The organism is Pseudoxanthomonas sp. (assembly GCF_051953815.1).
Taxonomy (GTDB): domain Bacteria; phylum Pseudomonadota; class Gammaproteobacteria; order Xanthomonadales; family Xanthomonadaceae; genus Pseudoxanthomonas_A.
Window position 1 is genome coordinate 55386 of sequence record NZ_JBQCIJ010000016.1, and the last position, 45169, is coordinate 100554.

The 45169-nt window shown below is 67.8% G+C and carries 50 protein-coding genes and 1 tRNA gene (1 of these 51 running past the window's edge); 29 read left to right on the top strand and 22 right to left on the bottom strand.

Annotation, left to right across the window (positions count from 1 at the left end):
• Both ACTHN1_RS04355 and ACTHN1_RS04360 read left to right on the top strand, forming a co-directional pair.
• Positions 1-83: the end of a hypothetical protein gene (locus ACTHN1_RS04355; protein WP_440469733.1), read on the top strand. It extends 217 nt beyond the left edge of the window; only the last 83 of its 300 coding nucleotides appear in the window; its start codon lies beyond the left edge, outside the window; the stop codon is at positions 81-83.
• A gap of 238 nt (positions 84-321) precedes the next feature.
• Positions 322-1251, top strand: coding sequence for an MBL fold metallo-hydrolase (locus ACTHN1_RS04360; protein ID WP_440469734.1), 930 nt, complete (start codon positions 322-324; stop codon positions 1249-1251).
• Here the strand turns inward: ACTHN1_RS04360 and ACTHN1_RS04365 are convergent, their stop codons facing one another.
• The 7 genes from ACTHN1_RS04365 to ACTHN1_RS04395 form a co-directional block, all read right to left on the bottom strand.
• Complete coding sequence (locus tag ACTHN1_RS04365; protein WP_440469735.1) at positions 1252-1635, bottom strand: VOC family protein; 384 nt, start codon at positions 1633-1635, stop codon at positions 1252-1254.
• A 39-nt stretch (positions 1636-1674) separates the two neighbouring features.
• Positions 1675-2058 (bottom strand): VOC family protein, encoded by a 384-nt coding sequence (locus ACTHN1_RS04370; RefSeq protein WP_440469736.1) that lies wholly within the window; start codon positions 2056-2058, stop codon positions 1675-1677.
• A 68-nt stretch (positions 2059-2126) separates the two neighbouring features.
• Complete coding sequence (locus tag ACTHN1_RS04375) at positions 2127-3491, bottom strand: dihydrolipoamide acetyltransferase family protein (RefSeq protein ID WP_440469737.1); 1365 nt, start codon at positions 3489-3491, stop codon at positions 2127-2129.
• Complete coding sequence (locus ACTHN1_RS04380) at positions 3488-3856, bottom strand: SH3 domain-containing protein (protein WP_440469738.1); 369 nt, start codon at positions 3854-3856, stop codon at positions 3488-3490. Before ACTHN1_RS04380 ends, ACTHN1_RS04375 begins: the two co-directional genes overlap by 4 nt.
• Positions 3856-4887 carry an alpha-ketoacid dehydrogenase subunit beta gene (locus ACTHN1_RS04385; protein WP_440469780.1) on the bottom strand — a complete coding sequence of 344 codons (1032 nt, stop codon included), beginning with the start codon at positions 4885-4887 and terminating at the stop codon, positions 3856-3858. Before ACTHN1_RS04385 ends, ACTHN1_RS04380 begins: the two co-directional genes overlap by 1 nt.
• Positions 4888-4895: 8 nt before the next feature.
• Positions 4896-5972 (bottom strand): pyruvate dehydrogenase (acetyl-transferring) E1 component subunit alpha, encoded by a 1077-nt coding sequence (pdhA, locus tag ACTHN1_RS04390; protein ID WP_440469739.1) that lies wholly within the window; start codon positions 5970-5972, stop codon positions 4896-4898.
• A 345-nt stretch (positions 5973-6317) separates the two neighbouring features.
• Positions 6318-9542: a lamin tail domain-containing protein gene (locus ACTHN1_RS04395; RefSeq protein WP_440469740.1), complete on the bottom strand. Its 3225-nt coding sequence runs from the start codon at positions 9540-9542 to the stop codon at positions 6318-6320.
• A gap of 223 nt (positions 9543-9765) precedes the next feature.
• On the opposite strand from ACTHN1_RS04395, the gene ACTHN1_RS04400 reads away from it, so the two are divergent.
• On the top strand, positions 9766-10638 hold the full coding sequence (locus ACTHN1_RS04400) for a tryptophan 2,3-dioxygenase (protein WP_440469741.1): 873 nt from the start codon (positions 9766-9768) through the stop codon (positions 10636-10638).
• Between the two features lie 182 nt (positions 10639-10820).
• A complete protein-coding gene (locus ACTHN1_RS04405; protein WP_440469742.1) occupies positions 10821-12326 on the top strand; it encodes a peptide MFS transporter in 1506 nt (501 codons plus the stop codon).
• A 98-nt stretch (positions 12327-12424) separates the two neighbouring features.
• On the opposite strand, the gene ACTHN1_RS04410 is transcribed toward ACTHN1_RS04405, so the two are convergent.
• Positions 12425-12952 (bottom strand): MarR family winged helix-turn-helix transcriptional regulator, encoded by a 528-nt coding sequence (locus ACTHN1_RS04410; protein ID WP_440469743.1) that lies wholly within the window; start codon positions 12950-12952, stop codon positions 12425-12427.
• Between the two features lie 98 nt (positions 12953-13050).
• Between ACTHN1_RS04410 and hppD the strand changes: the two genes are divergently transcribed.
• From hppD to ACTHN1_RS04430, 4 genes are all read left to right on the top strand, one after another.
• Complete coding sequence (gene hppD, locus ACTHN1_RS04415; RefSeq protein ID WP_440469744.1) at positions 13051-14145, top strand: 4-hydroxyphenylpyruvate dioxygenase; 1095 nt, start codon at positions 13051-13053, stop codon at positions 14143-14145.
• Between the two features lie 109 nt (positions 14146-14254).
• Positions 14255-15550: a homogentisate 1,2-dioxygenase gene (gene hmgA / locus ACTHN1_RS04420; protein WP_440469745.1), complete on the top strand. Its 1296-nt coding sequence runs from the start codon at positions 14255-14257 to the stop codon at positions 15548-15550.
• Positions 15551-15611: 61 nt separating this feature from the next.
• Positions 15612-16244, top strand: a complete 633-nt coding sequence (locus ACTHN1_RS04425) for a lectin (protein WP_440469746.1) — start codon at positions 15612-15614, stop codon at positions 16242-16244.
• Between the two features lie 72 nt (positions 16245-16316).
• Entirely contained in the window at positions 16317-17264 is a 948-nt protein-coding gene (locus ACTHN1_RS04430) for a calcium/sodium antiporter (RefSeq protein ID WP_440469747.1), read from the top strand.
• Here ACTHN1_RS04430 and ACTHN1_RS04435 read toward each other — a convergent pair whose 3' ends face one another.
• The 6 genes from ACTHN1_RS04435 to ACTHN1_RS04460 are packed head-to-tail and all read right to left on the bottom strand — an operon-like array spanning position 17265 to position 23154.
• A complete protein-coding gene (locus ACTHN1_RS04435; protein ID WP_440469748.1) occupies positions 17265-17627 on the bottom strand; it encodes a Na+/H+ antiporter subunit G in 363 nt (120 codons plus the stop codon).
• Complete coding sequence (locus ACTHN1_RS04440) at positions 17624-17908, bottom strand: K+/H+ antiporter subunit F (protein WP_440469749.1); 285 nt, start codon at positions 17906-17908, stop codon at positions 17624-17626. Before ACTHN1_RS04440 ends, ACTHN1_RS04435 begins: the two co-directional genes overlap by 4 nt.
• A complete protein-coding gene (locus tag ACTHN1_RS04445; RefSeq protein ID WP_440469750.1) occupies positions 17905-18393 on the bottom strand; it encodes a Na+/H+ antiporter subunit E in 489 nt (162 codons plus the stop codon). Before ACTHN1_RS04445 ends, ACTHN1_RS04440 begins: the two co-directional genes overlap by 4 nt.
• Positions 18393-19928: a monovalent cation/H+ antiporter subunit D gene (locus ACTHN1_RS04450; protein ID WP_440469751.1), complete on the bottom strand. Its 1536-nt coding sequence runs from the start codon at positions 19926-19928 to the stop codon at positions 18393-18395. Before ACTHN1_RS04450 ends, ACTHN1_RS04445 begins: the two co-directional genes overlap by 1 nt.
• Positions 19925-20320 carry a Na+/H+ antiporter subunit C gene (locus ACTHN1_RS04455; protein ID WP_440469752.1) on the bottom strand — a complete coding sequence of 132 codons (396 nt, stop codon included), beginning with the start codon at positions 20318-20320 and terminating at the stop codon, positions 19925-19927. Before ACTHN1_RS04455 ends, ACTHN1_RS04450 begins: the two co-directional genes overlap by 4 nt.
• A complete protein-coding gene (locus ACTHN1_RS04460; protein WP_440469753.1) occupies positions 20320-23154 on the bottom strand; it encodes a monovalent cation/H+ antiporter subunit A in 2835 nt (944 codons plus the stop codon). The genes ACTHN1_RS04455 and ACTHN1_RS04460 overlap by 1 nt, the downstream gene beginning before the upstream one ends.
• A gap of 125 nt (positions 23155-23279) precedes the next feature.
• Between ACTHN1_RS04460 and ACTHN1_RS04465 the strand changes: the two genes are divergently transcribed.
• Positions 23280-24152 carry an SDR family oxidoreductase gene (locus tag ACTHN1_RS04465; protein ID WP_440469754.1) on the top strand — a complete coding sequence of 291 codons (873 nt, stop codon included), beginning with the start codon at positions 23280-23282 and terminating at the stop codon, positions 24150-24152.
• A gap of 16 nt (positions 24153-24168) precedes the next feature.
• Here ACTHN1_RS04465 and ACTHN1_RS04470 read toward each other — a convergent pair whose 3' ends face one another.
• From ACTHN1_RS04470 to ACTHN1_RS04480, 3 genes are all read right to left on the bottom strand, one after another.
• Positions 24169-24648 carry an Mpo1 family 2-hydroxy fatty acid dioxygenase gene (locus ACTHN1_RS04470; RefSeq protein WP_440469755.1) on the bottom strand — a complete coding sequence of 160 codons (480 nt, stop codon included), beginning with the start codon at positions 24646-24648 and terminating at the stop codon, positions 24169-24171.
• Positions 24649-24728: 80 nt separating this feature from the next.
• On the bottom strand, positions 24729-25064 hold the full coding sequence (locus ACTHN1_RS04475; RefSeq protein ID WP_440469756.1) for a DMT family transporter: 336 nt from the start codon (positions 25062-25064) through the stop codon (positions 24729-24731).
• Positions 25065-25164: 100 nt separating this feature from the next.
• A complete protein-coding gene (locus tag ACTHN1_RS04480) occupies positions 25165-26091 on the bottom strand; it encodes a phosphoribosylaminoimidazolesuccinocarboxamide synthase (protein WP_440469757.1) in 927 nt (308 codons plus the stop codon).
• A gap of 187 nt (positions 26092-26278) precedes the next feature.
• Between ACTHN1_RS04480 and ACTHN1_RS04485 the strand changes: the two genes are divergently transcribed.
• The 9 genes from ACTHN1_RS04485 (at position 26279) to ACTHN1_RS04525 (ending at position 33943) form a co-directional block, all read left to right on the top strand.
• Positions 26279-26605 (top strand): J domain-containing protein, encoded by a 327-nt coding sequence (locus ACTHN1_RS04485; RefSeq protein ID WP_440469758.1) that lies wholly within the window; start codon positions 26279-26281, stop codon positions 26603-26605.
• 43 nt (positions 26606-26648) lie between these two features.
• Entirely contained in the window at positions 26649-27323 is a 675-nt protein-coding gene (gene rpe, locus ACTHN1_RS04490; RefSeq protein WP_440469759.1) for a ribulose-phosphate 3-epimerase, read from the top strand.
• 229 nt (positions 27324-27552) lie between these two features.
• Positions 27553-28482: a lipid kinase YegS gene (yegS, locus tag ACTHN1_RS04495; RefSeq protein WP_440469760.1), complete on the top strand. Its 930-nt coding sequence runs from the start codon at positions 27553-27555 to the stop codon at positions 28480-28482.
• Between the two features lie 400 nt (positions 28483-28882).
• A complete protein-coding gene (gene trpE, locus ACTHN1_RS04500; protein ID WP_440469761.1) occupies positions 28883-30358 on the top strand; it encodes an anthranilate synthase component I in 1476 nt (491 codons plus the stop codon).
• A 10-nt stretch (positions 30359-30368) separates the two neighbouring features.
• Entirely contained in the window at positions 30369-30947 is a 579-nt protein-coding gene (locus ACTHN1_RS04505; RefSeq protein ID WP_440469762.1) for an anthranilate synthase component II, read from the top strand.
• 49 nt (positions 30948-30996) lie between these two features.
• Positions 30997-32037 (top strand): anthranilate phosphoribosyltransferase, encoded by a 1041-nt coding sequence (trpD, locus tag ACTHN1_RS04510; RefSeq protein WP_440469763.1) that lies wholly within the window; start codon positions 30997-30999, stop codon positions 32035-32037.
• A gap of 2 nt (positions 32038-32039) precedes the next feature.
• Positions 32040-32381 (top strand): antibiotic biosynthesis monooxygenase family protein, encoded by a 342-nt coding sequence (locus tag ACTHN1_RS04515; protein WP_440469764.1) that lies wholly within the window; start codon positions 32040-32042, stop codon positions 32379-32381.
• Between the two features lie 48 nt (positions 32382-32429).
• The gene (gene trpC / locus ACTHN1_RS04520; RefSeq protein WP_440469765.1) at positions 32430-33224 is read left to right on the top strand and encodes an indole-3-glycerol phosphate synthase TrpC; all 795 of its coding nucleotides are present in this window, start codon (positions 32430-32432) and stop codon (positions 33222-33224) included.
• Positions 33221-33943 (top strand): haloacid dehalogenase-like hydrolase, encoded by a 723-nt coding sequence (locus ACTHN1_RS04525; RefSeq protein ID WP_440469766.1) that lies wholly within the window; start codon positions 33221-33223, stop codon positions 33941-33943. Before trpC ends, ACTHN1_RS04525 begins: the two co-directional genes overlap by 4 nt.
• 25 nt (positions 33944-33968) lie before the next feature.
• Here the strand turns inward: ACTHN1_RS04525 and ACTHN1_RS04530 are convergent, their stop codons facing one another.
• From ACTHN1_RS04530 to crp, 3 genes are all read right to left on the bottom strand, one after another.
• The gene (locus tag ACTHN1_RS04530) at positions 33969-34343 is read right to left on the bottom strand and encodes a zf-TFIIB domain-containing protein (RefSeq protein ID WP_440469767.1); all 375 of its coding nucleotides are present in this window, start codon (positions 34341-34343) and stop codon (positions 33969-33971) included.
• 65 nt (positions 34344-34408) lie between these two features.
• Entirely contained in the window at positions 34409-35158 is a 750-nt protein-coding gene (locus ACTHN1_RS04535) for a sulfite exporter TauE/SafE family protein (RefSeq protein WP_440469768.1), read from the bottom strand.
• A 96-nt stretch (positions 35159-35254) separates the two neighbouring features.
• Positions 35255-35941, bottom strand: a complete 687-nt coding sequence (crp, locus tag ACTHN1_RS04540; protein ID WP_440469769.1) for a cAMP-activated global transcriptional regulator CRP — start codon at positions 35939-35941, stop codon at positions 35255-35257.
• 183 nt (positions 35942-36124) lie between these two features.
• On the opposite strand from crp, the gene speD reads away from it, so the two are divergent.
• Both speD and sugE read left to right on the top strand, forming a co-directional pair.
• Positions 36125-36919: an adenosylmethionine decarboxylase gene (gene speD, locus ACTHN1_RS04545; RefSeq protein ID WP_141455567.1), complete on the top strand. Its 795-nt coding sequence runs from the start codon at positions 36125-36127 to the stop codon at positions 36917-36919.
• A gap of 182 nt (positions 36920-37101) precedes the next feature.
• The gene (gene sugE / locus ACTHN1_RS04550) at positions 37102-37422 is read left to right on the top strand and encodes a quaternary ammonium compound efflux SMR transporter SugE (protein ID WP_440469770.1); all 321 of its coding nucleotides are present in this window, start codon (positions 37102-37104) and stop codon (positions 37420-37422) included.
• A gap of 16 nt (positions 37423-37438) precedes the next feature.
• Here sugE and coq7 read toward each other — a convergent pair whose 3' ends face one another.
• A complete protein-coding gene (gene coq7 / locus ACTHN1_RS04555; protein ID WP_440469771.1) occupies positions 37439-38083 on the bottom strand; it encodes a 2-polyprenyl-3-methyl-6-methoxy-1,4-benzoquinone monooxygenase in 645 nt (214 codons plus the stop codon).
• Between the two features lie 218 nt (positions 38084-38301).
• Here coq7 and rplM point away from each other — a divergent pair, with 218 nt between their 5' ends.
• The 6 genes from rplM (at position 38302) to maiA (ending at position 41859) form a co-directional block, all read left to right on the top strand.
• A complete protein-coding gene (rplM, locus tag ACTHN1_RS04560; protein ID WP_141455570.1) occupies positions 38302-38730 on the top strand; it encodes a 50S ribosomal protein L13 in 429 nt (142 codons plus the stop codon).
• 2 nt (positions 38731-38732) lie between these two features.
• Entirely contained in the window at positions 38733-39125 is a 393-nt protein-coding gene (gene rpsI / locus ACTHN1_RS04565) for a 30S ribosomal protein S9 (protein ID WP_440469772.1), read from the top strand.
• Positions 39126-39146: 21 nt separating this feature from the next.
• A tRNA-Gln gene (locus tag ACTHN1_RS04570) sits at positions 39147-39221 on the top strand.
• 93 nt (positions 39222-39314) lie between these two features.
• Complete coding sequence (locus ACTHN1_RS04575; protein ID WP_440469773.1) at positions 39315-40052, top strand: 2OG-Fe dioxygenase family protein; 738 nt, start codon at positions 39315-39317, stop codon at positions 40050-40052.
• A 58-nt stretch (positions 40053-40110) separates the two neighbouring features.
• Positions 40111-41100: a fumarylacetoacetate hydrolase family protein gene (locus ACTHN1_RS04580; protein ID WP_440469774.1), complete on the top strand. Its 990-nt coding sequence runs from the start codon at positions 40111-40113 to the stop codon at positions 41098-41100.
• Positions 41101-41199: 99 nt separating this feature from the next.
• A complete protein-coding gene (gene maiA, locus ACTHN1_RS04585; protein ID WP_440469775.1) occupies positions 41200-41859 on the top strand; it encodes a maleylacetoacetate isomerase in 660 nt (219 codons plus the stop codon).
• Positions 41860-41922: 63 nt separating this feature from the next.
• Here the strand turns inward: maiA and ACTHN1_RS04590 are convergent, their stop codons facing one another.
• Positions 41923-43065, bottom strand: a complete 1143-nt coding sequence (locus ACTHN1_RS04590) for a PilT/PilU family type 4a pilus ATPase (RefSeq protein ID WP_440469776.1) — start codon at positions 43063-43065, stop codon at positions 41923-41925.
• Between the two features lie 97 nt (positions 43066-43162).
• Here ACTHN1_RS04590 and ACTHN1_RS04595 point away from each other — a divergent pair, with 97 nt between their 5' ends.
• The 3 genes from ACTHN1_RS04595 (at position 43163) to ACTHN1_RS04605 (ending at position 45035) form a co-directional block, all read left to right on the top strand.
• Entirely contained in the window at positions 43163-43558 is a 396-nt protein-coding gene (locus tag ACTHN1_RS04595) for a DUF4398 domain-containing protein (protein WP_440469777.1), read from the top strand.
• Positions 43555-44460, top strand: a complete 906-nt coding sequence (locus tag ACTHN1_RS04600; protein ID WP_440469778.1) for an OmpA family protein — start codon at positions 43555-43557, stop codon at positions 44458-44460. The genes ACTHN1_RS04595 and ACTHN1_RS04600 overlap by 4 nt, the downstream gene beginning before the upstream one ends.
• Positions 44461-44816: 356 nt before the next feature.
• A complete protein-coding gene (locus tag ACTHN1_RS04605) occupies positions 44817-45035 on the top strand; it encodes a YdcH family protein (RefSeq protein WP_440469779.1) in 219 nt (72 codons plus the stop codon).
• Positions 45036-45169 lie beyond the last annotated feature (134 nt).

Below are 45169 nucleotides of genomic sequence, written 5' to 3' on the forward strand. Positions count from 1 at the left end.
CGACGCTGGTCGGCTACGGCGGGTTCCTGTTCGTGCTGACGGTGGCGGTGCTGCTGCGGTCATGGTGGCTGGAGCGCCGCTGAGTACGCGAACCGGCAGCACCCGGGCCGCTGGTGCGGGAGCGAGGCGAGTCGCGAAGAAGCGTCCCGGATTCATGTCTTCGCTACCGGGAGGGATGAATCGCGGCGCGGAGAGTTTCCGATTCGACTCGCGTCGCTCCCGCAATGAGGTGGACGGTGGGCTTCTGCGACCAAAGATGCATCGTGACGGCGCCAGTGCATCGGTAGAATCGTCGGCATCCTCGCGTTACCCCACCAGCGTATGGACACCACTGGCATCCACACCCTCGATACCGCGTTCCAGCGGGATCATTTCGATGCCGCCTACCTGATCGTCGAGCAGGGACGTGGCGCATTCATCGACACCGGCACCAATTATGCGGTGCCCCGCCTGTTGCAAGCGGCGCGCGACGCGGGCCTGGAGCCAGACGACATCGACTGGGTACTGGTCACCCACGCGCACCTGGATCACGCCGGCGGCGCCGGTGAACTGATGGCGCGACTGCCGCGCGCCCGGCTGGTGGCGCACCCGCGCGCCGCGCCCCACCTGATCGATCCGTCCAGGCTGATCGCCGGCGCCACCGCGGTCTACGGCGAAGCGGAAATGGCTCGTAGCTACGGACAGATCCGGGCCGTGCCGGAGGAGCGCGTGGTCATCGCCGAGGATGGCCACACGCTGGAACTGGCCGGACGCCGGCTGCAATGTATCGATACTCCCGGGCACGCGCGCCACCACTACTGCGTGTGGGACGAGCGCAGCCGCAGCTGGTTCACCGGCGACACCTTCGGCCTGTCCTATCGCGAGATGGACGGTCCGCACGGCCCGTTCATCCTGCCGACCAGCTCGCCGGTGCAGTTCGAGCCCGAAGCGCTGAAGACGTCCATCGCGCGCCTGCTCGCCTACCGGCCGCAGGCGATGTACCTCACCCACTATGGGCGGGTGACCGAACCGGACCGGCTGGCGGCGGAACTGTTCGAACAGATCGATGCGATGTGCGTGCTGGCGCGGCAGTGCGACGGCAAGCCGGATCGGCACCGCGCCATGGTCGCCGGACTGACCGCGTTGTACCAGGAACGCGCGCGCGCGCAGCGCTGTCCGCTCGACGATGCGGGCGTGTCGCAGGTGCTGGGGATGGACATCGAACTCAACGCGCAGGGCCTGGCCTGCTGGCTGGACCGGGATCGCCGCTGATCAATCCCAGCGGTTGAGGCCTTCGCGCTCGCCTTCGCCCATCGGCACGATGCAGAAACGCTGGCCGGTGGGTGCTTCCATCACCCACCAGCGATCGTGGACGAAGCGGATGCGGCGCGCGCCGAGCCGTTCCAGTCGCGCGGCCTCGGCTTCCAGATCGTCGGCCTCGATGTCCAGGTGCACGCGCGAAGGATGATCGACCTTCTGCACTTCCACGTGCAGGCCGCCGCTCGCGTCCTTCAGCCGGTCGTACAGGCCGACTCCGCCATCATCGGCGCTGACCACCGGCAACCCGAGCGCTCGGCTCCAGAACGAGGAGGCGGCGTCGAGGTCATCGGTCCGGCAGTCGATGATGAAGCCGGCGAGGCGGCTGTGGTGGGCCATGTGGATGCTCCGGAAACAGGGGCGCGTGCCGGTGGTCGGTCAATCCCAGTGGTTCGGTTCCGTGCCGCGTTCGGGATGGCGCATGCGCACCACGCAGAAGCGCTGGCCGGTGGGCGCCTCCATCACCCACCAGCGCTTGACGAAGCCGATGCGCCTGGCGCCCAGTTTCTCCAGCCGGTCGGCCTCGGCGTCGATGTCGTCGGCCTCGATGTCCAGATGGACGCGTGACGCGTGCGCCACCTGCTGGACTTCCACGTGCAGCCCGCCCGGCGCGCCTTCCAGCTCCGCGTAGTGGGCTTCGCCGTCCTGGTAGGTCTCACCGCGCGGCAGGCCCAGCGCCTGGCTCCAGAACTGCGCGGCGGTTTCGTGATCGTGGGTCTGGCAATCGATGATGAAGCCGGCGAGACGACTGCGATGCGCCATGTCCGTACTCCGTGGAATTGAAGGAGCCTCAGGCCCGCCGCCGGTGTCGGCGGCGGGCGTTCGCCGGCTTACGCCGGCAGGGCCAGATCGTCGATCAGCGCCTTCAGGAAACGCGCGGCCTCGCCGCCGGTGCAGGCGCGGTGATCGAAGGTGACCGACAGCGGGATGACCTTGTGCGACTCGAATCCGCCCATCACCGGCGTGACCTGGTGGCGGGCGCGGCCGGCGGCGACGATCGCCACGCATGGCGGCACCACCACCGGAGTCGCATAGCGGCCGGCGAACATGCCGAAGTTGGACAGCGAGATGGTGTAACCGCTCAACTCCGAAGCCGGGATGCTGCGATCCTCGACCTGCGCGCGCAGGCGGTTGATGCCTTCGCGCACGCCGCGCGCGTCGAGGATGTCGGCGTTGCGCAGGGCGGGCACGAACAGGCCATCGTCGGTGTCCACGGCGATGCCGATGTCCACGTGCGGATGCAGGGTGCGGGTGAGCTTGTCGCCGTCGAACCAGGCGTTCATCGCCGGCACCGCTTTGCAGGCGCGGACGATGGCGCGGATCAGGCGCGCGGTGACGTCGTTGCCCGGCGTCCAGGCGTGCACGTCGGCGTCGTCGCTGAGCGTGGTGGGCACGACCTTGGCGTGCGCGTCGGCCATCACCCGCGCCATGTTGCGGCGGACGCCCTTGAGCTGTTCCGGCTGGCCGCTGACCGCCACGCCCGGCGGCTGGGTGCGCATGGGCTTGCCGGAGGCGGACAGCGCGGTGCGCTGCGGAGCGGCCACGGGAGCCGGCGTCGCCTCGACGACGCGCGCCGGCGCGGAGGTGGCCGGTGCCGCGCCCGCACGGGCGGAACCGTCGGCGGCCGCCTGCTTCACGTCGGCCATGGTCACCGCGCCGTCGGCGCCGGTGGCGCGCACGCGGGCCAGATCGACGCCCAGCTTTCTGGCCATCGCGCGCACCGCCGGCATCGCCTTGACGCCGCCGACGGCGACGGCCTGCTCGGTATGCACGGCGTTGGAGCTCTGCATCGCGCCGACCACGGTGCCGGCGTCATCGCGCTCGGATTCGGCAGGAGCGGGGGCGGGCGTGACGGCGGCCGGAGAGGCCGGCGCGGGTTCCGTCGCCTGCGGCTTGGCCGGGCCGTGATGATGGCCGGTGTCCTGGCCCTCCGCGCGCTGCGGCAGGCTGGGGTCGGGCTGGAACACCGCCAGCATGCTGCCGGTGACGACCACGTCGCCCGCGCCGCCGGCCAGCTTCAGCACCTTGCCGGACACCGGCGACGGCACTTCCACGACCGCCTTGGCGGTTTCCATCGACACCAGCGGCTCGTCCAGCCGGATCACGTCGCCTTCCTTGACGAACCATTCGACGATGGTGGCGTCGGGCAGGCCTTCGCCCAGGTCGGGAAGATTGAAGGTCTTGCTGTCGCTCATTCGGGTTTCTCTTGTGCAGGTATTGCTTGGAAAGGTTCCAGGTTGCGCGCGGGGATCCAGCCGGTCTGGCCGCGTGTGTTCTCGGCCCACCACCAGTCCGCCATTTCATGATGCAGGGTCAGGATCTCGCCTTCCTCCGCATCCAGTTCGCGCGTGTCGTATTCATCCGTCGCGGTGGCCGCGCCGTGTTCGGCGTCGAACAGGGCGACCGGAATCCAGCCGCCGAGCCCGCTCGCCAGGCTGGTCCAGACGAACTGCGGCCAGTCGGTGTCGCGTTCGCCCAGCGTGACCGGGTCGCCGGCGGCGACCCGGATGGCGGGCCGTTCCGGCGCGCGGTGCCTGGCGATGACCCGCGCGCGCTTCATCAGCCGTTGGCCAGGGCGCGCTTGGCCGCGGCGACAATCTTGTCGACGCTGGGCAGGTACTTCATCTCCAGGCGGAACAGCGGGATGTGGGTGTCGTAGCCGGTGACGCGCTCGACCGGCGAGAGCAGGTCGTACATCGAGTGCTCTGCCAGGCGCGCGGCGATCTCGGCGCCGAAGCCGGCGGTGCGCGGGGCCTCGTGCACGATCACGCAGCGGCCGGTCTTGGACACCGACTCGGCGATGGTGTCGAAGTCGAGCGGACGCAGCGTCGCCACGTCGATGACCTCGGCGCTGATGCCTTCGGCCGCCAGCTTGTCGGCCGCTTCCAGCGCTTCCTTGACCTGCGCGCCCCAGCTCACCAGGGTCACGTCGGTGCCATCGCGCAGCACGAAGCACACGTCCAGCGGCAACGCCTCGCCGTCATCGGCCACCACTTCCTTGTACTGGCGGTAGATGCGCTTGGGTTCCATGTAGATGACCGGATCCGGATCCCGGATCGCCGCCAGCAGCAGGCCGTAGGCGCGCTGCGGCGAGGACGGCAGGACCACGCGCAGGCCCGGCACGTTGGTGAAGATCGCCTCGTTGGCTTCGCTGTGGTGTTCCGGCGCGCGGATGCCGCCGCCCCACGGCACGCGCAGCACCATCGGGCAGTGCAGGCGGCCACGGGTGCGGTAACGCATGCGCGCGGCGTGGCAGATGATGTGATCGACCATCGGGTAGACGAAGCCGTCGAACTGCGCTTCGGCGACCGGCTTCATGCCCTGCACGGCCAGGCCCACGGTGAGGCCGGCGATGGTGGTTTCGTCGAGTGGCGTATCGAGGATGCGATCGGCGCCGAAGCGCTGCTGCAGGCCGGCGGTGGCGCGGAACACGCCGCCGTTCACGCCCACGTCCTCGCCCAGCACGATGACCGAATCGTCGTGCGCGATTTCCCAGGCCAGCGCCTGGGTGATGGCTTCGATCAGGGTGATCGCGGTCGGCGCGGCCACGGTGTCGGCCGTCTTGTGGGTGGCGGCGGTCTTGTTTTCCATCACGGTGCTCATGAGCGGCCCTCCGCGGCAAGCGCGGCGGCCCGTTGCGCCAGCAGCTCCGGCGGCGGATCCGCGTACAGATAGTCGAACATCGCTTCGACCGGCTGCACCGGGGTGTTGAGATAGGCGTTCACTTCCTCGTCCACGCGCGCGCCGCATTCCTCCTTCCACGCGGTTTCCTCGGCCTCGCTCCAGGCGCCCTGCGCGGTCAGCCAGGTGCGCAAGCGGGTCATTGGCTCGCGTTCCCAGGCCGACTTCACTTCGGCGTCGTCGCGATAGCGGCGGGCGTCGTCGGCGGTGGTGTGGTCGGACAGGCGGTAGGTGACGAATTCCAGCACGGTGCCGCCCTGGCCCTTGCGCGCGCGCTCACCGGCGCGGCGCATCGCCTCGAGCACGGCGATCAGATCGTTGCCGTCGACCTGCAGGCAGTGCAGGCCGCCGGCCAGGCCCTTCTGGGCCAGGGTCTGCGCGCCGGTCTGGGCCTTGCGCGGCACCGAGATCGCCCAGCCGTTGTTGACCACGCACAGGATCAGCGGCAACTCGTAGGCGCCCGCGGAGTTCAATGCCGCGTAGAAGTCGGTCTTGGACGAACCGCCGTCGCCGCAGGTGGCGACCGCCAGGTGCGGCTGCCCACGCAGCTTGAACGCCAGCGCGGCGCCGGCGGCATGCAGGCACTGGGTGGAAATCGGCACGCTCCAGGCGAAGTCGTGGCGGGCGATCTTGAAATCATTGCCGCGCTCGTCGCCGCCCCAGTACATCAGCACGTCGCGCGGCTGCACGCCGCGCATGAACTGCGCGCCGTACTCGCGATAGCTGGGAGCGAACACGTCCTCGGGCTTCATCGAGGCGCCGATGCCGACGTGGGTGGCCTCGTGGCCCAGGCAGGAGGCGTAGGTGCCCAGCTTGCCGGTGCGCTGCAGCGCGATGGCCTTGGTGTCGAAGGTGCGCACGAACAGCATCTGCTTGAAAAGCTCGCGCAGGCGCTGGGTGTCGCGCCCGGCTTCGGGCAGATCGTCGCGGACGGGTTTTCCGTCCGGGCCGAGGTATTGGAGGAATTCGATTTCAAACTTGGCGGCGATGGTCATGCCGGGCGTCACTCTTCGGATGTTGCAGCGAATGTTGAGGGATCCAATGTTAAGGAACCGAAGCCGACCGGCCTTCCTGCGCTGCAACAACACAGATCCGCACGGTGTGCGGAAAAAACCGGGAAATCCAGCCGCGACAGGTGCTTGCCGACGGTCGCGCGGCGTTCACGCGGGAATTGTCCGGAGGTTGGACCACGCCGGTTCTGCGCGGGAAAACCCGGCTTGACGGACACGCGCGGATGGTGTGCGGGGGAGTGAAGCCGGGAAACCGTTTGCAGAAGCCCGCTTCGAAACGACAAGGGCGCGGCCACGGCCGCGCCCTTGTGCGTCCTTTCTTGCGCCGTGTCAGCGGGTCAGCTGGGCGCGGTTGTTGCCGGTGTCCGGATCCCGGGTGGCGCTGTCCACCTGGGCGGTGAACGCGAACACCGTGCCGCGCTTGGGTTTGTCGGGGACCACCAGCGCGAACGCGAGCACCTGGGTCGAACCGGACGCGAACGGCGCTTCGCGCGTGCACTGCGCTGCGGAGCCGGTGGCGGTATCGCTCACCCGGCCGCACGACCAGCCACGCGGCGCGGCGATGGCCAGGTGGCGTGCCTCGACGTTGCTGGCCAGCACGACCCTGACCTGTTCGGCCGCGTCGGGACCGGCATTGCGCACCGGCACCAGCAGGGTGGCGATGGCACCGCGCCGGAAGCTGGCCGCTCCTCCGAGCAGGCGCACCGACAGGTCGGCCTGCGGCAGCGCGGCCACGCTGACCGCGACGGCCGCGGTGTTGTTGGCGTTGGCCGGATCCGCCACCGGCGAATTCGCCGATACGCCCAGGCCGAGCGCGCCACCGGCCACGCTGGCCGGCACCACCGCGTGCAGGGTGAAGCCGGCTTCGGCACCGGCCGCCAGCGACGGCGTGGTGCAGCTCACGCGCGTGTTGCCGGCGGACGATTCGGGCGCGGCGCAGGTCCAGCCCGGCGCGACCGTGCCCAGGACCGGCGTCAGCTCGGCGGCGAACACGAACGCGACCGTCGCTGGCGCGGCCGTACCCGGGCCGGCGTTGCGCACGCTGGCGGTGTAGGCGACGGTGTCGCCGACCGAGGCGCCGCCGCGATCGGCGGCGACCGTCGCCGACAGATCGGCGCGGGCGAAGGCGGGGACGCGGATGCTCAGGCGGACCGGATCGTGGTCGGAGGAACGCACCGCCACGCTGGCGTCGCCGAAGTTGTCCACGCCGAAGTCGGCGTTGATGCGCGCGTGATCCACCCGCACGTCCGCACCGAGCACCAGCGCCTCGTTGACCAGTACGTGATCCAGCGTCTGCGCGTTGCCGCCGAACACGTAGGAGTAGCGCTGGGCGGGATCGGCGATCAGCTGCGAGCCGTCGATCAGCGGCGTGGTCACCGGGCTCGGCGCCCACGACAGCACCTGGTCCGCCGGCGCGGCGTCGCCGCGCACGATGCCCATCACGTCGACATAACCGTCGTTGAACTCGAACGCGTTGAAGTCGCCGACCAGCACGATCTTCTCGTCCGGATTGGCCTGCTGCATCTGCTGCACCAGCCCGCCCAGGTAGGCGGCCTGCGCGGCGCGCTTGGAACGCACGCGTTCGCCGCCGGTGGGCCAGCCGTTGCTGCCCGGCGCGGTGTCGTCCATGTCGTTGAGCGAACGCAGGTGGTTGACGATCACGCTGACCGGATACCCCTCGCCGGCATCCTGGTGGATGCGCGCGCGCAGGCGCAGCGGCGGGCGATCATTGAGCAGGCTGGTGCTGCCGTCGGGGTTGGCCAGGGTGGTGTTCTTGCCGAACTGGACCACCTCCAGCACTTCCACCCGCGGGGTGCCGCCGGCGGTGGCGCGGGTGCTGACCAGGAAGCCGACGTTGATGCCGCCCACGTCGTTGCCCGGTTGCAGGTAGGGCACGTAGGCAGGACGCTGCGGACAGGTGGCGTCGATGCGTTCGGACAGCAGCTGCAGCACGCGCAGGTTCTCGACCTCGACCACGCCGAGGATGTCCGGCGCCTTCAGGAAGCCGCAGATCGCCAGCGCCGCCTTGGCCAGGCGCTTGTCCAGCGCGGCCGGGGTCAGGGTCACCGCACCGTTGCCGTCGGCCACCTCGTCGAACAGGCGCAGCAGGTTGAAGCTGCCGATGGTCGCCTCGTCATAGCGCGCGTCCGGCACGGCCTGCGGCGCCATGCCGCCCCTGACCGACGGCGGCGTGGCCGTGTCCGGCAGCAGGGCCCAGGTGCCGGAGAAGTAGTCGAGCACGCCGGACAGGCCGCTCACCTCGGCGCCGGTGTCCACCGAGATCGGCTGCGCGCCGATCTGGCCGCGGCTGCGCACCATCAGGCGTTCCTGGTTGGTGTCGAAGCGCGGCGGATGCTTGTCGCCCGGAATCGGGATCACGTCCATCACGCCGATGCCGGGTTCGCGGAACGGACGGGCGACGGCGGGCAGGGTCACGTGGAACACGCCGTCGCTGCTCGCGGTCGCGTCGTTCTCGTCGATGCTGCCGCCCGAAGGCGCCACCACCACCGCATGGGCCACGCTCACGCGCATGCCTTCCAGCCGTTCCAGCGTGCCGGGCAGGGCGTCGGGCGCCAGTTCGGCGGCGGACAATTCAACCGGCGCCGGCAGCGCCACCCCGGTTTCCAGCACCTCGATGGTGGGCCCGGTGATCTGGGTGAGGGTCAACTGGTGTGGATTGGAGGCCGGCACGAACTCGGCGACCGTGCCGGTCACCCGCACCCGGTTGCCGATCGCGGCGGTGGCCGGCGGCGCGCTGCCGGTGAACACGAACAGGCCTTCGGAAGTCGCCGGGTCGCCATCGTCGTTGGCGGCCTGCAGGAAGAAGCCGTTGTTGAACTTCAGCGCGGTGACGATGCCTTCGGTCACCACCCGCTTCTGCACGTAAGGCGAGGCCAGCCCGCTGCCCTGGATCTGCGGAATGGTGCGGGCCACCGGCGGATCCGGCGGCGCCGCGCCGCTGTTGCGCGGGTTGGGCGTGCCGACGCTGAAATCGGCGCCGTTGTTCTGGGTATCGATGCTGCCCTCGCCGTTGCGAAGGGCGGCGGTGGTGTTGCTGAGCGTGCCGGTCGGCGCGGCGCCCTCGAAGCAGTTGGCGGCGCTGCCGAAACCGACGAAGTCCACCACGTTGGCATCGGTGAGCGGGCAAGCGCCCGACAACGCGGCGGTGCCGCGGCTCAGCGCGACCTTGCCGGCGGTGCCGGACAGGGTGAGCGTGCCGACCGCGTCGGGCGTGGGCAGGTCGACGCTGCCGCCACTGCCCTGGGCCTGCTGGATCAGGTAGTAACCGCCCGGCGCGATGCTGCCGGTGAGGTTGGTCCGGTTCCAGGTGGTGCCGGTGGATGAGGCGTATTGCACGCTCCAGCCTTCCAGGCTGACCGCGGCGGCGCCGTTGTTGCGCAGTTCGATGAAATCGTTCTTCAGCGTGGCGCCGCTGTTGCCGCCGCCGCCGTACACCTGGCTGACCACCACCTGTGCCTGCGCCGTGGCGGCAAGCAGCAGGGTGGCGACGGAAAACAGCATGACCGCCATGCGGCGGCTTCGAGGCATGCTCATCAACAGACTCTCCCTGACCGTGAATGCGTGCGCCGTTCCCCGATGCTGCCGTGGCCGGCTCCGGTTGGCGCAATGTAGCGGAAGCCTCCGGTCCGCGCATTGCATGGCGATGACATAAGTCCCGGTTTTTGCTGGCAATCGCCGACCGGACCGGGCGGGCCTGCCGGTATCGGTTACGCTGGCGGCCCCGCTGCGGTCGCAGCCTTGCCCCGCCTGTCGACGGATGTCCGTAGAAAAGAACGAGCGAGCCCTGGAAGCAGGCATCCACACCGATCTGGAAGGACGCCTGACCTACGGCGGCTATCTGCGCCTGGATCGGCTGCTGGCGGCGCAGCAGCCGGTCTCCGATCCGGCCCATCACGACGAACTGCTGTTCATCATCCAGCACCAGGTGTCCGAGCTGTGGATGAAGCTGATGATCCACGAGCTGCGCGCGGCCATCGGCCACCTGCAGCGCGACGAGGTCTGGCAGACCCGCAAGGTGCTGGCGCGGGCCAAGCAGGTGCTGCGCCAGCTGACCGAGCAATGGTCGGTGCTGGAAACGCTGACGCCGTCCGAGTACATGGGTTTCCGCGATCTGCTGGGGCCGTCCTCCGGCTTCCAGTCGTTGCAGTACCGCACCATCGAGTTCCTGCTCGGCAACAAGAACGCGGCGATGCTCAAGGTGTTCGCCCACGATCCCGACGGCCAGGCGGTGTTGCAGCAGGCGCTGGACGCGCCCGGCCTGTACGACGAGTTCCTGCGTTACCTGGCGCGTTTCGGCCACGCGGTGCCGTCGACGCACCGCGAGCGTGACTGGCGCCAGCCGCATGTGTCGGATCCGGAGCTGCTGCCGGTGTTCGAACGCATCTACGAAGACACCGATCGGTACTGGCGCGAGTATTCGCTGTGCGAGGACCTGGTGGATCTGGAATCCCAGTTCCAGCTCTGGCGTTTCCGCCACATGCGCACGGTGATGCGGATCATCGGCTTCAAGCGTGGCACCGGCGGCTCCAGTGGCGTCGGCTTCCTCAAGCAGGCGCTGGAGCTGTCGTTCTTCCCGGAACTGTTCGAGGTCCGGACCTCCATCGACGGCGCCCGCCCGCCCGCGCCCTGAGCCCCTTTCCGGGACGGAATGCGCCCGGAAACCACCGGGTTTCGCCGCCATTCCGGCGGTCCGGCGCCCCCCGTATTCAGGAAAATCGGCATTGACGGAGCCGCGGACGTCGGTAATTCTCCCCCGTCCCGCGCGGCTTTCGCGTGGATTTGTCATTCCTGAATAACGAGGGGGGAGACCGCATGAGCGGTGCCGTCGATACACAAAATCCGGTGCAACCGATACCGGAATTCCAGCAGGCCCTGGGCCACCCGCGCCCATTGTGGATGCTGTTCATGACAGAATTCTGGGAGCGGTTCGCCTTTTATGGCATCCGCTGGGCACTGGTGCTGTATATCGTCGCGCAGTTCTATGGCGGCAGCGGAACCGGCGAGACGCCGGCCAACCAGGTTTACGGCGCGTACCTCGCGCTGGTGTACGCGGCAGCCATCTTCGGCGGCTACGTGGCGGACCGGATCATCGGCTACCAGCGCTCGATCCTGCTGGGCGCGGTGGTCATGGCCGCGGGCCTTTTCATGATTGCCTTGCCGGACCAGACCCTCTTCAAGGTCGGCCTGGCCACCATCATCGCCGGCAACGGCCTGTTCAAGCCGAACATCTCCACCATGGTCGGCAAGCTCTACACGGTGGGCGACGAACGCCGTGATTCGGGCTTCACCCTGTTCTACATGGGCATCAACCTCGGCGCGATGATCTCGCCGCTGTTGACCGGCTGGCTCGCCGAGAAGGTGTTCGGCACCGATGCGATGCCGGCCTACAAGGTCGTGTTCATCACCTCCGGCGTGGGCATGCTGATCAGCCTGGTGTGGTTCTGGTTCGGCCGCCGCCAGCTGAAGGGCATCGGCGTGCCGCCCGCCGGTGGCGAGAGCGTCGCCCGCCTGGCGATCACGGCCATCTGCACGATCGCCGCGATTCCCGGTTTCTACTTCCTGTTGAACCTGGGTGCCGATTCGCTGCAGTGGATCCTCACCGCGATGTTCATCGGCCTGGCGATCCTGCTGCTGGTCGAAGGCATCCGCAACGGGCCGAAGCAGCGCGACATGGTGATCGCGATGCTGATCATCTTCGCCTTCAACGTGCTGTTCTGGTGCTTCTTCGAACAGGCCGGCAGTTCCTTCAGCTTCCTGGCCGACAAGATCGTCAACCGCAACTTCGGTGGCTGGATCTTCCCGGTCGGCTGGTTCCAGTCGGTCAACTCGATCGCCATCATCACCCTGGCGCCGATCATGGCGTGGCTGTGGGTCAAGATGGGCCGCGCCAATCCGTCGATTCCGCGCAAGTTCGGCCTGGGCCTGATCTTCAACGGCCTGGCTTTCCTGCTGCTGATGTTCGCGCTGTCCAGCCTGGTGGATCCGCAGAGCCTGAAGATCCCGTTCTGGACCCTGTTCGCGGTCTACTGGATCCAGTCGATCGGCGAGCTGTGCCTGTCGCCGATCGGCCTGTCCATGGTGACCAAGCTGGCGCCGGTGCGCCTGGTCGGTTTCGGCATGGGCGGCTGGTTCCTGTCCACCGGCATCGGCAACAACCTGTCCGGCATCTTCGCCAGCCACGTCAGCGGCGAGACCGGCATGACGCCCGCTTCCGCGCTGTCCGGCTACACGTTCGGTTTCTGGACGCTGATGGGCTTCGGCGTGCTGCTGTTCCTGATAGCACCGCTGGTGCAGAAGCTGATGCACGGCGTGAAGTAAACCGGTCATCGCGTTACATGAAAAAGGCGGCCCACGGGCCGCCTTTTTTCTTGACTGGATACCGGCGCACGCGCGGTCCGCGGTGATCCGGATTCGTGCTAGTCGGACTGCTTCCACGGCGTGGAGCCGGTCATGTGGACGACGCCGTCGGACAGCTTGTCGATCAGCAGGCTGATCTGCTGCCGCTCTTCCGGACTGAATGCGGACAGCAGGCGGCGTTCGCATTCCAGGGTCATCGGCGCGACCTCGTCGTAGACCGAATAGCCGACCTCCGACAGCGCCAGCACCGAGCGGCGCCGGTCGTCGCCGTGGGTGTCGCGCATGATCAGGCCGCGCTCCAGCAGCTTGGCGACCGCGCGGCTGACCGCGACCTTGTCCATGGCGGTGCGTTCGGCGACTTCGCCGGCCGACAGCCCGGAGAAGCGCCCGAGCACCGCCATGATCCGCCACTCGGTGATGGCCAGGCCGAAGCGCTGGTCGTACAGGTGGGCGATGGTCTGGCTGATCCGGTTGGACAGCACGCTCAGGCGGTAGGGCAGGAAGCGCTCCAGCTCCAGCACGGCATGGGGATGCTCGGCGGGGGCGGGGGCGGGCGGGGCGTCTGGGGTCGGGTTGGGGTCGTTCATGGGGCCGGTTCGGAGGGAATGGCGCGGCGCAGCTTGCAAGTAGTTTCAATTGAAACTATAAAGCAGGCTGTCCTGTCGCAAGCCTAGCGAGGCGCTCCATGAACGCACAACCCAACCTCGGCATGCAGGTCACGACCTTCGAGAATCCGATGGGCATCGACGGCTTCGAGTTCGTCGAATTCGCCGCCCCGGAGGGCCAGGGCGAAGCCCTGCACGACTATTTCCGCCGGCTCGGCTTCACCGCCGTGCTGCATCACAAGACCCGGCCGATCACCGTGTATCGCCAGGGCGGGGTGAACTTCCTGGTCAACGAGGACCCGGATTCGTTCGCCGCCGATTTCGCCCGCGCGCACGGTCCCTGCGCCTGCGGTTTCGCCATCCGTTTCAGCAAGCCGGCCGAGCAGGTGTTCGACACCGTCCTGCGCAACGGCGGCGAAGCGATCGGGCACAAGCCGGACACCCGCGCGGTGTCCGCCCCGGTGGTCAAGGGCATCGGCGACTGCATGCTGTACCTGGTGGATCGCTACGGCAGCGCCGGCAGCATCTACGACGGCGACTACCTGCCGGTGCAGGGCGCGGACCAGCAGCCGAAGGGCTTCGGCCTGACCTTCATCGATCACCTGACCCACAACCTGTTCTTCGGCAACATGGACAAGTGGTCGGATTACTACGAGCGCCTGTTCAATTTCCGCGAGATCCGCTACTTCGACATCAAGGGCGCCAAGACCGGCCTGCTGTCCAAGGCGATGACCGCGCCGGACGGCATCGTGCGCATCCCGCTCAACGAATCCTCGGACCCGAAGTCGCAGATCAACGAATACCTGGACGCGTACAAGGGCGAGGGCATCCAGCACATCGCCTGCTTCACGGACGATATCTACGAGACGGTGGAAGCCATGCGCGCGGCGGGCGTGGAGTTCCTGGACACCCCGGACACCTATTTCGACGTCATCGATCAGCGCGTTCCGGACCATGGCGAGGACGTGCCGCGACTGGCGAAGAACAAGATCCTGATCGACGCCGATCCGGAAACCCACCAGCGCAAGCTGCTGCAGATCTTCACCCAGAACGCGATCGGTCCGATCTTCTTCGAGATCATCCAGCGCAAGGGTAACGAAGGTTTCGGCGAAGGCAATTTCCAGGCGCTGTTCGAGAGCATCGAACGCGACCAGATGCGCCGCGGCGTGCTCTGAGGCCGTCGCACCTCCGGTGGCGCGCCCGACGCGCCGCCGTGTTCGCAGTTCAGGCAGAATCGCGTCATCGGCATCGTCGCGACGGACGTCGCGTCCACAGGCAGGCACCATGAAGAGCAGCGGCTACCAGACCGGTTTCGGCAACCACTTCGCCAGCGAGGCGATCGCCGGCACGCTGCCGGTGGGGCGCAATTCGCCGCAACGCGTGGCCCACGGCCTGTATGCCGAACAACTGTCCGGCACCGCGTTCACCGCGCCGCGCAGCGAGAACCGGCGCAGCTGGCTGTACCGGATCCGGCCGGCGGCGATGCATTCGAATTTCGAGGCTTTCGTCCAGCCCCGGTTCCACAATGATTTCGGCGACGGTCCGGTGACCCCGGACCAGCTGCGCTGGAACCCGCTGCCGCTGCCGGAGGCGGCCACCGATTTCGTCGACGGCCTGTACACCATGGCCGGCAACGGGTCGGCCGCCGGCCAGCATGGCGTCGGCCTCCATCTGTACGCGGCCAACCGGTCGATGCACGGCCGCTTCTTCTACGACGCCGATGCCGAACTGCTGATCGTGCCGCAGCAGGGACGGCTGGTGATCGCGACCGAGCTGGGCGTGGTCGAGGTCGAACCGCAGCAGATCGCGGTGGTTCCGCGCGGCGTGCGTTTCCGGGTCGAGCTGCCGGACGGTCCGTCGCGCGGTTACGTCTGCGAGAACTTCGGCGCGGCGCTGCGCCTGCCGGACCTGGGGCCGATTGGCGCCAACGGCCTGGCGAACCCGCGTGATTTCGAAACCCCGCACGCGGCCTACGAGGACGTGGAAGGCGAGTTCGAACTGATCGCCAAGTTCCAGGGGCACCTGTGGCGCGCGGCCATCGGCCATTCGCCGCTGGACGTGGTCGGCTGGCATGGCAACTACGCGCCGTACCGCTACGACCTGCGTCATTTCAACACCATCGGATCGATCAGTTTCGATCATCCGGATCCGTCGATCTTCACCGTGCTGACCTCGCCCAGCGACACCCACGGCACCGCCAACCTCGACTTCGTTATCTTCCCGCCGCGCTGGCTGGTGGCGCAGGACACGTTCCGTCCGCCGTGGTTCCACCGCAACATCGCCAGCGAGTTCATGGGCCTGATCACCGGCGTGTACGACGCCAAGGCGGAGGGCTTCGCGCCGGGCGGCGCGTCGCTGCACAACTGCATGACCGGACACGGCCCCGACGCGGCGACCTTCGAGAAGGCCAGCGCCGCGGATCTGGGCAAGCCGGACATCATCCGCGACACCATGGCCTTCATGTTCGAGACCCGCGCGGTGATCCGCCCGGCCACGCAGGCGCTGGAAGCGGGTCATCGCCAGCGCGACTACCTGGCCTGCTGGGCCGGACTGCAGAAGCACTTCCGCAAGCCGGACTGATCCGTTCGCGACAGTTTCACGGCGACGCGCTAGGCTGCGTCTTTCCCACGGAGCTGCCGCCATGACGTTCGCACCCAAGCCGGTCCTGCTGACTTTCGCGTTGACGCTGGCGCTGGCCGCCTGCAAACCGCCGGCCGCCCAGCCGCCCGAGCAAGCGGACGCTCCCGCACCGCCGCCGGCCGCCGACGTTCCGGCCGAATCCCCCGCACCGCCCGCCACGGATCCGGCGGCGCCGCCGGAGATGGCGCAGGCCGGACTGGCGGGCTTCGGCGACATGAAACTCGGCAGCAGCGAGGACGAGGCGAAGACCGCCTGGGGCGGCGAACTGAAATCGCTGCCGGCGGCCGAGGGAAGCACCTGCCACTACCTGCTGCCGAAATGGGCGAAGGACGGCAACGAACTGGCCTTCATGATCGAGGACGGCAAGTTCGTCCGTTATGACGTCGGCACCGACAAGGAAACCGCGCCCGGCGGCGGCAAGGTCGGCATGCAGGCCGATGCGCTGCAGGCGCTCTACAAGGGCGGTCTGCAATCCACGCCGCACAAGTACGTCGAAGGTGGTCGCTATCTGTCGATCACGGCCAGCGGCGTGGCCCCCAGCAAGCTGGTGTTCGAAGTGGGGGCGGATGGCAAGGTCACCCGCTGGCGGGTCGGACTGACGCCGCAGGCGGACTACGTGGAAGGCTGTTCCTGAGTCGTCGCGCCCGGCTGGTGGCTCGCCGCCGGCCGGGCATAGAATCGCCCATCGAAGCGAGGAGGCGCGCGGATGGAGGCTTGGGGCTTTTTCCTGCTGGGTCTGGTGCTGCTGGCACTGGGCGGGGATTCCATCGTCAAGGGCGCCTCGGCGCTGGCGCAGCGCCTGGGGGCTTCGCCCTTCGTGGCGGGACTGCTGCTGATCGCCTTCGGCACCTCGCTGCCGGAACTGGCGGTCAATGCGCGCGCGGTCTGGGTGGGTGCCCAGGACCTGGCGCTCGGCAACGCGGTCGGCAGCAACATCGTCAATCTCGGACTGACCCTGGGCGTGGCGGCGCTGTGCGCGCCGTTGCTGGTGCGGATGCGGCTGCTCTCGCCGCTGCTGGCGCTGCTGATCATCGCCACTCTGGTGTTGATCGTGCTGGGCCTGGACGGCGTCATCGGACGCGTGGAGGGCGGCGTGCTGCTGCTGGCCTTCGTCGCCATGCTGGGTTTCCTGCTGGCGCGCGGCGCGCGCGAGAGCGAAGCGGTACGCGGCGACGTCGCGGCCTACGCCGGCCCGGTGGTCGGCTGGGGACAGGCGCTGCTGCGCCTGATCATCGCCATCGCGCTGCTGTATTTCGGCGCGAAGTTCATCGTCCAGTCCGCGGCCACCATCGGCGCGGGGTTGGGTTTGACGCCACTGCTTTCAGGCTTGTTGCCGGTCGCGATCGGCACCGCGCTGCCGGAAGTGGCGGCGGCGATTGCCGCGGCGCGGCGCGGCCAGGGTGACATGGTGGCCGGCCACGTGATCGGCTCCAGCCTGTTCAACCTGCTGGTGGTGGTGGGCGGCATGGCGCTGTTCCGTCCGTTGCCGTTGCCGACCTCCTTCGTGCGCCTGGAACTGCCCGCGGCGATTGCCTTCGCGGTGATGCTGCTGCCGATGCTGCGTGGCGATCTGCGGGTCAGCCGCGGCGAGGGCGCGGTGCTGGTGCTGGCGTTCGTGGCCTGGGTGGTGCTGGAAATCGCGATGCTGGCCTGATCAGGCCGGCGCGTCGTCCGTGTGTTCGTCGGCCTGCGCATCGGTTCGCCCCGGTTCGGGCGGACGCGCGGCCATCTTCAGCGACAGCGCGGCCTTGGCCATCAGGTGCGCGCTGATCGGCGCGGTGATGAACAGGAACGCGGTGACCAGCAGCTCGCGCGGCTGCGGATCGCTGCCGAGCGCGGCGTGATAACCGACCGACGCCAGCAGCACGCAGCCGACGCCCAGCGTGCTGGCCTTGGTCGGGCCGTGCAGGCGCTTGAAGAAATCCGACAGCTTGGCCAGGCCATACGAGCCGACCAGGATGAAGAAGCTGCCGACGGCCAGCAGCAGGGCGAGCAGGATGGCGATCAGCAGGTTCATTCGACGATGTCCCGGCGCAGGATGTACTTGCTCAGCACCACGGTGCCCACGAAACCCAGCATCGCGATGATCAGCGCGGCCTCGAAGTAGATGGGCGTGCGCAGGTGCATGCCGAACAGCATCAGTTCGGCGATGGCGGCGACGAACAGGGTGTCCAGCGCGAGGATCCGGTCCGGCACGGTCGGGCCGCGCAGCAGGCGCCACAGCGCCAGCAGCATGGCCAGGCCGACCACGTGCATGGAAGCGACGATGGCGACGGCGACGATGGATTCGGGCGTCATGGGAATATCTCCATCAGGGGCGCTTCGTAGCGCTGCTTGATCTGGGCGATGACCGCCTCGGGATCCTTCAGATCGAATACGTGCACGAGCAGGTGGCGGCGATCGTCCGACAGCACCGCCGACAGCGTGCCGGGCGTCAGGGTGATGATGCTGGTGAGCGCGGCGATGCCGTGGATGTTGCCGATGTCCAGCGGCACCCAGATGAAACCGGGGGTGATCGCCGACTCCGGCCCGAGCACCCGCCGCGCGACCTCGATGTTGGACCGCACGATGTCCCAGCCCAGCACCCACAGCATCCGTGGCACTTGGCGCAGCCGGCCGATGCGCGCGAACTCGCGGTCCAGGCGCGCGGCGAACAGCGGCACCACGAGCGCCAGCACCAGCGCCAGCACCGCATGCCCCCAGCTGAGCGCCGAGTTCATCAGCATCCAGAAGCAGAAGATCGTCAAGCTCAGCGGCCAGGAGGGAATCCAGCGCTTCATCATCAGGGCGCCCTCATCGCAGGCAGCTGCGCGCGGACCTGCTCCACGTAATCGGCGGGCGTGAGCAACTGCGCGGCCGCGGCGCGGGTGTAGTCCAGGATCGGCGCGGCGGCCAGCGCCATCGCCACGCCGTAAGCGAGCAGGAGCAGGGTGGCGGCGGTTTCCAGCCTGCGGGCCGGCGCGGCCATCGCGTCGGTCGGCGTGGCGGTGGTCGTGTCCGGCGGCACGCGCCAGAACAGGCGCGTGCCCGCGCGCGCCACGCCCACCATGACCAGGAAACTGCTCACCAGCAGTACCGCCCAGACCCAGCGCTGTTCGGTCGTGGCCATCAGCAACAGCAGCTTGCCGATGAAGCCCGACAGCGGCGGCAATCCGGCCAGCGAGACGGCGGCGATGAGGAACATCAGCCCGGGCAGGGTCTTGGCCGGCACCGGCAGGCCGCGATCACCGCGATCGCCGTCCGCGCCTCGGCGCCGGCGGATCAGATCGGCGATCAGGAACAGCGAGGCGCCGGCGAACGTGCTGTGGGCCAGGTAATACAGTCCGGCCCCGATCGTGCCTTCACGCGCCAGCGAGAACGCGATGAACAAGGTGGCCGCCGACACCAGCACCAGGTAGGCCGCCAGCGCGCGCAGGCGCACCGCCGCCATCACGCCCAGCGACGCCAGCGCCAGCGTGAGCACGCCGGCCGGCAGCAGCCATTCCCAGGCGAAGCCCGCCAGCGCCCCGGCCGACGCGCCGAACAGCAGCAGGCCTACCCGCAGCACCGCGTACAGGCCGACCTTGGTCATGATCGCGAACAGCGCCGCGACCGCCGCCGGTGCGTGCGCGTAGGTCTGCGGCAGCCATAGGTACATCGGCAACAGCGCCGCCTTGGTGCAGAACACCAGCAGCAGCAGGCCGGCCGCGGCCTGGATGAACGGCAGATCCGCGGCCGGCGCCTGCGCCACCTTCATCGACATCTCGGCCATGTTCAACGAACCCAGCAGCGCGTACAGCAGGCCCAGCGCCATCAGGAACAGGGTGGAGGCGGCGATGTTGACGCTGACGTAGTGGAAGCCGGCGCGCATGCGGTCCCCGCGCCCGCCGCTGAGCATCAGTCCATAGGAGGCGATCAGCAGCACTTCGAAGAACACGAACAGGTTGAACAGGTCGCCGGTCAGGAACGCGCCGTTCAGGCCCATCAGCTGGAACTGGAAGAACGCGTGGAAATGCGGCGCGCGCCGATCCCAGCCGGCGCCGGCGTGCAACAGGCAGGCCACCGCCAGCAGCGCCGACACCAGCACCAGCATCGCCGACAGCCGATCGACCATCAGGCTGATGCCCAGCCGCGCCGGCCAGTCGCCCAGCAGGTAGACCAGCACGGTGCCATCGGCGACCACATGCAGCAGGACCAGCGCCACCGCCAGCTGGAGGGCCAGCGACAGCCCGGCGATCACCCGCTGCGGGACCATGCCGAAACGGCGGTGCTCGGCGAACAGGGCCAGCGCCGCCGCGAACAGCGGCACCAGAATTGGCAGCAGCGGCAGGTGGTTCATGCCTTCCTCCGCCGGTCTTCGTGGTACGCGTCCACGCGCGCCTCGTGGCGTTGCTCGCCGGCGCCGCCATCGACGTGATCGCTGCCGTTGTCGGCGCGGCTGCGGATGGCCAGCACGATGCTGACCGCCGTCATCGCGAACGCGATCACGATCGCGGTCAGCACCAGCGCCTGCGGCAGCGGATCGGTGTAGTACGCCAGGGTGGTGGGCACGCCGTCGCGCAGGACCGGCGGTTTGCCGGCCACCACCCGCCCGCCCGCGAAGATCAGCAGGTTGGTCGCATACGAGAGCAGGGTCATCCCGAGGATGACATCGAAGGTGCGCGCGCGCAGCAGCAGGTACACGCCGGAGGCGGTGAGCAGGCCGATCGCGCTGGCCAGGGCGAGTTCCATCAGCGTTCCACCTCGCCGGTCCGGAGTGAGCGTTGATCGGGATCGATGACGCCCTCGCGGGCCACCTGCGTGCGCGAGGGCTTGATGGTGCCCAGCATCGACAGGATCAGCATCGCGCCGCCGAACACCACCAGGTATACGCCGGTGTCGAACACCATCGCGCTGGTCAATTCCAGATCACCGATCAGCGGCAGGTTCCACACCACGTGTCCGCTGGTGAGAAATGGATAACCCAGCGCCAGTGGCGCGACGCCGCCCAGACCCGCCACCAGCAGGCCAACGCCGATGCAGCGCACGTAGTCGAACCCGAAACGCGATTCCACCGAGGCCGCGCCCTGCATCACGTACTGCATCAGCAGCGGCACCGCCAGCACCAGGCCGGCGACGAAACCGCCACCCGGCGCGTTGTGCCCGCGCAGGAACAGGAAGAACGAGACCGTCAGGGTCAGCGGGAACATGATCTGGGCCAGGTCCGCCGGCACCGGCAGGGCAATCGGCGGGCCGGGCATGATCTTCTCCGGCGCCATCCGCGCGCGCCGCAGCAGCGCGTGCACCAGCAGCGCGGCGATGCCGAACACGGTGATCTCGCCGAAGGTATCGAAGCCGCGGAAGTCGACCAGGATCACGTTGACGACGTTGCGTCCGAAGGCTTCCGGCAGCGAGCGGGCCAGCATCTCCGTGCCGATGCCGCCCGCCGGACGCGTCATCGCCGCATAGGCCAGCACCGCCACGCCGATGCCGGCCGCCAGCGCGATCGCGATGTCACGCCAGCGGCGGAGCGAATCCCGTTCCGGCGGCGAGCGGAACGGCAGGTAGTGCATGCCCAGCAACAGCAGCGGCAGGCTGACCATTTCCACCAGCAACTGGGTCAGCGCGAGATCCGGCGCCGACAGGAACACGAAGGTCAGGCTGACCGCCAGGCCGGCGCCACCGAGCAGGATCAGCACGATCAGGCGCTGCCGGTACCAGCGCAGCGAAGCGATCGCGCAGGCCGCCAGCAGGCCCCACAGGATCCAGCCCAGCGGCGGCATCGGCTGAGGCGCATGCCAGGCGATCGCGTGCTCACCCGACAGGAACGGCGCCACGCCCACCGCGATGGCCGCCAGCACCAGCCAGGCCAGGCTGCGTTGCAGGCTGCCGTTGGCGATGCGGCGGGTCAGCCGCTGCGCCAGCGCGAACAGCGCCTCGACGTTGAACAGGAAGATCCGCCGCCCCAGCGACTGCCGCACGATGGCGTGCAGATCCAGCAGCCGGCGCAGGCCGAAGTACAGCGCCACACCGCCGACCAGGCTGATCACGCTCATCAGCAGCGGAAGATTGAAGCCATGCCACACCGCGAGGCTGTAGTCCGGCGCCGCCGCGCCCAGGGTGCCGCGCACCGCGGCGCCCAGCACCGGCGCGATCGTCCAGGCCGGCGCGATGCCCACGATCAGGCACAGCACCACCAGGATCTCCACCGGAATCTTCATCCAGCGGGCCGGTTCGTGCGGTTCGTGCTCAAGCGCCCGGGGTCCCTTGCCGAAGAAGGTGTCGTGGACGAAACGCAGGCTGTACGCGACACCGAAGATGCCGGCCAGCACCGCGATCAGGCTCATGGCCGAGCGCATGGCCGCGTGCGCGTCGCTCATGTCGAGCGTCTCGGCGAAGAACATTTCCTTGGACAGGAAGCCGTTGAGCAGCGGCACGCCGGCCATCGCCAAGCTGGCGATGATCGCCAGCGCGCTGGTGAACGGCAGGTAGTGGCGCAGGCCACCGAGCCGGCGCATGTCGCGGGTGCCGGTTTCGTGGTCGATGATGCCGGCGGCCATGAACAGCGACGCCTTGAACACCGCGTGGTTGAGGATGTGGAACAGTCCGGCCACCACCGCCATCGGCGTGGACAGGCCGAACAGCAGCGTGATCAGGCCCAGGTGCGAGATGGTCGAATACGCCAGCACGCCCTTGATGTCCTGCTGGAAAATCGCCTGCCACGCGCCGATCAGCAGCGTCGCCGCGCCGATCGCGCTGACCAGATAGAAAAACAGTTCGCTGCCGGCCAGCGCGGGATGCAGGCGCGCGAGCAGGAACACGCCCGCCTTCACCATCGTGGCCGAATGCAGGTAGGCCGACACCGGCGTCGGCGCGGCCATCGCGTGCGGCAGCCAGAAGTGGAACGGGAACTGCGCGCTCTTGGTGAACACGCCGATCAGCACCAGCACCAGGGTCAACGGATACAGCGCGTGCGCGCGGATCTGCGGACCGGCGGCGAGCACGTCATCGAGTTGATAGCTGCCGACGATGTGGCCCAGCAGCAGCACGCCCGCCAGCAGCGCCAGGCCACCGCCACCGGTGATCGCCAGCGCCATGCGCGCGCCTTCGCGCGCATCCTGGCGATGATGCCAGTAGCCGATCAGCAGGAACGAACTGATGCTGGTCAGTTCCCAGAACACCAGCAACAGGATCAGGTTGCCGGCGAGCACCACGCCCAGCATGGAGCCCATGAACAGCAGCAGGTACGCGTACAGGCGCACCGCCGAATCGCGGGCGCTCAGGTAGTAATGCGCGTACATGACCACCAGCGCGCCGATCGCCAGCACCAGTCCGGCGAAGGTCCAGGCCAGGCCATCCAGGCGCAGGCCGAAGTTGAGGCCGATCTGCGGAATCCACGCATGTTCCGCACGGACGATGCCGCCGCGCAGGATCTCCGGTGTCATCGTCGCCAACAGGACAAGGCCCAGCAGCGGCGCCGCACCCGCCAGCCACGCCGCGATGCTGCGCGACCCGGGGCGCCCCAGTGAAATCAGCAGGGCGAACAGGAAAGGCAGGCACAGCAACAGGTCGAGAGAGGCAGGCACTCGTCGGGATTCAATGGCGGGTGTTGACCCGAGTTTAACAGGGCAATGCACGCGGAATGGCGGCTTCGCTATGCTGTGCGGCCGATTGCGGCCATCTTGTTCATACACGAGGAAACGCGCTTCCCATGTCCCCGCAACCCCGCGACGCCCTGGTTTTCGGCGCGACCGGCCAGATTGGCGCGGCCCTGCTGACACGCCTGCGGCACGACGGCTGGCGCATCCAGGCGGTGTCGCGCAGGCCGCAGATGAACGTGGCGGCGGACGTCCAGTGGCTGCGCGGCGAGTTCGATGCGATGCCCGGACTGCGGGAACGCTACGACGTGATCTTCAGCACCGGTCCGCTGGATCGCTTTTCGCACTGGTACGCGGAAGCCGGCCCGGCATGCGCGCGGGTGGTGGCCTTCGGCTCCACCAGCGTCGATACCAAGCAGGCCTCCGTGGATGCCGGCGAACGGGATCTGGCCGAGCGCCTGCGCGATGCCGAAGCGCGCGTGCTGGCGGCGGCGCACGCGCGTGGCGCGCAGGCCACCCTGCTGCGTCCCACCCTGGTATACGGCGCTGGCAGTGATCAGACCCTGTCGCGGATCGCGGCGATGGCGCGACGCAGCGGTTTTTTCGTGTTGCCGGCCAACGCGCGCGGCCGGCGACAGCCGGTGCACGTGGCGGATCTGGCGGCGGCGGCGCAGGCGGTGGTGGATGTGCCGATCACGCACGGTCGCGCCTATGCGCTGCCGGGCGGCGAGACGGTGGAGTATCGCGAGATGGTCCGGCGCACGCTGGCCGCGTTGCGGCCCACGCCGCGCCTGATCGTGCTGCCGGCGGCACTGTTCTCGGTGGCGATCCGGGTGGCGCGCGCCAGCGGACGACTGCAGGGACTGACCGGCGCGGCGGTGGCGCGGATGCGCGAGGATCTGGTGTTCGACGCCGCGCCTGCGGCGCGTGATTTCGGCTACGCGCCGCGCGCGTTCCGGCCCGACGCGGACATGCTGCCGCCGTGAGCGTGGCGCGCCTGTTTCAGTAGCGCCAGCCCATCACCCGGTAGAACTTGGCCAGCACCCAGGCCGGTCCGATCAGCAGATAGGTCAGATCGGTGAGGAAGCTGGGCTTGCGGCCTTCGATCTTGTGGCCGATGAACTGCGCGATCCAGGCGACCACGAATACGCCCAAGGCCAGCCAGAACAGGTTCGTCACGCCGATCAGCCCTTCGAGCCAGCGGGTCAGCCAGGCCATCACCACGAAGATCGCCAGCATGCCAAGGCCCAGGGGGCGCGACATCCGGTTGTAGAACATCCAGGCGCCGAACATCGCCAGCGCCGCCCAGATGCCGGACTTCATCCAGGTGCCGAACACCGGGATGCACCACAGCAGGGCGACCACCGTCCACAGGATCGCGGGCACGGCGAAGAGGTGGATCTTCTGGTTGGTGAGGTTCTGGTGGTCGCCGGAGTAGCTGGCGAACCACCGGTCCACCGGGCGTTGCGCGGTCGCGTTCATGCATCCCTCCCGAGGATGTCGATGCGGCAGGGTATGGAGCATAGCGCAGGCGTGCCCGGCGTGCGCCGTGCCGGGGGCGGTCAATGTCCCGAAGCGCGCGAGAACAGCTGGATCACCGCCACCCCGGCCACGATCAGGCCCATACCGAGCACGGCGGGCAGATCCAGGCTCTGCTTGAGCACCAGCCAGCCGATCAGGGCGATCAGCACGATGCCCGCGCCGGACCAGATCGCATAGGCGACCCCGATCGGGACGGTCTTCATGACCAGCGACAGGCAATAGAAGGCGATGCCGTAACCGGCGGCCACGACGAGCGATGGGCCGAGGCGGGTGAAGCCTTCCGAATGCTTCAGCGCGCTGGTGGCGATGACCTCGGCCACGATGGCGACGGCCAGGTACAGGTAACCCGGATTCATGGCGGGAGACGCGGCGACGTGCGCATGGCACGGGAGCGCGATGCTACCCCGCAGGGCGTAAACATCGCCCGACCGGCGGCCGCCGGTCGGGCAGCGGGGCTCAGTCGACGACGATGCCGGCGAGTTTGACCAGCGCTTCGGCGTACTTGGCGCGGGTGCGCTCGATGACCTCGGCGGGCAGGCGCGGGCCGGGCGCGGTCTTGTTCCAGTCCAGCGTTTCCAGGTAGTCGCGCACGAACTGCTTGTCGTAGCTCGGCGGACTGGTGCCGACCTCGTACTGATCCGCCGGCCAGTAGCGCGAGGAATCCGGTGTCAGCATCTCGTCCATGATGTACAGGCGGCCGTCGGCGTCGGTGCCGAACTCGAACTTGGTGTCGGCCAGCAGGATGCCGCGTTCGGCCGCGTATTCGGCGGCGTAGCGGTAGATGCGCAGGGTGGCGTCGCGCACGCGCTCGGCCAGTTCGGCGCCCACCGTCTTGACCATCGCGTCGAAGTCGATGTTCTCGTCGTGGTCGCCGACCGCGGCCTTGGTGGACGGGGTGAAGATCGGCTCGGCCAGCCGCTCGGCCTGGCGCAGGCCATCGGGAAGTTCAATCCCGCTGACCTTGCCGGTGCGCTGGTAGTCCTTCCAGCCGCTGCCGATCAGGTAGCCGCGCGCGATCGCCTCGACCGGCACCGGCTTGAGCTTCTTGGTCACCACCGCGCGGCTGGCGTACAGCGCCGGATCGACGCCATCGGGCAGCACGCTGGCGACCTCGATGCCGGTCAGATGGTTGGGCAGCAGATGGGCGGTCTTGGCGAACCAGAAGTTGGAGATCTGGCAGAGCATCTCGCCCTTGCCGGGAATGGGATCCGGCAGCACCACGTCGAACGCGCTGAGGCGATCGGTGGCGACCATCAGCAGGTAGTCGCCCGGGGGCGCGTCGGCGGGCAGGCGCTCGCGGGGGATGTCGAATACATCGCGGACCTTACCGCGGTGGCGCAACGGCAGGCCGGGCAGATCGGATTGAAGCAACGTCGTCGGCACAAATACTCCTCGGGGAGTCCGGATTTCGGTCGGAACGGGACGTGTGGCACGCCCGAAGTCCTCCCCCGCTCCCGTGTCCCGCAAGCCGCCTGGGCGTGCCCGGAACCCGGCCGGGCCGCGTAGTGTACGGCGATGCCGGGCCGCTGTGCCGTAAAATGGCCGCCAATTTCAGGGAAACCCCACCCGGATGAAGCGCTGGTACGGGAAATTGCTCGGATTCATCGCCGGCTGGCTGCTGATGCGGCACCCGGCCGGGGGCCTGATCGGGCTGCTCATCGGCCATGCCTTCGACGAGGACTGGTTCAAGCTGTCCCGGGACAACCCCTACCGGGTGTTCAACCTGACCAGCGACGCCACCGATGCGGAGATCGACCAGGCCTACCGCCGGCTGATTTCCCAGTACCACCCCGACAAGTACGCCGGCGTCGCCGAGGAACTGCGCCGCCAGGCCGAACGCAAGGCCGGCGAGATCAACGCCGCCTACGACCGCATCAAGACCCTGCGCCGGCGCTGAGCCGCCCCGCGCGCCACCGCCGCACCGAACCGACGAGAGTCCCATGTCCGATTGCCTGATTGCCCCTTCCATCCTGTCCGCCAACTTCGCCAAGCTGGGCGAGGAGGTCGACAACGTGATCGCCGCGGGCGCCGACTGGGTCCATTTCGACGTGATGGACAACCACTACGTTCCCAACCTCACCATCGGTCCGATGGTCTGCCAGGCCCTGCGCAAACACGGCGTCACCGCGCCCATCGACGTGCACCTGATGGTGGAACCGGTGGATCGGATCATTCCGGATTTCGCCGAGGCCGGCGCCAGCATCATCAGCTTCCATCCGGAAGCCTCGCGCCACGTCCACCGCACCGTGCAATTGATCAAGTCGCACGGCTGCAAGGCCGGACTGGTGCTGAACCCGGCCACGCCGGTGGACGTGCTTGACTGGGTGCTGGCGGATCTGGACCTGGTGCTGCTGATGTCGGTGAACCCGGGTTTCGGCGGCCAGGCGTTCATTCCCTCGGCGCTCGACAAGCTGCGCGCGGTGCGCGAGAAGATCGATGCCTCCGGCAAGGCCATCCGGCTGGAAATCGATGGCGGGGTGAAGGCCGACAACATCGGCGAGATCGCCGCCGCCGGCGCCGACACTTTCGTGGCGGGCTCGGCCATCTTCAATGCGCCGGACTATGCCGACGTCATCCGCCGCATGCGCGAAGCGGTCGCCGCCGCCCGTCGCTGACGCGGGCCCGGAGCGTGCCGGGCGCCTTCGGCCGGCACCACGGAAAAGGGCGATGACCGTTCGGTCATCGCCCCGGAAGATTGGAGGCTGATCCTGCCTCCGCCCGTCGTCCCTGTTATGACTTTCCATGCTAGCGGCGCCGGATGACATGCGGATGACAAAAGCCCCCGGCCCCGGATAGGGACCGCGTGCCGCGGTAAGCTGGGGCATCCCCGGTCCGAGACGATGCATGGATTCACCGCACTGGCGCCTCATTCTCAACGGCAAATCCGCCGGCAACGACGCGCTGCGCGCGGCGGTGGCGGATGTGCGCGAGCGTGGCATCCAACTCGACGTGCGGGTCACCTGGGAAGGCGGTGACGCCGGGCGCTACGTGAACGAAGCCATCGCCGACGGCGTGGACACGATCGTGGCCGGTGGAGGCGACGGCACCCTGAGCGAGATCGCGGCCGCGCTGGCGCATCGGGAGGAGGCGGCGGAAGCGCTGCCAGCGCTGGCCCTGATACCGATGGGCACCGCGAACGATTTCGCGACCGCCGCGGGTATCCCGACCGCGCCGGAGAAAGCCCTGGCCCTCGTGGCGGAAGCCTCCGCGGTCGCGGTCGATCTGCTCCAGGTGGAGGCGGACGAGGGTTTCCACTGGTGCGTCAATCTTGCCAGCGGCGGCTTCGGCACCGAAGTGACCGTCGAGACCGACGAGAAACTCAAGAAAATGCTGGGCGGCCTGGCCTATGTCATCACCGGCGTCGCCCGGCTCGGGCGCATCGAACCGGTCACCGCCGAGTTGCAGGGACCGGACTTCGCCTGGAGCGGCGGATTCCTCGCGCTTGGCCTGGGCAACGGCCGCCAGGCCGGCGGCGGGCAGGTGCTGTGCCCCGATGCCTGGATCAACGACGGCCAGATCGACGTGACCGTGCTGCCCGTCCTGAACGGCGATCTCGCGACCGTGGGTACCCTGCTGACCCGGCGCGACCGCGAGGCGCTGGAGCGTCTCACCCGGCGCGCGCGCCTGCCGTGGCTGGAGCTGTCGGCGGCCAAGCCGTTTACCCTCAACCTGGACGGCGAACCCGTACGCTCGCGCCGCTTTCGCGTCACCTGCGTGCCGGGCCGGTTGCGCATGCACCTGCCGCCGGACTGTCCGCTGCTGGTACAGGCTTGACGCGGTTGTCCCGGCGAGGCCGGGAACATTCCGCCAGCCTCGCTGCATCGTCGTTCCTGCGAACGCTGGGACCCATTCTGCTTTTGACTCCTGTCCATGCCTGCATTGCCGGGCCGCAGGCAACATCGAGACGGGGCCGCGCACGAACGACAACAGCAGACCAAACCCGGACCACGCTCGGGTACGCCACCGTGGCCCGGTGTCCCATGCCGCCCGCATCAGCCTCGGCGCGCGGCAATCGGCGCCGCCAAGGGGTGGCCGCCCGGCCGGCGCTTCGGGTAGAGTAGCCCCGTGTTCAGCCAGACGACCCCGCTTTCCGTTTCTTCCGCACGCCGCTGCTGGCGATGGTGGCCCGTTGCCGTCGTCTGCCACGCCCCCGCGTCCCGGAAGGAAAGCCGTCTTGATTTCGCTCGAGCAGTTCCAGCGCTACGCCGCTGAAGGTCACACCCGCATCCCCGTCGTCCGTGAAGTGCTGTCCGACCTGGACACGCCGCTCTCGGTCTACCTGAAACTCGCCGACGCCCCCCATACCTACCTGTTCGAATCGGTGGAAGGCGGTGAGCGTTTCGGCCGCTACTCGATCATCGGCCTGCCGGCGCGGCAGGTGATCAGTTTTCGGGGGCACACGCTGGAGATTCGCGAGCACGGCGAAGTCGTGGAGCGCCGCGAGGTCGCCGATCCCTTCGCCGAGGTCGAAGCCCTGCGCGCCGCGCACACGGTGCCGCGACTGGAGGGGCTGCCGGGTTTCACCGGCGGCCTGGTCGGCTGGTTCGGCTTCGAATGCATCGGCTACATCGAGCCGCGCCTGAGCGGCGGCGACAAACCCGACGAACTGGGCACCCCGGACATCCTGCTGATGCTGTCCGAGGAACTGGCGGTGTTCGACAACCTCAAGGGCCGGCTGTACCTCATCGTGCACGCGGATCCGCGCGAGCAAGAGGCGTGGGAGCGCGCGCAGGCGCGCCTGGACGCGTTGACCGCCAAGTTGCGCCAGCCTGGCGCGGGCTATCCCGCGCCGATCGTGCGCGACGTGCTGGACGAAAGCCATTTCGTTTCCGGGTTCACCCGCGAAGGCTTCATCGCCGCGGTGGAACGGTCCAAGGACTACATCCGCGCCGGCGACATTTTCCAGGTGGTGCTTTCGCAGCGCCTGAGCGTGCCCTTCAACGCGCGTCCGGTCGATGTGTACCGCGCGCTGCGCGCGCTCAATCCATCCCCGTACATGTATTTCCTCGATGTCGGCGACGTCCAGGTGGTCGGCTCGTCGCCGGAAATCCTGGTGCGCCTGCAGGAGGGCGAAGTCACCGTGCGCCCGATCGCCGGTACCCGTCCGCGTGGCCGCACCCACGAGGAGGATCTGGCGCTGGAAGCCGAGCTGCTGGCCGATCCGAAGGAGCGCGCCGAGCACCTGATGCTGATCGATCTCGGCCGCAACGACGCCGGGCGCGTTTCCGAAGCCGGCACGGTGCAGGTCGGGGAGCAGTTCGTCATCGAACGCTACAGCCACGTCATGCACATCGTCAGCGAAGTGACCGGCCGGCTGCTTCCCGGCCTGAGCTACGCCGACGTGCTGCGGGCGACGTTCCCCGCCGGCACCGTCAGCGGCGCGCCGAAGATCCGCGCGCTGGAGGTCATCCGGGAACTGGAACCGATCAAGCGCAACGTCTACGCGGGCAGCATCGGCTACATCGGCTGGCACGGCGACGCCGATACCGCCATCGCCATCCGCACCGCCGTCATCAAGGACGGCCGCCTGCACGTGCAGGCCGGCGCCGGCATCGTCTACGACTCGGATCCGGACAAGGAATGGGACGAGACGATGAACAAGGGCCGCGCGCTGTTCCGCGCGGTGGCCGAGGCGGCGAAGGGACTATGAGGCGACCCACATGCTTTTGATGATCGACAACTACGACAGCTTCACCTACAACCTCGTGCAGTACCTGCAGTCGCTGGGCGCCGAGGTCAGGGTGGTGCGCAACGATGCGTTGACGGTGGACGAGATCGCCCGCCTGCGGCCGGAACGCATCGTCATCTCGCCCGGGCCGTGCACGCCCAACGAGGCCGGGGTTTCGCTGGAGGTGATCGACCGCCTGGGACCGACCACGCCCATCCTCGGCGTCTGCCTGGGCCACCAGAGCATCGGCCAGGCTTACGGCGGCAAGGTGATCCGCGCCGGCCAGATCATGCACGGCAAGACCTCGCGGATCCGCCACGAGGGTCGCGGCGTGTTCGCCGGCCTGCCGGACGCCTACGAGGCGACGCGTTATCACTCGCTGGTGGTCGAACGCGGCTCGCTGCCCGATGCGCTGGAGATCACCGCCTGGACCGAGCACGAGGACGGTTCCTTCGAGGAGATCATGGGACTGCGCCATCGCGAGTTCCCGGTGGAGGGCGTGCAGTTCCATCCCGAGTCGATCCTGACCGAGCACGGCCACGCGCTGCTGAAGAACTTCCTTGAACGATAGAGCCACCGGCCGGCCTCCCCACGCCGCCAAGCCACGCGGAAATCCCACCATGCCAATCACGCCCCAGGAAGCGCTGCAACGGACCATCGAGCACCGCGAGATCTTCCACGACGAGATGGTCGATCTGATGCGCCAGATCATGCGCGGCGATGTCTCGCCGACGATGACCGCGGCCATCCTCACCGGCCTGCGGGTCAAGAAGGAAACCGTCGGCGAGATCGCCGGCGCCGCCACCGTGATGCGCGAGTTCTCGCGTCCGGTGCCGCTCGCCGACACCCGCCACCTGGTCGACATCGTCGGCACCGGTGGTGATGGCTCGCACACCTTCAACATTTCCACCTGTTCGATGTTCGTGGCCGCCGCGGCCGGCGCCAAGGTCGCCAAGCACGGCAACCGCAGCGTGTCGTCCAAGTCGGGCAGCGCCGACGTGCTGGAAGCCCTGGGCGCGGTCATCGAACTGCAGCCGGAGCAGGTGGCGAGTTCCATCGAACAGAGCGGCATCGGCTTCATGTTCGCGCCGGTGCACCACCCGGCGATGAAGGTGGTCGCCCCGGTGCGGCGCGAAATGGGCGTGCGCACCATCTTCAACATCCTGGGTCCGCTGACCAACCCGGCCGGCGCGCCCAACATCCTGATGGGCGTCTTCCATCCGGACCTGGTCGGCATCCAGGCGCGGGTGATGCACGAACTGGGCGCCGAACGCGCGCTGGTGGTGTGGGGCCGCGACGGCATGGACGAACTGTCGCTGGGCGCGGCCACCCTGGTCGGTGAACTGCGCGACGGCGTGGTGCGCGAGTACGAAGTGCATCCAGAGGATTTCGGCATCGCGATGTCGGCCAGCCGCAACCTGCGCGTGGCCGATGCCGCCGAATCGAAGGCGATCCTGCTGGGCGTGCTGGACAACAAGCCGGGACCGGCCCGCGACATCGTCGCGCTCAACGCCGGCGCGGCGCTGTACGTGGCCGGCGTGGCCGACAGCATCGAAGACGGCATCGTCCGCGCCCGCGAAGCCATCACCGACGGCCGGGCGGCCGCGCGGCTGCAGGCCTTCGTCGAGACCACCCGGCACCTGGCCGGAGGAGGAAAGTAGACATGGCCGGCAACGGTTTCGCACAGCTTCCCAAGCCGCCTTACTACGCGGTGATCTTTTCCTCGCAGCGCAACGGCCAGGACGATGCCGGCTATGGCGCGATGGCCGAGCGGATGGTCGAACTGGCCGCCCGGCAGCCGGGATTCCTGGGCGTGGAATCCACCCGGGGCGCCGATGGTTTCGGCATTACCGTGGCGTACTGGGACAGCGAGGACGCGATCCGCGCCTGGCGCCTGCACGCCGAGCACACCGCCGCCCGCGAACAGGGCCGGCGCGACTGGTACGATCACTTCGAACTGCGCGTGGCCCGGGTGGAGCGCGCCTACGGCTGGGATCGCGGATGAGCGTTCCGGCATCGCGCCACCGAAGACCCGCAAATTGATCGGAATCCCATGAGCGACATCCTCAACACCATCCTGGCCCGCAAGGCGGTGGAAATCGCCGAGCGCAGCGCCCGCGTGCCGCTGGCCGAACTGGTCGCGCGCGCGGCCGATGCCCCGGATACGCGCGGCTTCGCCGACGCGCTCAACGCGATGATCGCGCAGGGTGATCCGGCGGTGATCGCCGAGGTCAAGAAGGCCAGTCCCTCCAAGGGCGTGATCCGGCCCGACTTCCGTCCGGCCGACATCGCGGTGAGCTACGAATTCGGCGGCGCGGCCTGCCTGTCGGTGTTGACCGACGTGGATTTCTTCCAGGGCGCCGACGACTACCTGCGCCAGGCGCGCGAGGCCTGCACGCTACCGGTCCTGCGCAAGGATTTCACCATCGACCCCTACCAGGTGTATGAGGCGCGCGTGCTGGGCGCCGACTGCATCCTGCTGATCGTCGCCGCGCTCGATGACCATCAACTGGTCGAACTGTCCGGACTGGCGATGCAGCTGGATCTGGACGTGCTGGTGGAAGTGCACGACATCGACGAACTGGAGCGCGCCCTGCAGGTGCCGGTGCCGCTGATCGGCATCAACAACCGCAACCTGCGCACGTTCGAGGTCTCGCTGGAGACCACGCTGGCGATGAAGGACGCGGTGCCGCGCGATCGCCTGCTGGTGACCGAGAGCGGAATCCTGGTGCCCGACGACGTGGCCCGGATGCGCGCCGCCGGCGTGAATGCCTTTCTGGTCGGCGAGACCTTCATGCGCGCCGAGGAGCCGGGCGAGGCCCTGCGTCAGCTATTCTTCGCGCCATGAGCGATCAGCCCTATCCGAAGCCGCGCGCCGACGCGCCGCTGGTGGTGTTCGACTTCGACCACACGCTTTACGCCGGGGATTCCGGTGGCCATCTGGTGACCTGGCTGCTCAGGCGCAACCCGCTGCGCGCGGTCGTCGCCCTGGCCGCGTCGGTGGTGCTGGGGCCGATGGTGGCGTTCCTGCCGACCCGGCGCTACGGGATCTCCGGTTACATCTGGATTGGCACCTTCGGCCTGCATGGCCGCCGCAGTTTCGACTCCCTGATTGACCGCTACGTGGCGACCCATCGCGAGGAAGTGCGCCAGCGGTTGTTGCCGGTCGCGCTGGAGGTGTTCCGCCAGCACCGCGCGTCGGGTGATCGGGTGGTGGTGGCGACCGGCGCGCCGCCGGAACTGGCGCGCGCCATCCTCAGCTTCGTCGCCCACGAGGATGTGCCGGTGGTCGGCACGGCGGTGGGACCGCGCTTCGGCGCGGTGGTCGCCACGCGCCATTGCCACAACGAGGAAAAGATGCGGATGCTGCGCGAGCGTGGTTATGGCGATGTCGCCGTCGCCTATTCGGACAGCAGCGCCGATCTGCCGCTGCTGAAAGCCGCGCGCGCACCGGTGGTGGTGAATCCGAAGCCCGCCCGCATCGAGATGTTCCGCCGCGTGCTTCCGGCGGGCACGCCGATTCTCAACTGGGGCTGCCGGGACCGCGGCGGCGAGCCGGTGACCTGAGCGGGCCATCGCGGCCGCCAGCCGGTCAGAGCCTTTCCGGCGCCTTCCAGTCCCTGATCAGGTCCATCAGGTCATGATGGACGAAATCCTGGTATTCGCCGGCATCGTAGAAACGTCCGTAGCAGTTCTTGCAGCTTTCGAACCAGATATGCGGCTGCTGCGGGTCGACCGTGCGGACCAGGTCCCAGTTGCCGATGCAGACCGGACACTTGATCCGATCAACCTCATTGCACTTCTCACCCCGGGCCGGATCGCCGATGTCGATCTCGTCCGCGCGTTCCTTCAGCAGCTCGTGCGTGCGCATGTCGAACCACAACCCCTGGCAGTGCGTGCAGCGGTGCACGTCGGCTTCGGGCAGATTCAGCCGTTCCATCGCGTGGTGGCATTTGGGGCACTGCATGGCGGAGGACTCGCTGCGGGGATCGTGCGGATAAATTAGCGGGCGCCGCCCGGCTTGCCCAGCACTCAGAACAACCAGGCCGCGCCGATGTGGTACAGGCTGATGCACAGGACCAATACGCCGACCACGGTCAGCACGAGCCGTTCGGGGACGTGGCGCACCAGGTAGGCGGCCAGTGGCGCGGCCAGCACGCCGCCGATCAGCAGTCCGAGCACGATCTCCAGGTGCTGCAGGCCGATGCTGAGGAAGAAGGTCAACGAGACGGCGAGGGTGATGACGAATTCGGCCGCGTTGACCGTGCCGATGGTGGTGCGGGCCTTGCCGCCGCCCGCCAGCAGGGTCGAGGTCGCCAGCGGACCCCAGCCGCCGCCGCCGCTGGCGTCCAGCAGGCCGGCGAGGAAACCCAGCATCGGTACCCGCCGGATCTGCTTCTTCGGCACGAAACGGCCGAACGAGCGCAGCAGGATCAGCACCGACAGTACCAGCAGGTAGAGGTAGATGAAGGGGCGGATGGCCTCGCCGGGAAGACGGGTCAGGATATAGGCACCGATGACCCCGCCCAGCGCGCCGGACAGGGTCAGGCGCCAGAACAGGCGTTTGTCGATGTTGCGGAAGTAGGCGTGCGACGCGCCCGAGACCCCGGTGGTGAAGATCTCGGCCGTATGCACGCTGGCGCTCACCGCCGCCGGCGGCAGGCCCATGCCCAGCAGGATCGAGGAGGAGACCAGCCCGAAGGCCATGCCCAGCGCGCCATCCACCAACTGCGCGCCCAGGCCGATGAGGACGAACCAGTAGAACTCGCTTCCAAACGCCATCCAGCGCTTCCCGTGGGGCAGGAATGCCCGGTTTGCGGGGTCAGGATAACCGGTGGGGGGGCCGGGTCCAGCCAGGACCCGGCGGAAACGCCGTGATCAGCGGGTGCCGTACAGCACGACGGTCTTGCCGCGCGCGTGCAGCGTGCCGTCGGCCTGCAGCTTCTTCAACACGCGGCCGGCCATCTCGCGCGAGCAGCCGACCAGGCGGGCCAGCTCCTGGCGCGAGACGCGCAGCTGGGTGCCCTGGGGATGGCTCATCGCCTCCGGTTCGCGGGCGAGATCATGCAGGGTGCGCACGATGCGGTCGGTGACGTCGAGGAACGCCAGCCGGCTGGCTTTCCTGCTGGTATCCAGCAGCCGTCGCGACAGTTGCGCGCCGATGGCGTACAGCAGCTTGGGCGCGTCCGCCGACAGCGAGCCCAGGAACAACTGGTGCAGGCGCTCGTAGCTGATTTCGGCCAGTTCGCACTGGGTCCGGGTGCGGAGGATGACCTCCCGGCGGTCGGACTCGATGAACAGCCCCATCTCGCCGACGAACTCGCCGGAGCCGAAATAGCCGAGCACGAGCTCGCGGTCGTCATCTTCTTCCGTGATGATGCTCACGGAACCGCTGACTACATAGTAGAGTGTGCCGGCGGGGTCCCCCGGACGGAACACGTCAGCGCGGGCCGGATACCGACGCCGGTGGCTGTGGGCGAGGAAACGCTCGATCGTGGCGGCATCCGGCGTCAGCGGGCTGGCGGCGGTGCGAGCGGGGGCGGAAAGAGGCAGGCCAGGGCTCATGATGGTCGGGGCGGTGAATTCAGGAAGCTTAGTCCCAATACGGCCCAGACAGCAAACACGGGCCATGCAAGCGCCGGGCCAAACCGGCGTCGGCGGGCCGTCGGGGGGCGGACATTTCGTTGTAACGCCGTTTGCCCCATAATTCCGCCCCTTCCCCATGACCCCCAGAGAGGGACCGCTGCCGTGGTAAAGCCACTGCCTCGCCTCAGGTTGCAAGGTTTCAACAACCTCACCAAGGCGCTGAGCTTCAACATCTATGACGTGTGCTACGCCGTTTCCGAAGACGAGCGCCAGCGCTACATCGAATACATCGACGAAGAGTACAACGCCGATCGCCTCACCCAGATCCTGACGGATGTGGCGGAGATCATCGGTGCCAACATCCTCAACGTGGCCCGCCAGGACTACGACCCGCAGGGTGCGTCGGTGACGATCCTGATCTCCGAAGAGCCGGTGATCGACAAGAAGCAGGCAGGCAAGGAGATCATCTCCGACGCGGTGGTGGCGCACATGGACAAGAGCCACATCACCGTGCACACCTATCCGGAGACCCATCCGCAGCACGGCATCGCCACGTTCCGCGCGGACATCGACGTCGCCACCTGCGGCGTGATTTCGCCGCTGAAGGCGCTGAACTACCTGATCGAGAGCCTGGAGTCCGACATCGTCATCATGGATTACCGGGTGCGTGGCTTCACCCGCGACGTGAAGGGCAAGAAGCACTACATCGATCACAAGATCAATTCGATCCAGAACTTCCTGGCGAACAACATCAAGTCGCGCTACGAGATGTTCGACGTCAACGTCTACCAGGAAAACATCTTCCACACGAAGATGCACCTGAAGGACTTCGACCTGGATCAGTACCTGTTCGAGGAAAAGGCGAAGAACCTGTCGTTCAAGGAACGCATGAAGATCGAAGCGCTGCTCAAGCGCGAGATCGAGGAACTGTTCCACGGACGCAACCTGTCCGAGTGAGCCGGGGCCCAGAGCCGGTTACATCCGGTTCGGGCGACGGTCTTCAGACTGGCAGGCAAATCAGGCGGGACGACCCGCCCGCGGCAGCCAGCCGCGAATGCAGGACCGACGGCGGTCCGGAACGAAAGTTCCGGGCCGCTTTTTTCATTGCGCGGTCCGGGCACAACCTGGAGGAAGCAGACATGGCGTGGGTATATCTGGTGCTGGCCGGCGTGCTGGAAGTGGTATGGGCGATGGGCCTGAAGTACTCGGAGGGATTCAGCCGGCTGTGGCCGAGCGTGGTGACCGTGGTGGCGATGGTGGCCAGCTTCTGGTTGCTGGCCACCGCGCTGAAGCAGATCCCGCTGGGCACCGGCTACGCGGTGTGGGTGGGCATCGGCGCGGTCGGTACTGCGCTGCTGGGCATGCTGGTGCTGAAGGAGCCGGCCACCGTGGCCCGGCTGGTCTGCATCGGACTGATCGTCGCCGGCATCGCCGGCCTGAAGCTGACCTCGAACGGGTAAGCGACCCGGTCCCGCCCTACAGGCGGTAGGCGACCGCCTTCATGAAGCGGGAGGCGGCCGCCATCAGACCGGGGATGGGGGGCGGCAGCACCCGCGCGCCGGCGTGTTCGGCGTGTTCGGCGTGGCGTGCCTCGTCGGCCTTCATCACCTTGAGGATTTCGCGGCTGCGCAGATCCGCTTCCGGCAGGGTTTCCAGATGTTCGTCCAGGTGGGCCTCGACCTGGTGCTCGGTTTCCACCACGAAACCCAGGCTCCAACCATCGCCGCGCAGGCCGGCGGCCGCCCCCAGGGCATAGCTGCCGGCGTACCAGAGCGGGTTGAACAGACTGGGCCGGCTGTCCAGTTCCCGCAGCCGATCCGCGCACCAGGCCAGGTGATCGGTTTCCTCCTGCGCCGCCTCGAGCAGGTGGGCGCGTGTCGCATCGTCCCGTGCGACGGCGGCCTGCCCGAAATACAGGCCCTGCGCGCAGACCTCGCCGACATGGTTGATCCGCATCAGGCCCGCCGCGTGGCGGCGCTCGCCGGCGTCCAGCTCGACCTCGGGGGTGTCGCCTGCCGGGTTGGGCCGGTGCGCGGGAGGATTACCGAATACGGTTTCCAGCGCGCGCTGGGTCTCGATCAGGAACTGGTCCAGCGGGGTGTGCAGGCGGAGCGGTGACATGGAGGGGGCTGACGGGGAGGGGCGGGCGGATTCTCGCCCCTGCCGCTCCCCCTGCCAACCCGGAGGCGGGGAGGATGCCGGCGTGGAAGGCCGGACTTGCACGCCGGCCGGCCGGCCAGTACAATCCCGCTTCTTTCGTTCCACCCTTCACAACGCGCGGCAAAGTTCCGTCGGCCCCGCCGGCGCAATCCGCCCGACCAATCACCCAGAGTTACGTCATGAAGACCTTCACCGCAAAGTCCGAGACCGTCCAGCGCGACTGGTATCTCGTCGACGCCACCGGCAAGACGCTTGGCCGTCTGTCCACCGAACTGGCCCGCCGCCTGCGTGGCAAGCACAAGCCCGTTTACACCCCGCACGTCGATACCGGCGATTACCTCGTGGTGATCAACGCCGAGAAGATCGCGGTGACCGGCAACAAGCTGGCCGACAAGAAGTACCACCGCTTCACCGGTTACATCGGCAACCTGAAGACGGAAACCCTGGCGCAGGCGCTGGAACGTCATCCGGAGCGCGTGATTGAAACCGCGGTGAAGGGCATGCTGCCGAAGGGTCCGCTGGGCCGCGACATGTATCGCAAGCTCAAGGTCTACGCCGGCCCGAACCATCCGCACGCCGCTCAGCAGCCGCAGGTCCTGGACATCTAATCATGGCTATCACTCAGAACTACGGCACCGGCCGTCGCAAGTCTTCCACCGCCCGCGTGTTCCTGCGCAAGGGCACCGGCAACATCACGGTCAATGGCCGTCCGCTGGACGAGTTCTTCGGCCGCGAGACTGCCCGCATGATCGTGCGCCAGCCGCTCGAGCTGACCAAGAACACCGAGAATTTCGACATCGTCGCCACCGCTTCCGGCGGCGGCACCACCGGCCAGGCCGGTGCCATCCGTCTGGGCATCGCCCGCGCGCTGGTGGAGTACGATGAAACGCTGAAGTCCGAGCTGCGCAAGCCCGGCTTCGTGACCCGCGACGCCCGTGAAGTCGAGCGTAAGAAGGTCGGCCTGCACAAGGCGCGTCGTGCAACTCAGTTCTCGAAGCGCTAAACTACGCACCACAGGTTTTACAGCCCCGTCGCCAAGCGGTAAGGCACCTGACTCTGACTCAGGCATTCGGTGGTTCGAATCCATCCGGGGCTGCCAACTTGAAGAACCGGCCACTGGCGTCGCCCAGGCCGCCGGGAACCAGCAAAAGCCCGCCTCGTGCGGGTTTTTGCTTTTGCCGAGGACCGAACGATGGTCGCGACGTTCCAGCCGCCCTTCACCGCCGCCGCGGAACTGCGGCCGCAGATGCGCCGGCGCGGCTATGCCGTGCTCGAGCCCGCTGCCGTCGGCGAACTCTGCGGGTTTCCCATCCATGCCCTGGACGTGTTCAGGCCGGACTGGGAGCACCTGGCCGTCGATGCCTATCTGAAAGATGGCGGCCGCTACCGCCGGCGCCTGCATTCCTGTTTCGTGGTCGAGGGCGACGAGGTGCGGCAGGCTCCCCATCGCGCGCATTGGCAGTCGCTGGATTACAACGCGCTGCACGGCGGCATGCGGCGCTGGTTCGAGCCGATGCGCCCGGAAACCACGGGCCATCCCCTGTGGCGCCACCTGCTCATGACGTTGGGAACCCTGTGTTCCGAGCTCAACGGTGAGCGCCCCTGGTACGTCGAGGCCCATCAGTTCCGCATCGACACCACCGATGGCATCGGCCGGCCCACGCCGGAAGGCGCGCATCGGGACGGTGTGGATTTCGTGGCGGTGATGCTGGTGGATCGGATGGACATCAAGGGCGGGGAAACCCGGGTGTTCGAGGCCACCGGACCGGACGGCCAACGCTTCACCCTGGAGGCGCCCTGGTCGCTGATGTTTCTGGACGATGCCCGGGTCATCCACGAATCCACGCCTATCCAGCCGGCCGCCGACGGGCCCGGCCATCGCGATACGCTGGTGCTGACTTTCCGTGCGGATGGCTTCCAGGGCGACTGACACTACGGCGCCCTGGTAGTTACAATTGAAACCATAATCAGCAGAGGTCCGCAGAGCGATGAAACTGGGTTCTTTGAAGGAAGGCGGCCGCGACGGCACGCTGGTGGTGGTGTCCCGTGATCTGACCCGGGCGGTGCGCGCCACCGGCATCGCGAGCACGCTGCAGCAGGCGCTCGAGGACTGGTCCAACGTTGCCCCGCGCCTCAACGCGCTGTCCGAATCGCTCGACCAGGGTGACGCCGACGGTGTGTTCGACCTCGATCACAAGGCGCTGGCCGCGCCACTGCCGCGCGCCTACGAATTCGTCGATGGCAGCGCCTACCTGCCGCACGTCGAACGCGTCCGTCGCGCACGCAACGCCGAAGTGCCGGAGAGCTTCTACACCGATCCGCTGATGTACCAGGCCACCAGCGCCGGCTTCCACGGCCCGCGCGATCCGGTCCGCGTGGTCAGCGAGGACTACGGCATCGATCTGGAAGCGGAAATCCTGGTGGTCACCGACGACGTGCCGATGGCGGTCACCCCGGAGCAGGCCGCCGGCCACATCCAGCTGATCGGGTTGGTCAACGACGTCTCGCTGCGCAACCTGATCCCGGCGGAATTGGCCAAGGGATTCGGATTCCTGCAGTCCAAGCCGCGCTCGGCGCTGTCGCCGGTGTTCGTCACGCCGGACGAACTCGGCGATGCGTGGCGCGGCAACAAGGTGCACCTGCCGCTGCTGACCCATATCAACGGCGAGTGGTTCGGTGCCCCGGAAGCCGGGGTGGACATGCAGTTCGACTTCGCCCAACTGGTCGCCCATGCCGCCAAGACGCGCCCGCTGTCGGCGGGCACCCTAGTCGGCTCGGGCACCATCGCCAACGAAGACGTCTCCAAGGGCGCCTCCTGCTTCGCCGAGCGACGCACGGTGGAAACGCTGCGGGACGGCAAGCCGAGCACTCCGTTCATGAAGTTCGGTGATGTCGTTCGCATCGAAATGCTGAATAGTGACGGTGATTCCATTTTTGGTGCGATCGAACAACGGATTGAGCCCCAGTCCTTGCCTTGAGCGGGGCGGGGGGCGCAAATGGACCAGACTGTCGCGTAGGGGGGCTCATGGGCGTTCGGCAACAAGGAAGGCGAGACGATCCGGAACGGAGTTTCCGCCATGGCTGAGCAACTGAAGCTCTATTCGTACTGGCGCTCCAGCGCGGCCTACCGCGTCCGCATCGGCCTGAACCTGAAAGGCCTGGCCTACGAAACGATCCCGGTTCACCTGGTCCGCGACGGGGGACAGCAGCACCATCCGGACTATGTCGCCCGAAATCCGCAGCACCTGGTGCCCACGCTGCTGCACGGCACCCGCGTGATCCGGCAGTCATTGGCGATCCTGGAATACCTCGACGAGGCCTGGCCGTCTCCGCGCCTGCTTCCGATGACCGCGCGCGATCGCGCGCGGGTGCGTGCGCTGGCGCAGATGGTCACCAGCGACATCCATCCGCTCAACAACCTGCGCGTGCTGCAGTACTTCGAGAACACCTGGCACGTGCCGCACGCCGAGCGCGACGACTGGATCAAGCACTGGATCATCGAAGGCTTCACGGCGATGGAGACGCTGCTGTCCGGGGACGCCGCGACCGGCGCCTACTGCCATGGACAGACGCCGGGCATGGCGGACTGCTGCCTGATTCCGCAGATCTTCAACGCCCGCCGCTTCGGCGTGGAAATGGAAGCGTTCCCGACCCTGACCCGGATCGAGCAGGCCTGCCTGGCCCTGCCTGCCTTCGACCAGGCGCGTCCGGAAAAGCAGCCCGACGCGCAACCCTGACGCGACCCGGGGAGAGGGTGTTTCCGGCGCGTCCGGGTGAGGACGCGCCGCGGCGACCGGCGATCAGCCGAAGCCGTGGGTGATGCGCGGCGATGCGGGTGAACCGGAGGCCTCGTAATCCGCGTACGGGTCATGCTCGCCCTGGCTGCCTTCGGACAGGCGGAACTTGAGCGCCAGACCATCGCGGGAATCCGCCGCGCGCAGCGCCTCTTCCTGCTCGATCTGTCCCTCCTTGGCCATCCGGAACAGGCACTGGTCGAAGGTTTCCATGCCTTCCTCCAGCGATTCCTCCATCGCCTGCTTGACCTCGTGGACCTGCCCGCGGCGCAGCAGATCGCGGATCATCGGCGTGTTGATCAGCACCTCCGCCGCCGGCAGGCGACGGCCATCGACACCCTTGACCAGGCGCTGCGAGACCACCGCGCGCAGGTTCAGCGCCAGGTTCATCAGCACGTTCTTGTGCGCGCTCTCCGGGAAGAAATTAAGGATGCGCTCGATGGTCTGGTCGGCGTTGTTGGAGTGCAGGGTCGCCAGGCACAGGTGGCCCGTTTCGGCGAAGGCGATGGCCGCCTCCATCGTGGTCGCGTCCAGGATCTCGCCAATCAGGATCACGTCCGGCGCTTCGCGCATCGCGTTCTTCAGCGCGTTGTGGAAGGCGTGGGTATCCAGGCCGACTTCACGCTGGTTGACGATCGATTGCTTGTGCTTGTGCAGGTACTCGATGGGGTCCTCGATGGTGAGGATGTGCCCGGTGGTGTTGGTGTTGCGGTGATCGATCATCGAGGCCAGGGTGGTCGACTTGCCCGAGCCGGTGGAGCCCACGATCAGCACCAGCCCGCGCGGGGTCATGATGATGTCCTTGAGCACCGACGGCAGGTGCAGGTCCTCGATGGACGGGATCACGCTGCGGATTGCGCGGATCACCATGCCAACCTCGCCGCGCTGCTTGAACACGTTGACGCGGAAACGACCGGCGTCCTGCAGGGCGATGGCCATGTTCAGCTCCAGCTCGCGCTCGAACACCGGCACCTGGCCCTCGTCCATCAGCGAGTAGGCGATTTTCTTGACCATGCCGGGCGGCAGGCCGGTATTGCCCAGCGGATAGAGCTTGCCTTCAATCTTGATGTAGACCGGCGCCCCGGTGGTCAAAAACATGTCCGAGGCGTTTTTTTCGGTCATCAGCTTCAGGAAGTAGCCGATGTCCATGTGCGAGCATCCCCATTTTGTGGCGGCCCACCGTTGCAACGGGGGCGCAGGCTTCCGACAATGGCCGCGCGATCCCCTGATACGTCACGGCACCCAGATGATTCGTAGCTTCGCACAAATCCGCTTGCCCCTGTATGTGATGGTGGCCGCACTCACACTGGCGGCCCTGCCGGTTTCGCCCGCCATGGCCCAGTCGGTGACCACGCCGGAACTGGAAACGGCGCGACAGGCGGTGGAACGCGCCGATCAGGCCGATGCCGACCAGTACGCCCCGGACCGCATGGCCGCCGCCCGACAGTTGCTGGCGCAGGCGCAGGCCGCGCAGAGCGGTCGCGACAAGAAACAGGCGCTGGACCTGGCCATCCGCGCGGCGGCCGATGCCGACGTGGCCCGCGCGCTGAGCCTGGAGGCGGTGGCCAATGCCGAGCTCCAGCACCGTCGTGCCGAGATCGCCGACCTGCAACGCAAGCTCGGCATGGAGGGCGGCCAATGAGCCTGACCCGCAGCTGCCTTCATGCCCGCCTGCCGGCGCTGCTGCTGGGCCTTTCCATCGCCCTCCCAGGGATGGTGCTGGCCGCGGACAACCCTGTCGTTGCGCAGCTCAACCAGCGCCTGATTGCGCTGCAGGCCAACCCGGATTCCGCGGAACTGGCAGCGTTCGAGCGATTGCAGGCGCAACAGGCCATCGCCGAACTGGCCGAGGCGCGCCGCAGCGTCCGCGAACGGGCCCAGTACGTGGCCGAGAGGCGGGTGGAAATCGCCGAGATCGCCGTCCGTACCCAGGCCGCGCAGCGCGAACTCGGGCGTCTGGACCGCACCCGCAGCGAGCTGTTGGTGGAAGCCAGCCGCCGTGAAGCCGAGCGGGCCCGCCAGGAGGCCGAGCGCCTGCGCATCCAGGCCCAGATCCAGGCCGAGGAGAGCGAGCGCCTGCGCCAGGCGGCGGAAGCCGAAACCCTGGCCCGTCAGGACGCCGAACTGGCCCTGACCAGCGTGGCCGGGCAGCAGAGCGCCAAGCTCAGCGCCGCCCGCCAGAAGGAAGCGCGGTTGGCGCGCGAAGAGGCTGAACTCGTGTCCGGCGCCAAACTGCCCGCTTCGAAGTTCGAGGCACGCGGCGAGGTCTTCACCTTGCCGGCCAGCATTTTCGCCAGTGGTTCGGCCAAGCTCTCCGGCGTGGGCCAGTCCAGCGCCAGCTCGCTGGCCGCGTATCTGCAGGCGAGCCCCAAGGCCAAGGCCCGAATCGAAGGCTACGGCGACAAGCAGACCAACGGACAGCGCCGGGCCGAGGCCATCCGCGACGCCTTGATCGCCGCCGGGGTGCCCAAGGCGCGGATCCAGGCGAGCGGCAAGGGCAATGGCACCAGCGCAAGGGCCGTTGACGTGATCGTCACGCAGTGATTTATCCTTAAATTACAGTCACATACACGAAGAACGGGGTGTTTCGGGCGACTGGCCTGAACATCCCGTTTTCCGTTCTTGTCGTTTGGGATCAACGACTTGCGGAGGGGCTTGCCGGGTATGGGGACGAGGAGTAGGGTCATATACCCAAGCGGCCCCCGTCGCTTGGCTCACCGGAGAGTCGAGCCGATGACGTTGTTCAAAGCCCCAGAGGAGAACGCCCCCGACGGCCAGGTCCGTGCGGGTGTTCCCGGTGGAGGCGCCCGCCATCCCGCTTCGACGTTCCGCTCCCAAGCCAACGCCCCGAGCCTGACCAGGCCGGGGCGTTCGTTTTTCCGCTGAAGGAGGTACTCCCCATGTTCGAAGGTCAACCGCAGGCTGAAATCGACGCACTGATCAAGGCCGACCCCGAATTCAAACAGCTGTACCAGCGCCATCGCGAACTGGACAAGAAGGTCACCGATGCCGAACTCGGCGTCCTGCCCATCGACGACACCCTGCTGGGACAGATGAAGCGCGAGAAGCTTGCGACCAAGGAACGGCTGATCCGCATCTACGACGCGAAGCCGCACTGACCCACGACCCGCTCCATCGTCGCGGGGGGGGGGGGGGGGGCCGGGGAGGCGGACCGCCCCCCCCCCCCACAAAAAAAAAAAAAAAAAACACAAAAAAAAAAAAAAAAATATATACCCTTATAAAAAAAAAAAAA

What these genes read in the sequence shown, in the direction of transcription:
- ACTHN1_RS04530 (WP_440469767.1), bottom strand. Translation starts at nt 34,343, where the DNA reads ATGCAGTGCCCCAAATGCCACCACGCGATGGAACGGCTGAATCTGCCC.
- ACTHN1_RS04515 (WP_440469764.1), top strand. Translation starts at nt 32,040, where the DNA reads ATGGCCGGCAACGGTTTCGCACAGCTTCCCAAGCCGCCTTACTACGCG.
- ACTHN1_RS04400 (WP_440469741.1), top strand. Translation starts at nt 9,766, where the DNA reads ATGTCCGTAGAAAAGAACGAGCGAGCCCTGGAAGCAGGCATCCACACC.
- coq7 (WP_440469771.1), bottom strand. Translation starts at nt 38,083, where the DNA reads ATGTCACCGCTCCGCCTGCACACCCCGCTGGACCAGTTCCTGATCGAG.
- hmgA (WP_440469745.1), top strand. Translation starts at nt 14,255, where the DNA reads ATGAAGAGCAGCGGCTACCAGACCGGTTTCGGCAACCACTTCGCCAGC.
- pdhA (WP_440469739.1), bottom strand. Translation starts at nt 5,972, where the DNA reads ATGACCATCGCCGCCAAGTTTGAAATCGAATTCCTCCAATACCTCGGC.
- ACTHN1_RS04485 (WP_440469758.1), top strand. Translation starts at nt 26,279, where the DNA reads ATGAAGCGCTGGTACGGGAAATTGCTCGGATTCATCGCCGGCTGGCTG.
- maiA (WP_440469775.1), top strand. Translation starts at nt 41,200, where the DNA reads ATGGCTGAGCAACTGAAGCTCTATTCGTACTGGCGCTCCAGCGCGGCC.
- crp (WP_440469769.1), bottom strand. Translation starts at nt 35,941, where the DNA reads ATGAGCCCTGGCCTGCCTCTTTCCGCCCCCGCTCGCACCGCCGCCAGC.
- ACTHN1_RS04440 (WP_440469749.1), bottom strand. Translation starts at nt 17,908, where the DNA reads ATGACGCCCGAATCCATCGTCGCCGTCGCCATCGTCGCTTCCATGCAC.
- yegS (WP_440469760.1), top strand. Translation starts at nt 27,553, where the DNA reads ATGGATTCACCGCACTGGCGCCTCATTCTCAACGGCAAATCCGCCGGC.
- rpe (WP_440469759.1), top strand. Translation starts at nt 26,649, where the DNA reads ATGTCCGATTGCCTGATTGCCCCTTCCATCCTGTCCGCCAACTTCGCC.
- ACTHN1_RS04595 (WP_440469777.1), top strand. Translation starts at nt 43,163, where the DNA reads ATGATTCGTAGCTTCGCACAAATCCGCTTGCCCCTGTATGTGATGGTG.
- ACTHN1_RS04465 (WP_440469754.1), top strand. Translation starts at nt 23,280, where the DNA reads ATGTCCCCGCAACCCCGCGACGCCCTGGTTTTCGGCGCGACCGGCCAG.
- ACTHN1_RS04445 (WP_440469750.1), bottom strand. Translation starts at nt 18,393, where the DNA reads ATGATGAAGCGCTGGATTCCCTCCTGGCCGCTGAGCTTGACGATCTTC.
- ACTHN1_RS04575 (WP_440469773.1), top strand. Translation starts at nt 39,315, where the DNA reads ATGGTCGCGACGTTCCAGCCGCCCTTCACCGCCGCCGCGGAACTGCGG.
- ACTHN1_RS04405 (WP_440469742.1), top strand. Translation starts at nt 10,821, where the DNA reads ATGAGCGGTGCCGTCGATACACAAAATCCGGTGCAACCGATACCGGAA.
- ACTHN1_RS04535 (WP_440469768.1), bottom strand. Translation starts at nt 35,158, where the DNA reads ATGGCGTTTGGAAGCGAGTTCTACTGGTTCGTCCTCATCGGCCTGGGC.
- ACTHN1_RS04410 (WP_440469743.1), bottom strand. Translation starts at nt 12,952, where the DNA reads ATGAACGACCCCAACCCGACCCCAGACGCCCCGCCCGCCCCCGCCCCC.
- ACTHN1_RS04435 (WP_440469748.1), bottom strand. Translation starts at nt 17,627, where the DNA reads ATGAACCTGCTGATCGCCATCCTGCTCGCCCTGCTGCTGGCCGTCGGC.
- hppD (WP_440469744.1), top strand. Translation starts at nt 13,051, where the DNA reads ATGAACGCACAACCCAACCTCGGCATGCAGGTCACGACCTTCGAGAAT.
- trpD (WP_440469763.1), top strand. Translation starts at nt 30,997, where the DNA reads ATGCCAATCACGCCCCAGGAAGCGCTGCAACGGACCATCGAGCACCGC.
- ACTHN1_RS04450 (WP_440469751.1), bottom strand. Translation starts at nt 19,928, where the DNA reads ATGAACCACCTGCCGCTGCTGCCAATTCTGGTGCCGCTGTTCGCGGCG.
- ACTHN1_RS04425 (WP_440469746.1), top strand. Translation starts at nt 15,612, where the DNA reads ATGACGTTCGCACCCAAGCCGGTCCTGCTGACTTTCGCGTTGACGCTG.
- ACTHN1_RS04470 (WP_440469755.1), bottom strand. Translation starts at nt 24,648, where the DNA reads ATGAACGCGACCGCGCAACGCCCGGTGGACCGGTGGTTCGCCAGCTAC.
- sugE (WP_440469770.1), top strand. Translation starts at nt 37,102, where the DNA reads ATGGCGTGGGTATATCTGGTGCTGGCCGGCGTGCTGGAAGTGGTATGG.
- ACTHN1_RS04370 (WP_440469736.1), bottom strand. Translation starts at nt 2,058, where the DNA reads ATGGCGCATCGCAGTCGTCTCGCCGGCTTCATCATCGATTGCCAGACC.
- trpC (WP_440469765.1), top strand. Translation starts at nt 32,430, where the DNA reads ATGAGCGACATCCTCAACACCATCCTGGCCCGCAAGGCGGTGGAAATC.
- ACTHN1_RS04375 (WP_440469737.1), bottom strand. Translation starts at nt 3,491, where the DNA reads ATGAGCGACAGCAAGACCTTCAATCTTCCCGACCTGGGCGAAGGCCTG.
- ACTHN1_RS04455 (WP_440469752.1), bottom strand. Translation starts at nt 20,320, where the DNA reads ATGGAACTCGCCCTGGCCAGCGCGATCGGCCTGCTCACCGCCTCCGGC.
- ACTHN1_RS04430 (WP_440469747.1), top strand. Translation starts at nt 16,317, where the DNA reads ATGGAGGCTTGGGGCTTTTTCCTGCTGGGTCTGGTGCTGCTGGCACTG.
- rplM (WP_141455570.1), top strand. Translation starts at nt 38,302, where the DNA reads ATGAAGACCTTCACCGCAAAGTCCGAGACCGTCCAGCGCGACTGGTAT.
- ACTHN1_RS04580 (WP_440469774.1), top strand. Translation starts at nt 40,111, where the DNA reads ATGAAACTGGGTTCTTTGAAGGAAGGCGGCCGCGACGGCACGCTGGTG.
- ACTHN1_RS04600 (WP_440469778.1), top strand. Translation starts at nt 43,555, where the DNA reads ATGAGCCTGACCCGCAGCTGCCTTCATGCCCGCCTGCCGGCGCTGCTG.
- ACTHN1_RS04385 (WP_440469780.1), bottom strand. Translation starts at nt 4,887, where the DNA reads ATGGAAAACAAGACCGCCGCCACCCACAAGACGGCCGACACCGTGGCC.
- ACTHN1_RS04395 (WP_440469740.1), bottom strand. Translation starts at nt 9,542, where the DNA reads ATGAGCATGCCTCGAAGCCGCCGCATGGCGGTCATGCTGTTTTCCGTC.
- ACTHN1_RS04605 (WP_440469779.1), top strand. Translation starts at nt 44,817, where the DNA reads ATGTTCGAAGGTCAACCGCAGGCTGAAATCGACGCACTGATCAAGGCC.
- ACTHN1_RS04525 (WP_440469766.1), top strand. Translation starts at nt 33,221, where the DNA reads ATGAGCGATCAGCCCTATCCGAAGCCGCGCGCCGACGCGCCGCTGGTG.
- ACTHN1_RS04475 (WP_440469756.1), bottom strand. Translation starts at nt 25,064, where the DNA reads ATGAATCCGGGTTACCTGTACCTGGCCGTCGCCATCGTGGCCGAGGTC.
- rpsI (WP_440469772.1), top strand. Translation starts at nt 38,733, where the DNA reads ATGGCTATCACTCAGAACTACGGCACCGGCCGTCGCAAGTCTTCCACC.
- ACTHN1_RS04380 (WP_440469738.1), bottom strand. Translation starts at nt 3,856, where the DNA reads ATGAAGCGCGCGCGGGTCATCGCCAGGCACCGCGCGCCGGAACGGCCC.
- ACTHN1_RS04360 (WP_440469734.1), top strand. Translation starts at nt 322, where the DNA reads ATGGACACCACTGGCATCCACACCCTCGATACCGCGTTCCAGCGGGAT.
- ACTHN1_RS04365 (WP_440469735.1), bottom strand. Translation starts at nt 1,635, where the DNA reads ATGGCCCACCACAGCCGCCTCGCCGGCTTCATCATCGACTGCCGGACC.
- ACTHN1_RS04505 (WP_440469762.1), top strand. Translation starts at nt 30,369, where the DNA reads ATGCTTTTGATGATCGACAACTACGACAGCTTCACCTACAACCTCGTG.
- ACTHN1_RS04590 (WP_440469776.1), bottom strand. Translation starts at nt 43,065, where the DNA reads ATGGACATCGGCTACTTCCTGAAGCTGATGACCGAAAAAAACGCCTCG.